The 55,279-nt window shown below is 74.4% G+C and carries 51 protein-coding genes and 1 pseudogene; 28 read left to right on the forward strand and 24 right to left on the reverse strand.

The genetic code is table 11. The features are described from left to right. From ACIPYS_RS24530 to ACIPYS_RS24540, 3 genes and pseudogenes are all read right to left on the reverse strand, one after another. Window positions 1-105 (reverse strand): annotated as a pseudogene (locus ACIPYS_RS24530) (ABC transporter ATP-binding protein); the annotation flags it as partial. Between the two features lie 238 nt (window positions 106-343). Continuing rightward, window positions 344-2,566, reverse strand: a complete 2,223-nt coding sequence (locus tag ACIPYS_RS24535) for a restriction endonuclease (protein ID WP_400749533.1) — start codon at window positions 2,564-2,566, stop codon at window positions 344-346. Between the two features lie 162 nt (window positions 2,567-2,728). Continuing rightward, the gene (locus ACIPYS_RS24540; RefSeq protein WP_400749537.1) at window positions 2,729-3,403 is read right to left on the reverse strand and encodes a maleylpyruvate isomerase N-terminal domain-containing protein; all 675 of its coding nucleotides are present in this window, start codon (window positions 3,401-3,403) and stop codon (window positions 2,729-2,731) included. Window positions 3,404-3,510: 107 nt separating this feature from the next. Between ACIPYS_RS24540 and ACIPYS_RS24545 the strand changes: the two genes are divergently transcribed. Continuing rightward, window positions 3,511-4,425 (forward strand): DUF2797 domain-containing protein, encoded by a 915-nt coding sequence (locus ACIPYS_RS24545; protein WP_093863532.1) that lies wholly within the window; start codon window positions 3,511-3,513, stop codon window positions 4,423-4,425. Window positions 4,426-4,503: 78 nt separating this feature from the next. On the opposite strand, the gene ACIPYS_RS24550 is transcribed toward ACIPYS_RS24545, so the two are convergent. From ACIPYS_RS24550 to ACIPYS_RS24565, 4 genes are all read right to left on the reverse strand, one after another. Further along, window positions 4,504-4,821 (reverse strand): hypothetical protein, encoded by a 318-nt coding sequence (locus ACIPYS_RS24550; protein WP_093863533.1) that lies wholly within the window; start codon window positions 4,819-4,821, stop codon window positions 4,504-4,506. A gap of 314 nt (window positions 4,822-5,135) precedes the next feature. Next, window positions 5,136-5,882: a succinate dehydrogenase/fumarate reductase iron-sulfur subunit gene (locus tag ACIPYS_RS24555; protein ID WP_093863534.1), complete on the reverse strand. Its 747-nt coding sequence runs from the start codon at window positions 5,880-5,882 to the stop codon at window positions 5,136-5,138. Next, window positions 5,879-7,843 (reverse strand): fumarate reductase/succinate dehydrogenase flavoprotein subunit, encoded by a 1,965-nt coding sequence (locus ACIPYS_RS24560; protein WP_231978038.1) that lies wholly within the window; start codon window positions 7,841-7,843, stop codon window positions 5,879-5,881. Before ACIPYS_RS24560 ends, ACIPYS_RS24555 begins: the two co-directional genes overlap by 4 nt. After that, on the reverse strand, window positions 7,840-8,544 hold the full coding sequence (locus ACIPYS_RS24565) for a succinate dehydrogenase cytochrome b subunit (RefSeq protein WP_093863536.1): 705 nt from the start codon (window positions 8,542-8,544) through the stop codon (window positions 7,840-7,842). The genes ACIPYS_RS24560 and ACIPYS_RS24565 overlap by 4 nt, the downstream gene beginning before the upstream one ends. A gap of 84 nt (window positions 8,545-8,628) precedes the next feature. On the opposite strand from ACIPYS_RS24565, the gene ACIPYS_RS24570 reads away from it, so the two are divergent. The 3 genes from ACIPYS_RS24570 (at window position 8,629) to ACIPYS_RS24580 (ending at window position 13,261) form a co-directional block, all read left to right on the forward strand. Next, window positions 8,629-9,552, forward strand: a complete 924-nt coding sequence (locus tag ACIPYS_RS24570) for a LysR family transcriptional regulator (RefSeq protein WP_093865364.1) — start codon at window positions 8,629-8,631, stop codon at window positions 9,550-9,552. 212 nt (window positions 9,553-9,764) lie between these two features. Next, window positions 9,765-11,837: a protein kinase gene (locus ACIPYS_RS24575; protein ID WP_400749544.1), complete on the forward strand. Its 2,073-nt coding sequence runs from the start codon at window positions 9,765-9,767 to the stop codon at window positions 11,835-11,837. Between the two features lie 101 nt (window positions 11,838-11,938). Beyond that, window positions 11,939-13,261, forward strand: coding sequence for a hypothetical protein (locus ACIPYS_RS24580; RefSeq protein WP_400749547.1), 1,323 nt, complete (start codon window positions 11,939-11,941; stop codon window positions 13,259-13,261). A 67-nt stretch (window positions 13,262-13,328) separates the two neighbouring features. On the opposite strand, the gene ACIPYS_RS24585 is transcribed toward ACIPYS_RS24580, so the two are convergent. Further along, window positions 13,329-13,820 (reverse strand): glutathione peroxidase, encoded by a 492-nt coding sequence (locus ACIPYS_RS24585; protein ID WP_360015458.1) that lies wholly within the window; start codon window positions 13,818-13,820, stop codon window positions 13,329-13,331. 318 nt (window positions 13,821-14,138) lie between these two features. On the opposite strand from ACIPYS_RS24585, the gene ACIPYS_RS24590 reads away from it, so the two are divergent. Beyond that, the gene (locus ACIPYS_RS24590) at window positions 14,139-14,822 is read left to right on the forward strand and encodes a hypothetical protein (RefSeq protein ID WP_400749551.1); all 684 of its coding nucleotides are present in this window, start codon (window positions 14,139-14,141) and stop codon (window positions 14,820-14,822) included. On the opposite strand, the gene ACIPYS_RS24595 is transcribed toward ACIPYS_RS24590, so the two are convergent. Together ACIPYS_RS24595 and gcl are read right to left on the reverse strand one after the other, a co-directional pair. Continuing rightward, entirely contained in the window at window positions 14,804-15,301 is a 498-nt protein-coding gene (locus tag ACIPYS_RS24595) for a pyridoxamine 5'-phosphate oxidase family protein (RefSeq protein WP_400749554.1), read from the reverse strand. The two genes, ACIPYS_RS24590 and ACIPYS_RS24595, sit on opposite strands and share 19 nt — an antisense overlap. A 171-nt stretch (window positions 15,302-15,472) precedes the next feature. Further along, entirely contained in the window at window positions 15,473-17,254 is a 1,782-nt protein-coding gene (gene gcl / locus ACIPYS_RS24600) for a glyoxylate carboligase (protein WP_093863540.1), read from the reverse strand. A gap of 655 nt (window positions 17,255-17,909) precedes the next feature. Between gcl and ACIPYS_RS24605 the strand changes: the two genes are divergently transcribed. The 5 genes from ACIPYS_RS24605 to ACIPYS_RS24625 all read left to right on the forward strand — a co-directional run bounded on the left by ACIPYS_RS24605 (window position 17,910) and on the right by ACIPYS_RS24625 (window position 21,646). Next, on the forward strand, window positions 17,910-18,056 hold the full coding sequence (locus ACIPYS_RS24605) for a hypothetical protein (protein WP_400749558.1): 147 nt from the start codon (window positions 17,910-17,912) through the stop codon (window positions 18,054-18,056). A 77-nt stretch (window positions 18,057-18,133) separates the two neighbouring features. After that, a complete protein-coding gene (locus ACIPYS_RS24610) occupies window positions 18,134-19,624 on the forward strand; it encodes a SulP family inorganic anion transporter (RefSeq protein ID WP_400749857.1) in 1,491 nt (496 codons plus the stop codon). 161 nt (window positions 19,625-19,785) lie between these two features. Further along, complete coding sequence (locus tag ACIPYS_RS24615) at window positions 19,786-20,082, forward strand: MTH1187 family thiamine-binding protein (RefSeq protein WP_093863542.1); 297 nt, start codon at window positions 19,786-19,788, stop codon at window positions 20,080-20,082. Between the two features lie 93 nt (window positions 20,083-20,175). Further along, window positions 20,176-20,766, forward strand: coding sequence for a TetR/AcrR family transcriptional regulator (locus ACIPYS_RS24620; protein ID WP_400749562.1), 591 nt, complete (start codon window positions 20,176-20,178; stop codon window positions 20,764-20,766). A 109-nt stretch (window positions 20,767-20,875) separates the two neighbouring features. Further along, entirely contained in the window at window positions 20,876-21,646 is a 771-nt protein-coding gene (locus ACIPYS_RS24625; RefSeq protein WP_093863544.1) for an SDR family NAD(P)-dependent oxidoreductase, read from the forward strand. Window positions 21,647-21,679: 33 nt separating this feature from the next. Here the strand turns inward: ACIPYS_RS24625 and ACIPYS_RS24630 are convergent, their stop codons facing one another. Beyond that, on the reverse strand, window positions 21,680-21,979 hold the full coding sequence (locus tag ACIPYS_RS24630; protein ID WP_093863545.1) for a helix-turn-helix domain-containing protein: 300 nt from the start codon (window positions 21,977-21,979) through the stop codon (window positions 21,680-21,682). A gap of 87 nt (window positions 21,980-22,066) precedes the next feature. On the opposite strand from ACIPYS_RS24630, the gene map reads away from it, so the two are divergent. From map to ACIPYS_RS24650, 4 genes are all read left to right on the forward strand, one after another. Beyond that, entirely contained in the window at window positions 22,067-22,834 is a 768-nt protein-coding gene (gene map, locus ACIPYS_RS24635; protein WP_093863546.1) for a type I methionyl aminopeptidase, read from the forward strand. Between the two features lie 176 nt (window positions 22,835-23,010). After that, window positions 23,011-23,601 (forward strand): SMI1/KNR4 family protein, encoded by a 591-nt coding sequence (locus ACIPYS_RS24640; RefSeq protein WP_400749568.1) that lies wholly within the window; start codon window positions 23,011-23,013, stop codon window positions 23,599-23,601. Between the two features lie 424 nt (window positions 23,602-24,025). Continuing rightward, window positions 24,026-24,928 carry a universal stress protein gene (locus tag ACIPYS_RS24645; RefSeq protein WP_400749571.1) on the forward strand — a complete coding sequence of 301 codons (903 nt, stop codon included), beginning with the start codon at window positions 24,026-24,028 and terminating at the stop codon, window positions 24,926-24,928. Beyond that, the gene (locus ACIPYS_RS24650; protein WP_400749574.1) at window positions 24,921-25,763 is read left to right on the forward strand and encodes a universal stress protein; all 843 of its coding nucleotides are present in this window, start codon (window positions 24,921-24,923) and stop codon (window positions 25,761-25,763) included. The genes ACIPYS_RS24645 and ACIPYS_RS24650 overlap by 8 nt, the downstream gene beginning before the upstream one ends. 9 nt (window positions 25,764-25,772) lie before the next feature. Here the strand turns inward: ACIPYS_RS24650 and ACIPYS_RS24655 are convergent, their stop codons facing one another. Next, window positions 25,773-26,687 (reverse strand): hypothetical protein, encoded by a 915-nt coding sequence (locus tag ACIPYS_RS24655; RefSeq protein WP_400749577.1) that lies wholly within the window; start codon window positions 26,685-26,687, stop codon window positions 25,773-25,775. After that, window positions 26,684-27,739 (reverse strand): SPFH domain-containing protein, encoded by a 1,056-nt coding sequence (locus ACIPYS_RS24660; RefSeq protein ID WP_400749580.1) that lies wholly within the window; start codon window positions 27,737-27,739, stop codon window positions 26,684-26,686. The genes ACIPYS_RS24655 and ACIPYS_RS24660 overlap by 4 nt, the downstream gene beginning before the upstream one ends. Before the next feature lie 169 nt (window positions 27,740-27,908). Here ACIPYS_RS24660 and ACIPYS_RS24665 point away from each other — a divergent pair, with 169 nt between their 5' ends. Both ACIPYS_RS24665 and ACIPYS_RS24670 read left to right on the forward strand, forming a co-directional pair. Beyond that, window positions 27,909-28,985 carry a hypothetical protein gene (locus ACIPYS_RS24665; RefSeq protein ID WP_400749583.1) on the forward strand — a complete coding sequence of 359 codons (1,077 nt, stop codon included), beginning with the start codon at window positions 27,909-27,911 and terminating at the stop codon, window positions 28,983-28,985. A gap of 225 nt (window positions 28,986-29,210) precedes the next feature. After that, window positions 29,211-31,586: a transglycosylase domain-containing protein gene (locus tag ACIPYS_RS24670; protein ID WP_197698658.1), complete on the forward strand. Its 2,376-nt coding sequence runs from the start codon at window positions 29,211-29,213 to the stop codon at window positions 31,584-31,586. Between the two features lie 174 nt (window positions 31,587-31,760). On the opposite strand, the gene ACIPYS_RS24675 is transcribed toward ACIPYS_RS24670, so the two are convergent. After that, window positions 31,761-33,047: a glycerophosphodiester phosphodiesterase gene (locus ACIPYS_RS24675; RefSeq protein ID WP_400749587.1), complete on the reverse strand. Its 1,287-nt coding sequence runs from the start codon at window positions 33,045-33,047 to the stop codon at window positions 31,761-31,763. Between the two features lie 361 nt (window positions 33,048-33,408). On the opposite strand from ACIPYS_RS24675, the gene ACIPYS_RS24680 reads away from it, so the two are divergent. The 3 genes from ACIPYS_RS24680 (at window position 33,409) to ACIPYS_RS24690 (ending at window position 36,191) form a co-directional block, all read left to right on the forward strand. Then, window positions 33,409-33,975, forward strand: coding sequence for a DJ-1/PfpI family protein (locus ACIPYS_RS24680; RefSeq protein WP_400749590.1), 567 nt, complete (start codon window positions 33,409-33,411; stop codon window positions 33,973-33,975). Between the two features lie 240 nt (window positions 33,976-34,215). Beyond that, window positions 34,216-35,535: a serine hydrolase domain-containing protein gene (locus ACIPYS_RS24685; RefSeq protein ID WP_400749593.1), complete on the forward strand. Its 1,320-nt coding sequence runs from the start codon at window positions 34,216-34,218 to the stop codon at window positions 35,533-35,535. A gap of 65 nt (window positions 35,536-35,600) precedes the next feature. Next, a complete protein-coding gene (locus ACIPYS_RS24690; protein WP_400749596.1) occupies window positions 35,601-36,191 on the forward strand; it encodes a gamma carbonic anhydrase family protein in 591 nt (196 codons plus the stop codon). A 65-nt stretch (window positions 36,192-36,256) separates the two neighbouring features. Here the strand turns inward: ACIPYS_RS24690 and ACIPYS_RS24695 are convergent, their stop codons facing one another. Continuing rightward, window positions 36,257-37,519 (reverse strand): MFS transporter, encoded by a 1,263-nt coding sequence (locus ACIPYS_RS24695; protein WP_400749599.1) that lies wholly within the window; start codon window positions 37,517-37,519, stop codon window positions 36,257-36,259. 216 nt (window positions 37,520-37,735) lie between these two features. On the opposite strand from ACIPYS_RS24695, the gene ACIPYS_RS24700 reads away from it, so the two are divergent. From ACIPYS_RS24700 to ACIPYS_RS24715, 4 genes are all read left to right on the forward strand, one after another. Further along, the gene (locus ACIPYS_RS24700; RefSeq protein WP_093863557.1) at window positions 37,736-37,972 is read left to right on the forward strand and encodes a DUF2277 domain-containing protein; all 237 of its coding nucleotides are present in this window, start codon (window positions 37,736-37,738) and stop codon (window positions 37,970-37,972) included. 139 nt (window positions 37,973-38,111) lie between these two features. Next, window positions 38,112-38,348 carry a DUF6296 family protein gene (locus ACIPYS_RS24705; RefSeq protein WP_093863558.1) on the forward strand — a complete coding sequence of 79 codons (237 nt, stop codon included), beginning with the start codon at window positions 38,112-38,114 and terminating at the stop codon, window positions 38,346-38,348. A 172-nt stretch (window positions 38,349-38,520) separates the two neighbouring features. After that, window positions 38,521-38,805, forward strand: a complete 285-nt coding sequence (locus ACIPYS_RS24710) for a DUF427 domain-containing protein (protein ID WP_093863559.1) — start codon at window positions 38,521-38,523, stop codon at window positions 38,803-38,805. 137 nt (window positions 38,806-38,942) lie between these two features. Next, the gene (locus ACIPYS_RS24715) at window positions 38,943-39,941 is read left to right on the forward strand and encodes a hypothetical protein (protein WP_197698659.1); all 999 of its coding nucleotides are present in this window, start codon (window positions 38,943-38,945) and stop codon (window positions 39,939-39,941) included. Between the two features lie 115 nt (window positions 39,942-40,056). Here ACIPYS_RS24715 and ACIPYS_RS24720 read toward each other — a convergent pair whose 3' ends face one another. The 5 genes from ACIPYS_RS24720 to ACIPYS_RS24740 all read right to left on the reverse strand — a co-directional run bounded on the left by ACIPYS_RS24720 (window position 40,057) and on the right by ACIPYS_RS24740 (window position 44,365). Continuing rightward, window positions 40,057-40,413, reverse strand: coding sequence for a hypothetical protein (locus ACIPYS_RS24720; RefSeq protein WP_231978042.1), 357 nt, complete (start codon window positions 40,411-40,413; stop codon window positions 40,057-40,059). A 142-nt stretch (window positions 40,414-40,555) separates the two neighbouring features. Further along, entirely contained in the window at window positions 40,556-40,717 is a 162-nt protein-coding gene (locus tag ACIPYS_RS24725) for a hypothetical protein (protein ID WP_159425123.1), read from the reverse strand. Window positions 40,718-40,944: 227 nt separating this feature from the next. Further along, window positions 40,945-42,165, reverse strand: coding sequence for a cytochrome P450 (locus ACIPYS_RS24730; protein ID WP_400749608.1), 1,221 nt, complete (start codon window positions 42,163-42,165; stop codon window positions 40,945-40,947). Between the two features lie 137 nt (window positions 42,166-42,302). Continuing rightward, window positions 42,303-42,521: a ferredoxin gene (locus tag ACIPYS_RS24735; RefSeq protein WP_400749611.1), complete on the reverse strand. Its 219-nt coding sequence runs from the start codon at window positions 42,519-42,521 to the stop codon at window positions 42,303-42,305. Window positions 42,522-42,757: 236 nt separating this feature from the next. Beyond that, window positions 42,758-44,365 carry an ATP-dependent DNA ligase gene (locus ACIPYS_RS24740; protein ID WP_400749614.1) on the reverse strand — a complete coding sequence of 536 codons (1,608 nt, stop codon included), beginning with the start codon at window positions 44,363-44,365 and terminating at the stop codon, window positions 42,758-42,760. Between the two features lie 246 nt (window positions 44,366-44,611). On the opposite strand from ACIPYS_RS24740, the gene ACIPYS_RS24745 reads away from it, so the two are divergent. From ACIPYS_RS24745 to ACIPYS_RS24760, 4 genes are all read left to right on the forward strand, one after another. After that, complete coding sequence (locus ACIPYS_RS24745; protein WP_400749617.1) at window positions 44,612-45,130, forward strand: GNAT family N-acetyltransferase; 519 nt, start codon at window positions 44,612-44,614, stop codon at window positions 45,128-45,130. A 79-nt stretch (window positions 45,131-45,209) separates the two neighbouring features. Further along, window positions 45,210-46,007, forward strand: a complete 798-nt coding sequence (locus ACIPYS_RS24750) for a maleylpyruvate isomerase N-terminal domain-containing protein (protein WP_400749620.1) — start codon at window positions 45,210-45,212, stop codon at window positions 46,005-46,007. A 299-nt stretch (window positions 46,008-46,306) separates the two neighbouring features. Continuing rightward, on the forward strand, window positions 46,307-47,326 hold the full coding sequence (locus tag ACIPYS_RS24755) for a CAP domain-containing protein (RefSeq protein WP_231978044.1): 1,020 nt from the start codon (window positions 46,307-46,309) through the stop codon (window positions 47,324-47,326). A gap of 288 nt (window positions 47,327-47,614) precedes the next feature. Beyond that, the gene (locus ACIPYS_RS24760; protein ID WP_093863565.1) at window positions 47,615-49,288 is read left to right on the forward strand and encodes a sigma-70 family RNA polymerase sigma factor; all 1,674 of its coding nucleotides are present in this window, start codon (window positions 47,615-47,617) and stop codon (window positions 49,286-49,288) included. A gap of 76 nt (window positions 49,289-49,364) precedes the next feature. Here ACIPYS_RS24760 and ACIPYS_RS24765 read toward each other — a convergent pair whose 3' ends face one another. The 4 genes from ACIPYS_RS24765 to ACIPYS_RS24780 all read right to left on the reverse strand — a co-directional run bounded on the left by ACIPYS_RS24765 (window position 49,365) and on the right by ACIPYS_RS24780 (window position 53,271). Then, on the reverse strand, window positions 49,365-49,613 hold the full coding sequence (locus ACIPYS_RS24765; protein WP_093863566.1) for a hypothetical protein: 249 nt from the start codon (window positions 49,611-49,613) through the stop codon (window positions 49,365-49,367). A 30-nt stretch (window positions 49,614-49,643) separates the two neighbouring features. Continuing rightward, complete coding sequence (locus ACIPYS_RS24770; RefSeq protein WP_400749626.1) at window positions 49,644-50,639, reverse strand: hypothetical protein; 996 nt, start codon at window positions 50,637-50,639, stop codon at window positions 49,644-49,646. Beyond that, on the reverse strand, window positions 50,626-51,147 hold the full coding sequence (locus ACIPYS_RS24775; protein ID WP_093863568.1) for a SigE family RNA polymerase sigma factor: 522 nt from the start codon (window positions 51,145-51,147) through the stop codon (window positions 50,626-50,628). The genes ACIPYS_RS24770 and ACIPYS_RS24775 overlap by 14 nt, the downstream gene beginning before the upstream one ends. Before the next feature lie 552 nt (window positions 51,148-51,699). Next, window positions 51,700-53,271: a M1 family metallopeptidase gene (locus ACIPYS_RS24780; RefSeq protein WP_400749629.1), complete on the reverse strand. Its 1,572-nt coding sequence runs from the start codon at window positions 53,269-53,271 to the stop codon at window positions 51,700-51,702. Window positions 53,272-53,790: 519 nt separating this feature from the next. Between ACIPYS_RS24780 and ACIPYS_RS24785 the strand changes: the two genes are divergently transcribed. Then, entirely contained in the window at window positions 53,791-54,678 is an 888-nt protein-coding gene (locus ACIPYS_RS24785; protein ID WP_400749632.1) for a carbohydrate kinase, read from the forward strand. The last annotated feature ends 601 nt before the right edge of the window (window positions 54,679-55,279 follow it).

Here is a 55,279-nt window from a genome sequence, read left to right on the forward strand (position 1 = left end):
GTCGAGGGCGACCACGCGGGTCTCGCCCTCCCCGTAGACCTTGTTCAGGCCGGTGGCGCGGGCGGCCGCCCGGCCGGTGCGGACGGCGGTTGCGGACATCGTCACGAGCGTCTCCTGGGGAATGCGAGGGGAGTGCGAGGCAAGGCGGAAGCAGAATCGGATGATCGTCTTCCTGTCCATTCTCGCAATCGGCCCGCGCCCGGAAGGTCGCTCCCGGGTACGGGCTCCCCCCGCCGACCCGGCGGTCCGGCGGGGGCTCGTCTCCTCCTCGGGTATGACAGCGGCTCCTCTGCCGGTCGCAGGAGCGGCCCGGCCCCGGTGGCAGGGGCCGCCCCGGCCCCGGCTACTCGACCGCGACGCCCCAGCGCACCGCGAGACCGGCCAGACCGCCCGGCACCGGTGTCCCGCCCGGCGTGAACCGCCAGCCGCCGCCGTGCCGTTGGAAGGAACCGACGACCATCGCGCTCTCCGGCACCCCGCCGGTGGCCGCCGCCCAGTGCGCCGGGCCTTCCGCGTCCGGACCGAACGCGCCGGTCAGGGCCAGACCGTGCACGTAGCCGAGCGGCAGGGCCGGCGACTCCTCCTCCTCGGTGGACACCGCCACCACCACCTCGTCCACCGCCGGGGCCAGCCGGGCGGTGTCCAGGGTGAGTTCGGCCCGGCGGAGCGGCTCGCCCGGCACCGAGCGGGTGGGGTGCAGCCGGACGGCGCCGTCCGGGTCCTGCGGATTGTTGAAGAACACGAAGTGCTCGTCGTCCAGCACCCGCCCGCTCGCGCAGAGGAACGCCGAGACGTCCAGTTCGACCGGGTCGCCGCCGGCCGTGCGGCTGCCCCAGGAGAGGGTCACGGTGCTGGTCGCGCCCGTGGTGCCCGCCGCGGCTCCGTCGGCCGCGGCTCCGTCGGCCGTGGGGCCGCCGTTCCCGTCACCGCCCGAGCTGTTCCCCCCGTTCCTGCTCGCGCCGCCGCCGTTGGCGCCGCCGCCCGCGGTCCGCTCCCCGAGCCGGCCGCGCAGGCCCTGCTCGGCCAGCAGCTCCACCAGCTCGGGACCGCTCACCAGCGTCAGCGGCTTGTTACGGATGTACTCGTACGAACCCGGTCCGAACCCGGCCGTGGTCACCAGGATCCCCTTGATCGCACCGTGGTGCCGGACCGTCGAGTCGAGGTCGCGCACCGCCGTGGGGGAGACCGTCGAACGGTAGCGCTTGGCCTGGATGACGATCCGTCCGCCGGTCACCGGATCGAGGTCCTCGGCGACCACGTCCACCCCGGCGTCCCCGCTGCGGGCCGTGGTCATCACCCGGAAACCGCGCAGCCGGAACAGCTCCGCGATCAGCTCCTCGAACTCGATCGGATCCATCTCGAAGAGGTCGGGGTCGTCCTCGCCGCCCTGCCCGGCCACACTGCCGCCGACCGTCTCCGGCAGCCGGTCCGGGCGCACCTCGTCCAGCCGCTCGGGACGCGCGGACAGCACCCCGCCCAGCCCCTGGAAGCACTCCACCGCCGCCACCCGGTCCAGCGTGAGACCGGCGAACTCGGCCCGGTCGACCGTCACCGTGGTCAGGAAGCGCTCCGCCTCCCGGCCGGTCGCCGGGTCGATGCCGCGGACGAAGCCGTTCAGCACCACCGAGGCCAGCAGCCCGTCCCCGTCCGCCCGGTACAGCTCGGTGACCACCCGCAGCGCGCTCTGCGCCAGCACCTCCCGGTAGAGCGCCTTGCGCTCGGTCGCCGGGCGGGCCACCTCGGCCTCCCGGTCGTCCGTCCTCACGTACCGCACCCGGCCGGTCGCCGGGACCACGTCCGGGCCGGGCAGCTCCCAGTTCACCACCAGCTGGCGGCTGCCCGCCTCCCAGGCCGCCACCAGCCGGTGCGGGAAGCCCTCCGGCCAGCCCGCCGAGGCGTACAGCACGGCGGAGAAGTACTCCTGCACCGCCTCCGCCTCGCCGGACCGCAGCCGGCGCAGCGACTCCTCGGTCCGGGCGGCGCGCTCCTCGTCCTCGCGGCGGAACCGGGCCACCCACTCCAGGTACTGCCCGTGGTACTCGCCCAGCCGCCGCTGCCGCTCCGCCTCGGCGGCCTGCGCCGCGTACCAGTCGTGCTCGAACCGGGCCCGCGCCTGCGCCACGTACTGCTCGTACTGCTGCCGCACCCCCGGGTTTCGGGCCTGCGCCTGGTCCGGCGGCGGTACCTGGTAGTGCGCCTGGTCCGGCATCGGCACCGGCTCGCCCAGCCGTCCCGGCTCGAACGGCGGCACCGGGCGCGGGGCCAGCAGGCTCTGCGCCCGGAACGCCGGACGGTCCAGACCGGCCGTCAGCAGACCCCGCAACTCCTCCACCCGGCCGTCGAGTTCGGCCGTCCGCCGGGCGGCCTCGGCCTCCCGGGACTGCTGGTACGCCCGCTGTGCCTCCCGCTCGGTGCGGGCCGCCGCCTTCTGCGCCTCGCGCTGCTCGCGCTCCCACCGGCGCTGCTCGGCGGCCTGGGCGCGCCAGCGCGCCTCCTCTCGGCGCTGCTCCTGCCGCTGCGCCTCCGCCCAGACCGCCAGCACCCCGTTGTTCCGCCGCCCCGCCACGTCCACCCCTTCGCTCCGCGCCGCTCCGGCCCGGCGCCCGCCTCCCGGCCGCGCCACCGCCCGCGCCCGCCACAATAGAACGTGCACCGGGGGAGCGCGCAAAGGGCCTGCGACCTGCGGTGTCGGCCGGGGTGAGCGGCGCCGGGAGGAGATGAGCGGGCGTCAGGCCATGCCGGGCACGTCCGCGTACCAGCGCCACCCGGTGCGGCGCGGGCGGCCGGGGAGGGTGCGGCGGCCGGTCGCCCACAGCAGGGTCGGCCAGGCACCGGCCGGGTCGGGGCGGACGTCCGGGAACAGCCGGGCCAGGGTGCGGGCGCAGACCTCGGCCGGCGGCTCCCAGGGCAGGCCGAGTCCCTCGGCCACGTCGTGCAGGTGCACCAGGGTCTCCACCAGGCTCATCGCGACGAACCCGGCCGGGTCGGCCAGCCCCCAGGGGTGGAAGGCCCGGACCTCCGGCCCCCTGGTGCGGGCGATCGAGACCATCAGTCCGCCGCTCGCGGCCAGCACCTCCAGCAGTGCGGCCGGTCCGTCCTCCCGTTCGGCGAACACGAAGTTGTTCGGCCCGCCGGGGAACGGGCGCCGGGCGACGAAGGGCACGTAGCGGTCGCGCGGCGGCTCGTCCGGGCCGAGCTGGGCCGCGTAGGCCAGCAGGTCGTCCGCCAGGTGTTCGACGGTGCTCCAGCAGTCCCAGTCGACGCCGCCGGCCGGCCGGGACCAGTCGGTGCCGGCGGGGGCGGCGCGCAGGGTGTCGGCGGCGAGCCGCAGCACGAGGGCCAGGTCGTCGGGGGTCACGGGGCCGGGCGGGCCGGGCTCGGTCGCGGCGTCGGTGGTGATCATGCCGTGACGCTATCCGGCCGCCCGGGGCCGGTCGAGCGGCCGGGGCGGGTCGCTGTCGGTGCCACCGGGTAGCCTCGACAGCTCGGGCGGCACGGGCGAGGTAACGGGTGAGCGGGACGGACGGGTGGGTCTCCACCGGGCTGGCGTGGCGGGACGGCCGGGCGGTGCTCAGCGCCGTCCACGGCCGCCGCACCCACGAGCGCGAGGTGGTGCCCGGTGCCGAGGTCGGCTGGCGGCTGGGCGGGCCGCGCCGCTGCATCGGGGCGCTGCTGGCCGGGCGGGACGAGCGCACGCCCTGCCCGCACCGGGCCGGGATCGCGCCGGACGGCGGCGCCGTGCAGTGCCCGCCCTGCCAGAGCGTGGACCGGGGCCTGGCGCTGGCCCGGGACCAGATCCTCGACGACGGCCGCACCTACCGGCTCTATCTCGCCTGGTTCGGCGAGGGCCTGCTGAAGGTCGGCCTGACCGCCGAGCAGCGCGGCACCAGCCGACTGCTCGAACAGGGCGCGCTGGCCTGGACCTTCGCCGCCCGGGGGGCGCTGCCCGCCGTCCGCCGGGCCGAACTCACCGTCTCCGCCGCCGGATTGGCCCGCGAGCGGTTCAAGGTCCGGGCCAAGGTGGAGCACTGGTGGCAGCACGGCGACGCCGCCCACCGCCGGGCCGTGCTGACCGACGCCCGGGCCCGTGCGCACGAGCTGCTGCACGGCCACGACGTGGAACTGCTGCCCGGCCACCCGGTGGTCGACCAGGTCGGGCTGTTCGGCCTGACCGGCGGCGCCCCCGACGCCTACCACGCGGTCGAGGGCCTGGCGGACGGCGCGGTCGTGGCCGGGCGGCTGCGCGCGCCGATCGGCCGGCACCTGCTGCTCGACCGGCCGGACGGCGGTCCGCCGCTGCTCCTGGACACCCGTCTGCTGACCGGCTGGACGCTCGTCCCGGCGCCCGGCCGCCCGCCGTCCGGGCTGGTACTGGTGCCCAGGGCGCGGCCCGAGCCTCCGGACACCCAGGAGGCGCTGTTCTGAGCCCCGGTCGACGGCCCTGCCGCTGGTCCTTGCTCGGCCCTCGCTCGGTCCTCGCTCTTCGGCCGGCGGCGGTGCCCGCTACCCGAGCTTGCCGCGCACCGCACCCGGCCCGGAGCGGGCCCGACGCGACACCGGCGGCCGCGACGGCCGGACGTCCGGCCGCCCGCCCGCCGTCTCCTCCGGGGTGCCGCCGGTACGGGCGTTCCCGGCCCGCGCGGCCTTGGCCGTGGCCAGGGCGACCCGTGCCAGCAGGGGGTCCTCCCGGACCCCCGCCGCCCGCTTCGCCGTCTGGCAGTGGGTGCACCAGACCGGCGAGGCCGGCCCGTCGGGGTACACCATCGCCTCCGGCGGCAGGTAGTGGCTACCGCACTCGACGCATTCGAAGACCAGCCTCATCCGACGATCACCGTCCCGGATCCGTGGCACCGACCGCATGGCGACCAGAAAGTGTGGATCTTCGGCACCATGCTCCCTTCCTCGTCCAGTTCGACCGTGGCTTCGGTCTTCTGGGTCCCCCCGGACCCGCCGCACCCGGAGCAGGACTGAACCTCGGGCATATGCATTCCTCCTCGGCGCGGGGACCACGGTAGCGCGAAATCCGAGGAGCCAGTAACGATCCTGACGAACGGTCGAAGAAGCGGGGCGCGCACGAGCACCACGCGCGCCCCGCTTCGGCCTTGACGGGCCGGCCTCGCGGACCGGCCCGGGAGTCAGCGACCCCCGCGCAGCGAACCGCGCAGGAACTCGCGGTTCATCGCGGCGATGCTCGGCAGCGGGATGCCCTTGGGGCACGCCGTCGCGCACTCACCGGTGTTGGTGCAGCCGCCGAAGCCCTCGGCGTCCATCGCCTCCACCATGTTCATCACCCGGGAGGCGCGTTCGGGCGCGCCCTGCGGCAGCACGTTCAGGTGGACCACCTTGGCGGAGGTGAACAGCATCGCCGAACCGTTCGGGCAGGCCGCCACGCACGCCCCGCAGCCGATGCACTCGGCGTGCTCGAACGCGGTGTCGGCGGCCTCCTTGGGAACGGGCGTGGCGTGGGCGTCGGGCGCGCTGCCGGTCGGGGCGGTGATGTACCCGCCGGCGCCGATGATCCGGTCGAAGGCGGACCGGTCCACCACCAGGTCCTTGACCACCGGGAACGCCGCCGCCCGCCACGGTTCGACGTCGATGGTGTCGCCGTCCTCGAAGTGCCGCATGTGCAACTGGCAGGTGGTGGTGCGCTCGGGGCCGTGCGCCCGGCCGTTGATGACCATGCCGCAGGCGCCGCAGATCCCCTCGCGGCAGTCGTGGTCGAAGGCGACGGGTGCGTCGCCGCGCAGGATCAGCTCCTCGTTGAGGGTGTCCAGCATCTCCAGGAAGGACATGTCGGGGCTGATCCCGCCGACCTGGTAGGTGGTCATCGAGCCGGGCGTGTCGGGGCCCGCCTGGCGCCAGATCCTGAGGGTGAGGTTCACGCGTAGCTCCGCTGGGTGGGGTGGACGTACTCGAAGTCGAGGTGCTCCCGGTGCAGCACGGGCGCCCGGCCGGTGCCGGTGAACTCCCAGGCGGCGGCGTAGGAGAACTCCTCGTCCCGGCGGGCCGCCTCGCCCTCCGGGGTCTGGCTCTCGGTGCGGAAGTGGCCGCCGCAGGACTCCGCGCGGTGCAGCGCGTCCAGGCACATCAGCTCGGCCAGCTCGAAGTAGTCGACCAGCCGGTTGGCCTTCTCCAGCGCCTGGTTGAGCTCCTGACCGCTGCCGGGCACCTTGATCCGGCGCCAGAACTCGTCCCGCAGCGCGGGGATCCGCTCCAGCGCCCGGCGCAGTCCGGCCTCGTCGCGGGCCATCCCGCACTCGTCCCAGAGCAGTTCGCCGAGCTCGCGGTGGAAGGAGTCGGGCGTGCGGTCGCCGTCCACCGCGAGGATCAGGTTCAGCCGGTCGGCGACCTCGGCCTCGACCGAGGCGATCTCCTCGTGGTCGGCCGGGACGGCGGGCAGCTGCTCGCGGGCCAGGTAGTCGTTGAGCACCGGCGGCAGCACGAAGTAGCCGTCCGCGAGGCCCTGCATCAGCGCGCTCGCGCCGAGCCGGTTGGCTCCGTGGTCGGAGAAGTTGGCCTCGCCGATCGCGAACAGGCCCGGCACGGTGGTCTGCAGGTCGTAGTCGACCCAGAGTCCGCCCATCGTGTAGTGGATCGCCGGGTAGATCCGCATCGGCACCCGGTACGGGTCCTCGGCGGTGATCCGCTCGTACATCTCGAACAGGTTGCCGTACTTGGCCTCCACCGCGTCCCGGCCCAGCCGGCGGACCGCGTCGGCGAAGTCCAGGTAGACGCCCTGCCCGCCGGGCCCCACGCCGCGGCCCTCGTCGCAGACGTTCTTGGCGGCCCGGGAGGCGATGTCGCGCGGCACCAGGTTGCCGAAGGCCGGGTAGATCCGCTCCAGGTAGTAGTCCCGCTCCTGCTCCGGGATCTCGGCCGGCGGCCGGGTGTCGCCCTTGGCCTTCGGCACCCAGATCCGCCCGTCGTTGCGCAGCGACTCGCTCATCAGCGTCAGCTTGGACTGGTGGTCGCCGGAGCGCGGGATGCAGGTCGGGTGGATCTGGGTGAAGCACGGGTTGGCGAAGTACGCGCCGCGCCGGTGCGCCCGCCAGATCGCGGTGGCGTTGGAGTTCTTGGCGTTGGTGGAGAGGTAGAAGACGTTGCCGTAGCCGCCGGAGGCGAGCACCACGGCGTCGGCGGTGTAGGTGGAGACCTCGCCGGTGACCAGGTCGCGCGCGACGATCCCGCGCGCCCGGCCGTCGACCACCAGCAGGTCGAGCATCTCGGTGCGGGCGTGCAGCTCCACGTTGCCGGCCGCGATCTGCCGGGACAGCGCCTGGTAGGCGCCGAGCAGCAGCTGCTGGCCGGTCTGGCCGCGCGCGTAGAAGGTCCGGGAGACCTGGACGCCGCCGAACGAGCGGGTGTCCAGCAGGCCGCCGTACTCGCGGGCGAACGGCACGCCCTGGGCCACGCACTGGTCGATGATCTCCACCGACACCTGGGCCAGCCGGTGCACATTGGACTCGCGGGCGCGGAAGTCGCCGCCCTTGACGGTGTCGTAGAACAGCCGGCGGACGGAGTCGCCGTCGTTGCGGTAGTTCTTGGCGGCGTTGATGCCGCCCTGGGCGGCGATCGAGTGGGCCCGCCGGGGCGAGTCCTGGAAGCAGAACTGCACCACGTGGTAGCCCTGTTCGGCGAGGGTGGCGCCGGCCGCGCCGCCCGCCAGGCCGGTGCCGACCACGATCACGGTGTGCTTGCGGCGGTTCGCCGGATTGACCAGCTTGGCCTCGAACCGCCGCTGGTCCCAGCGCTGTTCGATCGGCCCCTGCGGGGAGCGGGTGTCGGCGACCGGCTCGCCGACGGTGTAGTCCGGGTACACGTTTCGCTCCGGGGACGCGTTCACTTCACCACTCCGGTCATCACGGCGACGGGGACGGACAGGAAGCCGGCGGTCAGCAGCAGCGCCAGCCCGTTGGCGGTCAGCTTCAGCGCCCGGTCCCGGCGGGCGTTGTTGGCGCCGAGGGTCTGCGCGGCGCTCCAGAACCCGTGCCGGACGTGCAGGCCGACGGCGAGCATCGCCACGATGTAGATCACGCAGGAGTACCAGTTGCCGAAGGAGGCCACGATGTTCTGGTACGGCCTGCCGTGCTCGGCGGCGGGGTTCACGGTGAGCGTGGTCAGGTCGAGGATGTGCCAGACGATGAACAGCGCCAGGATCACCCCGCCCCAGCGCATCGTCCGGGTCGCGTAGCTCGCCCGCCGCCGCTGGTGGGCGTACTTGCCCGGCCGGGCGGCGAGGTCCCGCCGGCTCAGCTGGAACGCGGCCACGCCGTGCAGCACGACGGCGGCCAGCAGGCCCACCCGGGCGATCCACAGGAACCACTCGTGACCGAGGAACGGCTGCCCGATCGTACGCAGCCAGGCCGCGTAGCCGTTGATGTCGTCCGGGCCGAAGAAGACCTTGAGGTTGCCCAGCATGTGCGCGACCAGGTACAGCAGCATCGCCAGTCCGCTGACGGCCATGACCGCCTTCTTGCCGACGGTCGACCGCCAGAGGGTCGCCAGGGTGGACGGATGCCGGGCCGTCCGGGACGCGGTTGTCATGGCATCAACGGTAGGGACGGCGGTCAGGGTGAGTCCAAGACATGATGCGGCTCACGACGATAGGCCGTGCCTATGCTGGGAGCTGTGCAACTCCAGCAGCTCCGGTACTTCCTCGCCGTCGCCGAAACCCGCCACTTCACCCGCGCGGCCGAGGCGGAACACGTCGCCCAGCCGTCCCTCTCGCAACAGATCCGCGCCCTGGAACGTGAGTTGGGCGCCGAGCTGTTCCACCGCACCCGGGGCAACATCGCCCTCACCGATGCCGGGGACGCCCTGCTGCCGCTCGCCCGGCGCATCCTCGCCGACACCGAGAGCGCTCGGCTCGCCGTGCAGGAGACCGTCCAGCTGCGTCGCGGCCGGGTACGGCTGGGGGCGCCGCCGAGCCTGTGCACCAGCCTGGTGCCGGACGTCCTGCGGGTGTTCCGCGACCGGTACCCGGGGGTGGCGCTGGTGGTGCGGGAGGGCGGCTCGCGCGACCTGGTGCGCTCCCTGGCGGCCGGGGAGCTGGACCTCGCGCTGGTCATCACCCCGCCCAGCGGCGCGGCCGTCCCGGCCCTGGCCGTCACCGAGCTGCTGCACGAGGAACTGGTGCTGGTGACCGCCGAACCGGGGACCCGCCGCACGGTCCGGGTGGCCGAGCTCCGCAAGCGGCCGCTGGTGATGTTCCGGGAGGGCTACGACCTGCGGGAGGCGACGCTGACGGCCTGCCGGGCGGCGGGATTCGAGCCCGAGTTCGCGGTGGAGGGCGGGGAGATGGACGCGGTGCTGGGCTTCGTCCGGGCCGGGCTCGGGCCCGCCGTGCTGCCCGGGATGGTCGCCGACCGCTCGGGTCTCGCCGTGGCCCACTTCGCCGGTCCGGGCCTCGGCCGCACCATCGCCGTCGCGCACGGCCACGAGGTGCCGCCGACCCGGGCGGCGGAGGCGCTGCGGGCGACCCTGCTGGCGCACCTGCGCGACGCGGCCCGCACCGGCGGACTGCCCCCGGGCACCACCCTGCTGCTCGACTGAACGCGCCCCGCCGCACACCCGTACGCGCCCCCGCGCGCCCGTTCGCACGCAGGGACGATTGGCTCGGTGTGCGAAGCACCCGAATCGTGATCCACGGCTGCCGCGGGCCCGGAACCCGCTGTTCACCGGCCGCGTCCCAGCCAGCGCCGGCGGTGCCGTAAGGTGCGTCGCCGCAGAGCCGAGCGGGCCGTGGACGGGGAGAGCACGAAGCGATGGACGACCGGAAGCAGCAGGAGCACAGACCGGCCGGGGGCCGTACGACCCCCACCGCGGGGACCACCCCGGAGCCCGCCGACGAGCGGCCCTGGGAACTCCCCGAATACCTCCACGAGCGCGAGCTCGGCGCCGGCGCGAGCGGCCGGGTGGTGCTCGCCCGGCACCGGGCGACCGGTACGCCGGTGGCGGTCAAGTACCTGCACAGCGCGGCCGGCACCGCCACGCTCCGGGCCGAGGCCGAAGTCCTGGCCGGACTCGACTCCCCGCACGTCACCCGGCTCTACGAGTACGTCGAGGGCGAGCGCGGCGCGGCCATCGTGATGGAGCTGGTGGACGGCATCGCCCTGCGCGATCTGCTCCGCGCGGAGGGCGCCACCACCCCCGAGGCGGCCCTGGTGGTGCTGAAGGGCTCGCTGCTCGGTCTGGCCGCCGCGCACGGCGCCGGGGTGGTGCACCGGGACTACAAGCCCGCCAACGTCCTGGTGGACACCGCCGGGACGTCCAAGCTGGTGGACTTCGGGATCGCGGTGCCGAGCGGGGACGAGCGGGACGTCTCCGGCACCCCCGCCTACATGCCCCCCGAGCAGTGGGCCGGCCGCCCCGCCTCCCCGGCGGGCGACGTCTACGCCGCGACCGTCACCTTCTTCGAGTGCCTGACCGGCGCCCGCCCCTACGGCGGCACGACCTTCGCCGAACTCGCGGTCCAGCACACCGAGGCCCCGATCCCGGCCGAGCTGACGCCGGACCCGGTGCGCCCGCTGATCCTCTCCGGCCTCGCCAAGGACCCCGGGGAGCGCCCCGACAGCGCGACCGCGCTGCTGGTCGAGCTGGAGGCGGTCGCGGCGGCCGGGTACGGACCGGGGTGGGAGGAGAAGGGGCGGCTCGACCTGACGGCGCTGGTCGCCCTGCTCGCGCTGCTGCTGCCCGGTGCCGGTGCCGGCGGCGCGGCCGGTGGCACCTCGCTGGCGCACACCGCCCTGGGCGGCGGGTCCTCGGCACTGGACTCCTCCGCCGGAGGGGCACCGGCCTCGGGCCCGGCGGCGCTGCCGTCCTCGGGCGGGGGAGCGGCGGCCGGGGCGGCGCCGGCCGTCGTCGTCCGGGAGACGCTGATACGCCGGGCGGCCCGCACCGGCACTCGGGGCAAGGCACTCACCGGCGTCGCCGTCGGAGCGCTGGCCCTCGCCACCCTGGCCGGGATGGCCATCGCCGGGGCCGTGGACGGCGACTCCCGCACGGTCGTCGGGGGAGTCGCCCCCGAGGCGACCACCAGCATCGGCCCGTTCGACCCGGCCGGTGCCGCGTCGCCCGTCGCCCCCTCCACCGCGACCGAGGCCCCGGGCACCCCGAGCCCCGAGGCGTCCGACCCCTCGGCGACACCCGCGCCGGACGCGTCCACCGCCGGCGCTCCCACCACGGGCGCGCCGTCCCCCGGCGCGTCCGTCACCGGCCCGGGCGGCAGGAGCACCGGTCCCACCGCCGCACCGACCGGCCGGACCTCCCCGGGGACGCCGCCCGGCTCCGGTGCCCCGACCACCGCCCGGCCGCCGCTGCCGCCGGGCACCGCCGCCCCGTCCTCGGGCCCGGCCGCGCCCGGGAGCGTCCCGCCGCCTCCCGGCCCGCCCGTGACGCCCCCCTCCACCGGGCCCGTCGTCACCCCCTCGACGGCGACGCCCGCCGGTCCCGCCACCACGCCGCCGGTCCCGACCGTGACGGCGCTGCCGACCCGGACGGTCGCCCCGACCATCGCGGTGAGTTCGGTGAACCTGGACTCGCTGACCTGCGCCGGGCGCTGGAGCACCACCGCGACGGTCACCGTGGTCGCCCAGGGCGCGGCCACCGGCTCGCTGACGCTGACCTGGTTCCACACCCTGGGCGAGCGGACCGTGGACGTCGCGACCGACACCGTGGCCGTGCACGACGGCCGTGCCACGGTGAGCCGGACGCACGACTTCACCTCGGCGGACACCTACCCGACCTGGGGGGTGCGGATCGCCACCGCCCCGGCGGCGGCGAAGCCGGGGACGACCTCGAACACGGTCCCGGCCTACCTCTGCGACCCGCCGCGCTGAGCCGCGCGTCCCGTCCCGTCCCGTCCCGCCTCGCACCAACCCGCACCGACCCGCACCACCTGCCCGGATCCGAACGCCCCGTCCCGCTCACTGGAGGAGCCATGTCCACGCCCCGACCCGATTCCGACCCGGCCCCGGCCACGGCCCCGGTGCCGGTCGCGGACGTGGAGGGCGACGCCGACCGGACCGTCCGCCCCGCCCCCGTCGGGGACGCCGGTCCGGAGACCGTCCGACTCGGGTCCGGGTCCGGGGCGGCCGTCGACCGGTCGGCCGCCGACGGTCCGGACGCCGAGGACACCGTCCGGATCGACCCGGAGGAGGCCGTGAGCGCGACGTTCCTGGATCCGGGGGTCTGGGGTGGTGCGGGGGAGACGGTGGAGGCGGTCACGCTGGTGGACACCCCGGCGCACGGCACCGCCGCCCCGGCGGGAGAGGACGCCACGGAGACCGTCCGACTCGACCCGGCCACCGGCGGTCCCGAGCACGTGGCCACGGTCCGGGTGGATCCGGAGGAGGCCGTGAGCGCGACGTTCCTGGATCCGGGGGCGTGGGGTGGTGCGGGGGAGACGGTGGAGGCGGTCACGCTGGTCGACACCCCGGCGCACGGCACCGCCGCCCCGGCCGGGGGCGACCCCGCCCTCACGGTGACGGCCCCGGCCGGGCGGCCCTCGGTCGTGGCAGTCCCGGGCCCGCCGCCGGCCGACCTGGCCCCGGCCGTGGCCGACACGGCGGCCACCGTGACCGTCCCCGCCGCCCCCGCACCGACCGCCGCCACGCCACCGCCCGGACCGCCGCCCGCACCGGGAGCGACTCCGGCGGCCCCTGCGGCCCCTGCGGCCCCGGCCTCCTCGGTGTCGGCCGAGCCCTCCCGCTCGTCCGGAGCGGCAGCAGCGTCCGCCTCCGCCTCCTCCGGCAGCGCGGACGAACGCCCCCTCGCCCCCGGTGAGTTGCGCCGCTTCGGCCCCGGCGTCCCGCCGCAGGCCGCCGCCGTCTGGCACGGCGCGGCCGTCCCCGTAACCGAGCCGCCCCGCCGTCGCCGGGTGTGGCGTTGGCTGCTCCCGTTGGTGCTGCTGCTGGCCGTGCCGGCACTGCTGTTCTGGCGCTTCTCCACGCCGGCCCTCGCGGTCACCGGGGTGGGCGTGAGCACCGACCCGGCGGGCCCCGGCTGCGACTCGGTGGCGGTGGTCAAGGCCGAGGTGGAGACCAACGGCGGCGCGGGCACCCTCCGTTACCGCTGGCTGCGCAGCGACGGCACCACCTCCGGCGAGATCGACCAGGAGATCGGCTCCGGCGCCCACCGCACCGAACTGGTCCTGCGCTGGAGCTTCGAGGGCCGGGGCACGCTCGCGGCCACCGCGACCCTGGAGATCCTCGCCCCCGGCTCCCGTACCGCCGCGGTCTCCTTCCCCTACCACTGCGCCTGACCGGCCGGAACGGAACGCCGGAGGGCCCGGGGCGGTTGCCCCGGGCCCTCCGTGCGGGCGGCGCGCGTCAGGCGGTCGGCAGCACGGCCTCGATCGCGGCGACGACCTCGTCCGACTCCGGCTCGGTGCGCGGGCGGATCCGGGCCGCCACGGTGCCGTCCGGCGACACCAGGAACTTCTCGAAGTTCCAGGAGACGTCCCCGGCCTGGCCCTCGGCGTCGGCGGTCTCGGTCAGCCGCGCGTACAGCGGGTGCCGGTCGTCGCCGTTCACATCGGTCTTCTCGAACAGCGGGAAGCTCACGCCGTAGGTGGTCGAGCAGAAGGTCTGGATCTCGTCGGCGCTGCCCGGCTCCTGCCCGGCGAACTGGTTCGACGGGAAGCCCAGCACGGTGAAGCCGCGCTCGGCGTAGCGCTCCTGGAGCCGCTCCAGGCCCGCGTACTGCGGGGTCAGGCCGCACTTGGAGGCGACGTTGACGATCAGCAGCGCCTTGCCCTTGTAGTCGGCCAGCGAGGCGGCCTCGCCGGCCAGCGTGCGCAGCGGGATGTCGTACAGGCTCACGGTTGGTCCCCTTCGGAGGGCGTCGGTCGGTGTCGGGCGGACCCGTGGGGAACGGTAGCCGGTCCCGCCTGGTCAACCACCATCGGCGGGCGGGTGTTCCGGGAACGGTGACCGGTTCCGACCGGGCCCGCAGGATTCGGTGTCGTAGGTGTCGTAGGTGTCGTAGGTGTCGTGGGTCTCGTCGCCGCTGCCGGTCGGTCCCGGAGCTCGGGACGGAACCGTGTTCCGCAGCTGGGCGACAGGTCGGAAATTTCAGATGATCATGTGGTTTGATGTCCGCTGTTGATCTTCAAGTGAAGAGCGGAACGGGGGACCACGGTGGGTGGACGGAAGCGGTACGGGCGGAGTTTCGCGTGGGCGGGGGCGATCGCCGCGCTCACGCTGGGGGTGGCCGCGTGCGGTTCCGACGGCGGCGGCGCCGGGTCGGCGATCCAGGCCAAGGTGGTGCTGTCCGAGCCGGACCAGGTGCGTGACGCGCTGCCCAGCGAGACCTCGCTCCCCGCGGGCTGGAAGCGCTCCTCCGGGGCGAAGCCGCCGCAGGCCGTCACCCAGGCCGACGCGTCCGCCACCTGCCGCAAGAAGCTGAAGGCCGACTGCCTCGGTCTCCAGCTCGGCGGCAACGTCCGGTACAAGTCGGTGTCCAGCACCGCCAACGACATCCGGCTCACCCTGCTGACCTTCGACAGGGCGGAGAACGCCGGACCGGTCTTCGAGGCCCTGGTGGCCTCGTTCGCGGAGGACGAGGGCGCCGCGCGCAAGGTGAACGTGAAGACCGGCGCCGAACAGTCGCAGGCCTTCGAGAAGGACGTCGACAAGGACGGCGACTCCGGCGAGGCCGCGACCGAGGTCCTCGCCGGGACGATGGTGATGCGGATCGGCGCCGTCGTCTCCCTGATCGAGCTGGACGAGGACGATCGCGACCACAGGACGCTGAAGCAGTTCGCGGACCTCCAGGCGGAGCGGGTCAAGCGGGTCCAGCGGGGTCAGCCGGCCGAGGGCTGACCCCGGTCCCCGGCCGGCTGCCGGGTGTCCCGGAGCTGTTCGGCGATCGAGGCGAAGTCCGCGCTCAGCCAGCGTTCCGGCCGCATCCGCACGGTGACGTCCGCCGTCAGCTGTCCGGCGGTGGCCACCAGGTACGCCTCGGCGGTGCCGGGCGGCAGGTAGCGGTGGGCGAGGGCGGCGCGCTCGGCCGGGTCGACCCCGTCCTCGATCGCCACCACCGGACCGCTCACGCTCACGTACCGACAGGGTGTCTCCTCCTGCTGCGCGCAGAGCGTGAACCGCCGGGCCGCGCGGATCCGGCGGACCTTGGCCGACTCCCGCCCGGTCAGCACGGAGACCAGGCCACCGGGTCGGTAGGAGTACCAGATCGGCACCGCGAGCGGGGCCTCGTCCGGCCCCGCTCCGGCGACGGACAGGACGCCGACGTGCACGCCGGCCAGGAAGCGCTCGCACGCGGCGCGGGTCATCGAGAAGGACACGGTGGGAACTCCCGGGGCAGCCGGTCCGCGCGCGGATTCGCGCCCGGGCGTTCCCCGGTACGTACCCGTACGACCCGGGGGCCGAACACGCCGGACCGCCGTCCGGCCGCCGTCCGGGGGCCGGACCGCCGCCCGGCCCCCGGACGGCGGCCCCCTCGTGACTCCGCGAGGTCAGGCCGTCAGCGGGCGGATCGCCGTCGGCGCGTGCTCCGGGAGGGTGGCGACCTCCTCCCACTCCATCACCTTGTCGATGTCGGCCGCGCCCATCGAGATGTTGGTGACCCGCTCCAGGATCGCCTCGACCACGACCGGCACCCGGAACTCGGCGGCCAGCTTCTTGGCCTCCTCGAAGGCCGGCAGCAGCCCCTCCGGCTCGGTGACGCGGATCGCCTTGCAGCCCAGGCCCTCGGCGACCCGGACGTGGTCGACGCCGTAGACGCCCAGCTCCGGCGCGTTGATGTTCTCGAACTCCAGCTTGACCTGGAAGTCGATGTCGAAGTTGCGCTGCGCCTGCCGGATCAGGCCCAGGTAGGAGTTGTTGACCAGCACGTGGACGTACGGGATCCGGTGCTGCGCCCCGACCGCCAGCTCCTCGATCATGAACTGGAAGTCGTAGTCGCCGGAGAGCGCCACGACCTGGCCCTCGGGGTCGGCCGTCGCGACACCGAGCGCGGCCGGGATGGTCCAGCCGAGCGGCCCGGCCTGGCCGCAGTTGATCCAGTGCCGGGGCTTGTAGACGTGCAGCAGCTGCGCGCCGGCGATCTGGGAGAGGCCGATGGTGGTGACGTAGCGGGTCTCCGGGCCGAAGGCCTTGTTCATCTCCTCGTAGACGCGCTGCGGCTTGAGCGGCACGTTGTCGAAGTGGGTGCGGCGCTGGAGCAGGGCCCGGCGCTCCTGGGTGGACGCGGCCCACTCGGTGCGGTCCTTGAGGGTGCCGGCGGCCTTCAGCTCCCGGGCGACCTCGACGAAGAGCTCCAGCGCGGCGCCGGCGTCGGAGGCGATGCCGAGCGCGGGTGCGAAGATCTTGCCGATCTGGGTGGGCTCGATGTCGACGTGCACGAAGGTGCGGCCCTCGGTGTAGACGTCCAGGCCGCCGGTGTGGCGGTTGGCCCAGCGGTTGCCGATGCCGAGCACGAAGTCGGAGGCGAGGAAGTTCTCGTTGCCGTACCGGTGCGAGGTCTGCAGGCCGACCATGCCGGCGTTCAGCGGGTGGTCGTCCGGGACGATGCCCCAGCCCATCAGCGTCGGCACCACCGGGACACCGGTCAGCTCGGCGAACTCGAGCAGCAGTGCGGCGGCGTCGGCGTTGATCACGCCGCCGCCGGCCACGATCAGCGGCCGCTCGGACTGCTGGAGCAGCGCGATCGCCTTCTCGATCTGGATCCGGTTGGCGGTGGGCTTGTAGACCGGCAGCGGCTGGTAGGCCTCCGGGTCGAAGTCGATCTCGGTGAGCTGGACGTCGATCGGCAGGTCGACGAGGACCGGGCCGGGGCGGCCCGAGCGCATCAGGTGGAACGCCTGCTGGATCACACCGGGGACCTGCGCGGCCTCCAGCACGGTGGTGGCGGCCTTGGTGACCGGCTTGGCGATCGAGGCGATGTCGACGGCCTGGAAGTCCTCCTTGTGGAGGCGGGCGACCGGGGCCTGGCCGGTGATGCACAGGATCGGGATCGAGTCGGCGATGGCCGAGTAGAGCCCGGTGATCATGTCGGTGCCGGCCGGCCCCGAGGTGCCGATGCAGACGCCGATGTTGCCCGCGGCGGCGCGGGTGTAGCCCTCGGCCATGTGCGAGGCGCCCTCGACGTGGCGGGCCAGCGTGTGCCGGATGCCGCCGGAGGCCTTGAGGGCGGCGTAGAAGGGGTTGATGGCCGCGCCCGGCACGCCGAAGGCGACATCGACGCCTTCGAGCTTGAGGATCTCCACGGCCGCGCGGGCGGCTGTCATTCGGGGCATCGGGTCTCTCCTGCGTCGGCCCGCAGTGGGTCGGAGGGCTCATCTCCAGAATTCCACCATACGGAAGAACGGTTTCTGTATGTGGAATTAAAGTAGGACGGAGGTCGCCGGGGCGTCAAGGGGGCTTTCAACAGAATGTGGAACGCGAGGGAGCGGGGAATCGGCCGGTCATCCGCTCGACCGGCGAACGGGTGTACCCGGCGGGAGTCCGGATTCCGGCCCGTCCGTGGATGTGGCGTGCCGCCGGAGTGGAAGGACTGTGTGCGAGGTTGGCCGGCGCCGGGGAGCTGGGTACCGTCGGTCCCACGCCGGGCCCGTCATGGTTGCCATGTTCAACAAGGGGGCGCGGCAAGGGGGTCACGGGGGGCCCGAGGGTCCGGACCGTCTGGGGAGGAGCGGGGGAGCTCCGGTCGCCGGTCCCGTCCAGCACACTCGTCGCGCCGGCCGTCCCGGTCCGCGCGTTCCGGTCCGGGCGTCCCGGCCACCGTGATCGTCGTCGCCGCCGGGCCCCGCCGTCGCCACAGCACCGCGCCACGCCACAGCACCGCGCCATCGCCGCACCGCCGCCACCCGCAGCACACCGCAGCAACGCACCCGCAGCCGATGCGTCGCCCGCGACGCGCCGCCCCGCCGGGTGCGCGGAAGGAAGCTCCTGATGCCTCGACGATGTGCCCTGCCCACCTGTCCCGCCGCCGCCCTCCGCCTCTTCATCCGTTCCGCCGTCCCGACCTGTCCCGCCGTCGCCCGTCGCCTCCCCGTCGCCCCTGCCGCTCCGGTCGCCGTCCGGGCGGTGCGCCGGTGAACGGTCTGCCCCGACGGCGGAAGAGCCCGCCCACCGCCCACCGTCCCGGCTCCCGTCCTCGGCGCGGCCCGGTCGCCGTGCTGCGCGCCGTGCCCTGGCGGTACGACCTCCCCGCCTCCCTGGTGGTCTTCCTGGTCGCCCTCCCGCTGTGCGTCGGTGTCGCCGTCGCCTCGGGCGTGCCCGCCGAACTCGGCCTGGTCACCGGCATCGTCGGCGGTCTGCTGGTCGGAGCGCTGCCCGGCAGCAGTCTCCAGGTCAGCGGCCCGGCCGCCGGTCTGACCGTGCTCGTCCACGAAGCCCTCCAGGAGTACGGCGCGGGCGCCCTCGGCGTCCTGGTGCTGCTCACCGGCCTGCTCCAACTCGCCATGGGCGCGATGCGGTTGGGCCGCTGGTTCCGCGCCATGTCGGCGTCCGTGGTGCACGGCATGCTGGCCGGCATCGGCCTCACCCTGCTGTTCGGCCAGCTCTACGCGCTCGCCGACCGCCGGGCCCCGGGCACCGGACCGGAGAAGATCGCCGGTCTGCCCGCGCTGCTGCGCGACGTCGTCACCGGCGCCGCCGACCGCGGCGCCCTGGCGCTCGGGGCCGCCACGCTGCTGGTGCTGGTCGCCTGGAAGTACCTGCCGCCCCGGCTCGCCCGGGCCGTGCCGGGCCCGCTGGCCGCGGTCGGCCTGGCCGCCGCCGTCACCGCGCTGTTCGACCTGCCGGTGGCCCGGGTCGAGGTGGCCGGGCTGCTCGACGTCCTCCAGCTGCCCGACCGGGCCGCGCTCGGCGCCCTGGCCACCACGGCCGGAGTCGGCACCGTCCTCGCCTTCACCCTGATCGCCTCCGCCGAGACGCTGTTCAGCGCGGCCGCCGTCGACCGGATGCACCACGGCCCGCGCACCGACTACGACCGCGAACTCACCGCCCAGGGCATCGGCAACGCCCTCTGCGGGCTGCTCGGCGCGCTGCCGATGACCGCGGTGATCGTCCGCAGCGCGACCAACGTCCAGGCCGGGGCCCGCACCAAGGCCTCGCGCGTCCTGCACGGCGGCTGGCTGCTGCTCTTCACGGCCCTGGTTCCGGGCGTGCTGGGCCTGGTCCCGCTGACCGCGCTGGCCGCCGTCCTGGTGCACGCGGGTGCCAAGCTGGTCCCGGTCCGGCGGATCGCCGCGCTCTGCCGCGAACACCGGGGGGAGGCGGTGGTGCTGGCCGTGACCGCCGTCTCGATCATCACCACCGACCTGTTCGAGGGCGTCCTGATCGGCATCGGCCTGGCCGTCGCCAAGTCGGCCTGGCAGACCTCCCACCTGCAGATCGGCGTCGAGGAGCGCCCCGCCGCGCCCGGTACGGACGAAGCCCCGCTGCGGGTCCGGCTGAGCGGCAACGCCACCTTCCTGCGGCTGCCCCGGCTGCTCGACACCCTCGAACGGCTCCCCGCGGACCGTCCGGTCGAGCTCGACTGGTCCGGGCTGCGCCACCTGGACCACGCCTGCACCGTGGCGCTGACCACCTGGGCGGCCCAGCACCGCGCCCGCAGTACGGCCCCGCTGGCGGTCGACCCGCCGCTGCCGACGGTGGTCTGAGCGGGCTCGTTAGGCTGGCCGTCGGACGGCGGCCGGGGGCCCGACCTCGGCCTCGGGCCCGGCGTTGGTCCCGGGCCCGACCTCGGCCTCGGGCCCGGCGTTGGTCCCGGGCCCGACCTCGGCCTCGGGGCCGTCCGGGACTCGTGGGAGGAGACAGAGCCGTGATCGCTGCCTTTTCGGTCACCCCGCTGGGGGTCGGCGAGGACGTGGGGGAGGCGGTTGCCGCCGCCGTCCGGGTGGTCCGCGCGAGCGGGCTGCCGAACCGTACGGACGCGATGTTCACCAGCGTCGAGGGGGAGTGGGACGAGGTGATGCCGGTGATCCGGGAGGCGATCGAGGCGGTGAAGGCCTACAGCAACCGGGTCAGCACCGTCATCAAGATCGACGACCGCGCCGGGGTGACCGACGGACTGACCAGCAAGGTCGCCACCGTGGAGCGCCACCTCGCCGAGGGCTGAGGCTCGAGGCCAGCCCGCCCCTCCCCGGGGCGGGCCGACCACCCTGTCTCGACTTTCTTGACCGATCGATCTGGAATCGACTATCTTTCAGCTATGGCAAGAACCAAGGAATTCGACCCGGACGCGGCGCTCCAGTCAGCTCTCGAGCTGTTCTGGCGGCGTGGTTACGAGGCCACCTCGATGGCCGAACTGGTCGAGCACCTGGGGATCGCCCGGGCCAGCATCTACGCCACCTTCGGCAGCAAGCGCGAGCTCTACCTGAGGGCGCTGGAGCGGTACGGCCAGCAGCAGCAGCCGGTGCTGCTGGCCGAGCTGTCGCAGCCGGGCCCGGTCCTGCCGGCCGTCCGGGCACTGGTCCGCCGGTTCGCCGACGAGTCCGCCGCCGACGGCGGGGACGGTCCGCAGCGGGGCTGTTTCGTCACCAATACGGCGGTCGAACTGGCCCCGCACGACCAGGGCGCCGCCCGCCGGGTGGAGTCCAACCTGCTCCATCTGGAGACGGTGCTCGCCACGGCCCTGGTCCGCGCCCGGGCCCAGGGCGAACTGCGCGAGGGGCGCGACCCGCAGGCGCTGGCCCGGATGCTGCTGGTGCTGTTCCAGGGCATGCGGGTGATCGGCAAGGCCGGCGAGGGCGCGGCCCGGCTGCGCGACGCGGCGGACCAGGCCCTCACCCTGCTCGACTGACCGCCCCCCGGCCGCTCGCGGCTTTCGTTCCGTCCCTTTCCTCCCTCCTTCTTCATGTCCTTATTCTGAACCGAACGGTCAATTTAGACCTCGATCGAGGAGTACCTCCATGTCCCGCAGCACCACCCGCTTCGCCGGCAAGTCCGTCCTGGTCACCGGTGGCGGCAGCGGCATCGGCCGAGCCGTGGCCCTCGCCTTCGCCCGGGAGGGCGCCCGGGTCGCCGTCGCCGGTCGTACCGCCGGCGCCCTGGCCGAGACCGTCGCACTGATCGAGCGGGAGGGCGGCACGGCCGTCGCCCTGGTCGGCTCCGTGTCCGACTCCGCGGACGCGGCCCGCCTGGTCCGGGAGACCGTGGAACACCTGGGAGCCCTGGACGTCGCCGTCAACAACGCCGGCGTGCTCGGCGGCATAGCCCCGATCGCCGACGTGGCGGAGGAGGAGTGGCGGCGCGTCATCGACATCAACCTCAACGGCACCTGGTACGCGATGAAGCACCAGATCGCCCACCAGCGTGCCAATGGCGGCGGAGCGATCGTCAACATCGCCTCGAACCTCGGCACCCACATGCGACTGGAGAACCTCGGCGCCTACGCCGTCTCCAAGGCGGCCGTGGCCACCCTGACCCGGAGCGCCGCCCGCGACCACATCGCCGACGGCGTACGGATCAACATGGTCAGCCCGGGCCCGGTCGACACCACCATGTCCTCCCGTCCCGGCGAGAACGCCTCCGACAAGGCGGACCGGATGAAGGGCGACGTCCCGGTCGGCCGGGCCGGCGCCGTGGAGGAAGTCGCGGCCGCCGTCCTGCACCTCGCCTCCGCGGAGTCGGCGTTCACCGTCGGCGCCGACCTCGTCCTCGACGGCGGCATCACCGCCTGACCGCGCCCGGCGGTGCCGGCCCCGTCGACGACCTCAGGCCGACAGCGCCCCGGTCTCGCTCCCGTACCCACCCTCGCTCTCGCCCTCGACCGGAAGCGCGGCCGCGGTGGCCAGCTCGTCCAGCGAGAGCCCGAGCGCGTAGGCCAGGGCCACGACGGTGAAGAACGACGGGGTCGGCGCCCGCCCGGTCTCGATCTTGCGCAGCGTCTCGGCCGACACCCCGGCCGCCGCCGCCACCTCGACCATGCTGCGTCCGCCGCGCGCCTCGCGCAGCAGCACACCGAAGCGCTCGCCGCGCTCGCGTTCCCCGGGGGTCAGCGGAGTCCTCACCATGCCCCCGATGGTAGGCCACCCGTCCGGCCCGCTCGACCGTGATACAAATACCGGTATAAGAATTGGAGCTAGGCCCGGAGGGGTCCCATGGTGGAGTTCAAGTCGGAGGCGGCGCTGGCCGCGATGCGCGAGTCGGGGCGGGTGGTCGCCACCGCCCTGGCCGAGGTCGAGCGGGCCGCCGGGGTGGGGGTGAGCCTGCGCGAACTCGACGAGGTGGCCCGGGAGGTCCTGCGGAAGGCGGGGGCCACCTCCCCCTTCCTCGGCTACCGCCCGGCCTTCGCTCCGGTGCCCTTCCCGGCCGTGATCTGCGCCTCCGTCAACGACGCCGTCGTGCACGGCATCCCGACCGGCTACCGGCTGCGCGACGGCGACCTCGTCAGCATCGACTGCGGCGCCCTGCTCGACGGCTGGGCCGGCGACGCCGCCGTCAGCTTCACCGTCGGCCCGCCGCGCCCCGAGGACCAGCGGCTGATCGACACCGCCCGCCGCGCCCTGGCGGCCGGCATCGCCGCCGCCGTCGTCGGCAACCGCACCGGCGACATCGCCCACGCCATCGGCACCGTCGCCCGCACCGCCGGCTACGGCCTCCTCGACGGCTACGGCGGCCACGGCATCGGCCGCCGCATGCACGAGGACCCCCACCTCCCCAACGAGGGCCGCCCCGGCCGCGGCTTCCCCCTGAAGCCGGGCCTGGTCCTCGCCGTCGAACCGATGCTCATCGCCGGCGGCACCGACACCCACACCACCGACCCCGACGGCTGGACCCTCCGCACCACCGACGGCACCCGCGCCGCCCACGTCGAACACACCGTCGCCATCACCGAAACCGGCCCCCGCATCCTCACCCTCCCCTGACCCCGCTACCGGTCGGTTCGTGTTCGGAAGCTTGTCCATGTGTGACCCGGTTCGCGGTGTGACCTCGGCCACTAGGGGTCCGAAAGGATATTGTCGATCTACCGACAGTCCCCTGTGGCAGTGATGCAAATTCTAACGTCGGAAAATCAAAGTCTGACAGTACGCGTCTTGATGCAATGGACAGCACGCTGACTTTCGAGAATCGAGTGAAGGCTGAGGTGAATGGCGGCCATCCGGTGATCAATCAATTGTCGTTGATGCTTCGGATCTCGACCGCGGGGGGTGATGTTGTTGATTGGGGCGAAGTCGAGGGTGTTACAGGCCTGCGGCTCCCGGCCGACTATCGTGACTTCGTGGCGTTGTGTGGAGGGGGTGAACTGAATGAGTATCTTGCGTTCCGCACCCCCCCTGTCGATGGGTCGCCCGTGGGTAACCTACTGGATGGACTCGACTTCGATCCGAGGGAGGAATATCGATCGAGCCATGAATTGGGTTTGATGGATCCGTCGGAGATGAGGCTTTTGCCGTTCGCTGCCACGGCAAATGGGGACGTCGCATTCTGGGTCTGCGAATCAATTGACCCCGAAGCTTGGGAAGTCGCTACCTTCAAGCGGCAGGCGCGTTTCGGGGTCGGTCCCTGGAAAAGATTCGAGATGGGGTTCGGAAGGTTTCTTGTCGGCCTTCTTGATGGAACATTGCCGAATCCCTTCAGTGATAGCTCCTGGAATGTCCCCCCTCATACTTATCGGAACTGGAGAGATTTCTGACTCGGAAATTTGGGTTCGGCCCGCATCGGAAGGTGCGGGCCGGCGCCCTGTTTTTCTGGGTCGCCTGGGCTCCGGCGGTCCTTTTGTTGCAGGGTTGCGTCTCGATGCTGGTGCGCGGCAAAGCACTTGCCTATTTGATCCAAGTCCTGTGTCGAGTGAATGTATTTGTTGAAATTCCTGCACATTTCGTACTCGCTCCCCAGATTCAGCTTTGTCGATTGGTTGGGGTCCTATGTCCGTGGGGTCCGCCCGCCGCGGGCTCGGCAGTGGAGTTCGGTCCCGGTCGGTCCGGTCCCGGGTGGAGTCCGGGACCACCGGGTGGGTGGTGGGGACCTTGGACTCTGGGTGGAGCTGGAGCGGGATGGGGAGGGTTGGGGGTGCGGGCGGGCGTGGGTTCGTCCTGATCGGGTGTGCGGAGGCGGTTGTGAGCGGATTCGTCGTGGTCGGGGTGGATGGGTCGCCGGAGAGTCTGGCGGCGCTGGACTGGGCCGCGGAGGAGGCGGCCGGGCGGGGTACGGGGCTGCGGGTGGTGCTGGCCTGGCCGAGTGTGGTGACGCCGCTGTCGGTGCTGGGGGCGGTGGATCTGGCGCACCGGCAGGCCGAGGTGACGCTGCGCGAGGCGGAGCTGCGGGTGCGGGAGCGGTGGCCCGAGCTCGCGGTGACGGCGGTGCAGGTGCCGCACGATCCGGTGCGGGCGCTGGTCGAGGAGGCGCGGGAGGCGGCGACCCTGGTGCTCGGGTCGCGGGGGCTCGGGGCGGTGGCGGGGTTCCTGGTCGGGTCGGTGGGGCAGCGGGTGCTCGCCAGGTCGGACGTGCCGGTGGTGCTGGTGCGGGAGGCGCGGACGGAGGGCGGCGAGGTGGTGGTCGGCGTCGACCCCTACGAGGGCCCCGACGCGGTCCTCGGCCACGCCTTCGCGGCGGCCGAGCGGCGCGGGCTGCCGCTGCGGGCCGTGTATGCCTGGACGCTGCCGGTCTCCTACCAGTACGCGGGCATCGCGGCCAGCGTCGACGTGTCCGGCGCGATGCAGACCTTCGCCGAGACCGAGCTGGCGCGGGTGGTCCAGCCGTGGCGGGCGGAGCACCCCGGGGTGACAGTGGTCGAGGAGGTCCTGAACGCGCGCCCCGCCAAGGTGCTCGCGGAGCGGGCGGCGGCGGGCGCGGAGCTGGTGGTGGTCGGGCGGCGGGTCCGCCGGTCGCCGCTGGGTGCGCACCTCGGGTCGGTCGCGCACGCGGTGCTGCACCACGTGCCGTGCCCGATCGCGGTGGTGCCCTACGAGCGGAGCCAGGAGCGCACCCCCGACGAGACGCAGGAGGCGGGCGATGAGTGACCCGGTGCTGGTGGGGGTGGACGGTTCGGAGGCGAGCCTGGCCGCCGTGGATGTCGCGGTCCAGGAGGCGCGGCTGCGCGGCCGCGGCCTGCGGATCGTGCACGCCTTCATCTGGCCGCTGATGCACGTGCCCCTCGGCCCGGCCAAGGACGGACCGCCGGACGGCGGGCTGCGGCACCAGGCGGAGCGGGTGCTGGAGGACGCCCTCGCCAGGGCCCGGGCCCTGGACCCCGAGCTGGAGATCGGCGCCGAGCTGGTCACCGGCGAGCCGCTGACCGTGCTGGCCCACCTGTCCCGGGACGCCTGCCTGGTCGTGGTCGGCAGCCGTGGCCTCGGCCGGTTCGGGGCGCTGCTGATCGGTTCGGTGGCCGTGCACCTGGCCGCGCACGCCGCCTGCCCGGTGCTGATCGTCCGGGGCCGGCCCGAGCCGGACGGGCCGGTGCTGGTGGCGGTGGACGGAGCGGGGGTCGGCGCGGAGGCGCTGGACTTCGCCTTCGCGGAGGCCGCCGCCCGCGGGGTGCCGTTGACGGCGCTGCATGTGGCGCATCCGAGCGCGAGCCTCCCGGGACAGGAGGAGCGGGCGCTCGCCGAGGCGATCGCCGGCCGCCGGGACAAGTACCCGGACGTGGAGCTGCGCGCGGAACTGATCGAGGCCCACGCCCGCCCGGCGCTGATCGACGCGAGCCGGGCGGCCCAGCTGCTGGTGGTCGGCGCCCGGGGCCGGGGCGGGTTCGCGGGCATGCTGCTGGGGTCGACGAGCCAGGCGATGATCCAGCACGCGTTCTGCCCGGTGGTGGTGGTCCGGCACGAGGCGCAACTCGCGGAGGCCGGTTAGGGGAGGCGCTCAGCCGAGCAGCCGCAGCCGGGTGGCGGCGACGCCGACCCGGACCGTCTGCCCCCGGACGAGGTCCAGCGCGTCGCTCTCGACGCCGTCCCCGAAGGCCACCAGCCGGTCCGACTCGACGGTCAGGACGAGCCGCTGATCCCCGTCGAGCAGCCCGTGCACCCGGGTGGTGCCGGTGGCGGGGGAGGGCCAGGCCTCCCGGACGAACCAGGCGAGCGACGGCGCGCCGGGCGCGGGCAGGGCGAGCGGGCCGCCGCGGTCCTGCCAGACGGAGCGGCACCAGCCGGTGCCGCCGGTGCCGGTGCCGACCAGCACCCCGGACGAGGCCTGCGCCTCGTCGCCGTCCGGCGCGCCGGGGTGCTGCTCGACGGCCAGCCGGTAGCGCGCGGTCTGGTGGCCGGGCTGGCCGACGTAGACCTCGTTCAGCGCGAGCAGCCGCTCGGTGTCGTCGGCGACGGCCTCGACCATGGTGCGTTCCTCGGTCCGCCGGTCGGTGCCGGGGCCGACGGCGGCCGGGAGCAGGCGGGGCAGGTCGTCGGCCCGGTGGCGGACCAGGACGCCGGGGTTGCGGCCTGGTTCGGTGTCCACGCCGATCACGGGCTGTCCGCCGAGGTACTTGGCGACGTTGGCGACCAGGCCGTCCTGGCCGACCACGACGACGACGTCCTCCGGTTCGAAGAGGAACCGGGGAAGGTCGGCGCGTTCGACCCGGGTGCGGCGCCAGTCGAGCGGGACGGCACCGCCCGCCCGGGCGAGCGCCTCCTCCTGCCGGACGTGGCGCCGCTCGATCTCCTCGACCGAGCGGCCCCGGCTGCGCAGGAAGTAGGCGGCCTGGCCGGGCGTGCCGTGGTGGGCGACCAGCTCCTGGTACTCGCTGCGGCGGTGGACCAGGACGGCCCGGGGGGCGAGCGTCACCGTCCGTGCCCGTCCGTGCCGCCGGACAGCGGTTCCCCCGACGCACCGGCCGACGAACCCGCCGCGCCGAGCTTGGCGAGCAGCCCGGTCAGCACGTCCGGTGTGAGGGTGAGGCTGTCGATCCGCGGCAGGTGCTCGGCCAGCCGCATCAGCGCGAGCGCCCGCAGCACCGCCGGGTCGGCCTGCTGGTGGGCGGCCAGCCAGGCGGCCTCGGCGGCGGCCTTCGCCTCGCCCAGGGCGCGGGCGGCCTCGGCCTCCGCGCCGGCGAGGCGGGTGCGGCGCTGGGCCTCGGCGTCGGTGCGGATCCGGTCGGCCACGGCCTCGTCCTCGGCCTGGCGCTGGGCGTTGGCGCCCTCCTGGGTGATCAGCTGTTCCTGGCGCCGGGCGAGCTCGATCCGGTTGGCGAGTTCGTTCTCGGCGATGCCGCGTTCGTGCTCGACGGCGACGGCGCGTCGTTCGAAGGTGGCCCGGTCGGCCTCCTGCTGGACGAGTTCCCTGGCGGGGGTGCGCAGGGCGCGTTCCACCTCCGGTTCGGGGCGCAGGGCGACCACGCGCACGGAGATGACGGCGAGTCCGGTCTCGGCGAGCCGGGGCTCGGCGGCGAGGCCGGCGGTCATCCGCTCGCGGACACCGGCGATGCCGTCGGCCAGGGCGGCGGCGAGCGAGGTGCGGGCGAGCAGGCCGAGGGCGTGCTGCTGGGCGGTCTCGGTGAGCAGGGTGGCGAGCTGGTCGAGCGGGGCGGAGCGCCAGGCGCCGGTGTCGGGGTCGATGCCGAAGTCGACGCGGGCGGCGGCGGTGGCCGGGTCGGTGATCCGGTAGGTCAGGGTGCCCTGGACGGTGACGTCCTGGAAGTCGGCGGTGCGGGCGTGGAAGAGCATCGCGAGTTCGCGGTCGTCGACCGGCACCTCGGAGAGGGCGGCGGTGAGCGGGCGGAACCAGAAGGCGAGCCCGGTGCCGTCGTGGGCGAGCCGGCCGCGGCGGACGTGCCGGATGTGGGCGGTGGGGCGGGCGCGCAGGTGGCGCAGTCCGAAGCGCTTGGTGATGTCGGCCATGGCGACTCCTTTTCGTCGCACTGACGATATTGAAGCCGAAGGGATCTCGTCAAGGTGACGAAAAATGGTCCCCGGCGGCGAGGAGGCGGGAGGCGCGGGCTGCAGGGACAGGGGACGAACGGGAAACCGGCCGGGAGGGCGGTCGTGGGAGGATCGAACGGTGCTGAGGATGCGAACGAACGGGCTCCCCGCGGTGCTGCTCACCGCGGCCTGCGCCACCGCCACCACCGCTGTCGCCGTCGGCGCCGGTGCCACGCTCGGCGCCCCGTCCGCGCACGCGGCCGACCCGGGCGGCCGGGCCTTCGACATCGCCGACCCGAGGATCACCGAGTCCAGCGGCCTCGCCGCGAGCCGGCAGCACCCCGGCGTCTACTGGACCCACAACGACAGCGACGACGGTCCGTACGTCTACGCGGTCGACTCCCAGGGCCGCACCGTCGCCACCGTCACCCTGCGGGGCGTCGAACCCCGCGACGTCGAGGCGATCTCGCTCGGTCCGGACGGTCGGCTCTACGTCGGCGACCTCGGCGACAACCTCGGCGGCAAGTGGCCCGAGGTCTGGATCTACGCCTTCGCCGAACCCGCCGAACTCCACGACCAGGCCGTGGAGGTGACCCGCTACAAGGTCCGCTACGAGGACGGCCCGCGCGACGCCGAGGCGCTGATGGTGCACCCGGTGACCGGCCGCGCCTACATCGCCAGCAAGAAGCAGGGCGGCGGCGGGCTCTACCAGGGCCCGGAGAAGCTCTCCCCGACAGGCGTGAACACCTTCCGGAGGATCGCCGACGCGCCCTGGACGACCGACGGCGCCTTCTCGCCGGACGGCACCCGGCTGGTGCTGCGCGGCTACTTCTCGGCGACCCTCTACCGCTGGAAGGACGGCATGCCGGGCGATCCCTCGCCGCTGTCGGTGCCGTTCCAGCGGCAGGGGGAGTCGGTCACCTTCACCCCGGACGGGCGGGCGCTGCTCTACGGCACCGAGGGCAAGGACAGCCCGGTCTGGCGTGCGCCGCTGGACGACGCGCAGCTTCCGGACACCGTGGAACCGCTGCGGAGCGCCACTCCGGCCCCGTCGGCCGAGCCGGACTCCTCGAGCCCGGCGGCGTCCGGTGCGGCCGCCCCGTCGGCGTCCGGCGGCGGGCAGGGCGCCCCGGCGGGCACCGGGGACAAGGTGCTCGGGGTGGCCTTCCTGGGCGCGATCGCGGTCGCGGTGTTCGGACTGCGGCGCAAGAAGCGCGAGAGCTGAGGGCCGGGGACGGCGGGGCGCGCGGACCCGCCCGTTCTTGATCGAGTCCCGTCGAGCGTGGGCGAACGACCTGGTCCCGGGGCGGGCGGCCCCGTCGGCCCCACCGGGGGCCACGCCCAACGACGGTGATCTGTCGCCGATTTGTGACAAAGGTTGACCAACACCGGCCCCACGGGCGGTTTTCGTGGACGTAGTGTTCCGACTATGTCACGGAGAAGCCGCCGCATGCCCTCCTCGGAGCCCCACGACACCTGGGTCCCGCGCCCCCGGCGCCGCGAGACCCCGCTCGGTCTGCTCGGCCACGGCGTGAAGTTCCTCGGTTACAGCACCCTCGCGGGAGTCCTGCTCGCGGGCATCGCCCTGCCGGCCGCCGGGGCGCTCGGGCTCGGCATGAAGAGCGGCGTCGAGGAGTTCGACAGCATCCCCGCCGACCTGAAGACACCGGCGCTGACCCAGGCCAGTTGGATCTACGACGCCAAGGGCCAGCAGATAGCCAAGGTGTACGAGCGCGACCGCCGGGTGATCACCGGCGAGGAGATGGGCACGCTGATACGCCAGGCCCAGGTGGACATCGAGGACGCGCGCTTCTACGAGCACGGGGCCGTCGACCTCAAGGGCGTCCTGCGGGCCATCACCAAGAACGCGGAGAGCGGCACCGCCGTCCAGGGCGCGTCCACGCTCACCCAGCAGTACGTGAAGAACGTGAACGTCGAGAAGGCCGGCGACGACCCGGTGGCCGTGCTGGAGGCCCAGCGCAAGACCCTGGGCCGCAAGGTCCAGGAGCTCAAGTACGCCATCAAGCTGGAGGAGGAGCTGACCAAGGACCAGATCCTCACCAACTACCTGAACATCACGTACTACGGCCAGCAGGCCTACGGGATCCAGGCGGCCGCCCAGCGGTACTTCAGCAAGAACAGCAAGGACCTCACGGTCGCCGAGGCCGCCACCCTGGCCGGACTGGTGCAGAACCCCTCCCAGTTCGACCCCAAGGCCCACCCCGAGGCCTCGCGCAAGCGCCGCGACGTCGTCATCGACAAGATGGTCGAGAACAAGCACCTCACCCCGGAGCAGGCCAAGGAGGCCAAGTCCGGGCCGGTCGCCCTGCACTACCAGGCCCCGCAGAACGGCTGCATCACCGCCGACGCGGGCATGGGCTTCTTCTGCGACTACGTGCGGCACGTGATCAAGCAGGACCCGGTCTTCGGCAAGACCGCCGCCGAGCGCAAGAAGCTCTGGGACCAGGGCGGCCTGTTCATCCACACCACCCTCGACCCGGTGAAGCAGGCGGCCGCGCTCAAGGCCGTGACCACCAAGGTCAAGGTCACCGACCAGGTGTCGGCGGCGATGACCATGGTCGAACCGGGCACCGGCAAGATCCTGGCGATGACCCAGACCCGGCCGTACGGGATCGACCCGGCCAAGAACCAGACCGTCGTCAACTACAACGTGGACGCGGCGATGGGCGGCGGCAACGGCTTCCAGCCGGGCTCCAACTTCAAGCCGATCGTGGCCGCCGCCGGGCTGGAGGCCGGGCTGACCTCCACCCAGTCCTACGCCTCGCCGAACAAGATGGACTGGCCGACGATGACCACCTGCGACGGCACCTGGAAGAACCTGGAGAAGGGCAAGAAGGGCGGCACCATCCCCAACGAGTCCTCGGGCGAGGTCGGCCCGTACGAGCTCAAGGAGGCGATGGCGCTCTCGGTCAACACCTACTTCGTGCAGATGGAGCAAGAGATCGGCCTCTGCGCGGTCAAGCAGATGGCCAACAAGCTGGGTGTCGGGAGCAAGGCCAGCGGCAAGCCGCTGCAGGAGCTGCCGGCCCTCGGCCTGGGGACCCAGGAGGTGAGCCCGCTGGTGATGGCCAACGTCTACGCGACCTTCGCCAACCGCGGCACCTACTGCACGCCGGTCGCGATCAGCAGCATCACCACCATGGACGGCAAGGACGTCCCGGTCAGTCCGGCCAAGTGCGACCGGGTGCTGTCCGAGAGCACCGCCGACATCATCAACACCGTGCTGCTCGGGGTCACCGAGAAGGGCGGCACCGCGCGTGACCTCGGTCTGGACGACGATCGCCAGATCGCCGGCAAGACCGGTACCTCCGACGAGAAGAAGTCGGCCTGGTTCAGCGGCTACACCGGCAACCTGGCCGCCTCGGTCTGGCTCGGCGGCCCGGCCGGCGGCGTGCCGATGAAGAACATCCGGATCGGCGGCAAGTGGTTCGACGAGGTCTTCGGCGCCACCGGCCCGGGGCCGATCTGGCAGATGGCCATGAACGACGCCGTTCGGGGCATGCCGGAGAAGGAGTTCGAGACCGTCTACATCCCGAACCCGGCGCCGAAGCGCGACCCCTCGGCGAGCCCGGGCTCGGGCAGCGGCACGCCGTGGACGACCTGGCCCGGCGGTCAGCCGACCGACGTCGCTCCGACCTGGCCCGGCGGACGCACCCAGCCCGGCCGCCAGCCCACCCGCAAGCCCGCCCAGCCGACCCAGCCCGCCCAGCAGGACCGGCCGACCCAGCAGGAGCAGGCACCGCAGGGGCAGCCGGCCCAGCAGGGCCAGCAGGGCCAGTCCGAGGAGCAGCACAACGACGGCTGACCCCGGAGAGCATCCCCGGAGCGGCACCGTGCCCCCGGAGCGGCACCGCGCCCCCGGAGCGGCACCGCGCCCCCGGAACGGCACCGCGCCCCCGGAACGTCGACGGACGTTCCGGGGGCGCGGCGGTTCAGCGACGGGCCGGTGAGGCCACCGGGGTAGGGGGAGCCGGTGCGCTCAGTGCACGCCCTTGGCGTCCCAGAAGTCCTGGCGGGCCAGCACGCTGGTGTCGGTCTGGTCGGTGAAGAAGCCGTCCACCCCGAGCTCGTACAGGTACTTCGCCCAGCCGATCGCGTCGCCGTACGCGTTGGGGTCGGTGCCCCGGCGGTAGTCCAGCGGAAGGAAGGCGTTCTCGTTGCGCACCGTGTACGGGTGCAGCAGCAGGCCGGCCGCGTGCGCGTCCCGGACCAGGGTGGTCGGCGGCAGCAGCTTGCCGGCCGCGTCGACCGGGACGATCAGGGTGGTGGTCGGGCCGATGCCGTGCGCGAAACCGGCGATCCAGCGCAGGTTCTCGGGCTTGACGAGGTCGGCCACGGTGCGCTTGTCGCCGGACAGCACGAAGTCGTACGGCTGGCTGGTCGGGCCGCTGAGCAGGAAGATCTTCGGGTTGTCGACCAGCTTGGCGAGCCGCTGCAGGCTGCTCGGCTCGAAGGACTGCAGGATCGCCCGGCCGTTGCGCCCGGCCAGCCCGGTGCGGCGCAGCTCGTCTGCGAGGCGCTCCTCCAGCGGCAGCCCGATCGAACGGAAGTAGCTGGGGTGCTTGGTCTCCGGGTACACCCAGACGTCCCGGCCGAGCTCGCGGCCGCGCTTGCGGGCGAAGTCCGCCACCTCGCGGAAGGTCGGGATCGCCCAGCGGCCGTCGTACAGCGTGTTGCGCTGACGCTGCTGCGGCAGCCGCTCCTTGGCGCGCAGGGTGCGCAGCTCGGCGAGCGTGAAGTCCTCGGTGAACCAGCCGGTCTGGGCCGCACCGTCGATGGTCTTCGTGGTGCGGCGGCTCGCGAACTCGGGGTGGTCGGCGACGTCCGTGGTCTCCACGATGTTGTTCTCGTGCCGGACCACCAGCTGGCCGTCCTTGGTGGGGACGAGGTCCGGCTCGATGACGTCCGCGCCCAGCTTCAGCGCCAGGTCGTAGGAGCCCAGGGTGTGCTCGGGGCGGTAGCCGGGGGCGCCGCGGTGACCGACGATCAGCGGGTGCGGCAGGCGGTCCAGGCCGGTGCCGGTGCGGACCGGCGGGCGGGTGCCGGCCGGACGTTCGGACGCGACGCCGCGCTCGTCGTCGGCGCCGGACCGGTCCGCGCCCGGCTGGTCCCCGGCGGGGGCGGCGAACGCCTCCCCGGCCCCGGCGGCGAGGGCCGCCGCGCCGAGACCGGCGGCACCGGTGGCCCGCAGGAAGCTGCGGCGGGAGGAGGAGGTGCCCTCGGCGGACTCCGCCGGGGTGCCGCCGTCGGTCGGACGGTACGTCATGGAAGCTCCTAGCTCGCGCGGATGGCGTCGCGGTCTCGGTGCGGCGGTGTCGGTGCCGCGCCGTCGGCGTCGCGGTGTGGCTGCCGCCCGCAGACTAGGAGCAGTCCCGTCCCGCCGGGTGGCCTCCGGGCGAACTGCGGGAGAAGTTCCGGCACCCACCGTCCTTGCCGGGCCCGGGTGGCCGAAGGGGCGCGTGCCGCAGCCGGGTGGCGCGCGGGGGCGCACTCGGCGGAGTGGATGCCCGGTGCGCCCCGTTGCGCGGGTGTGACGGGTACGGGAGGTTGGTCCCGGCCCGTGCCGGGTGCACCGGCCCGGGCCGACAGCATGTCCGACGATCGATCGATTCGGAGGGATGTCGGCGATGGCATCGAAGATCCTGCTCGTCACGGGGGACGCCGCGGAGTCGCTGGAGGTGTTCTACCCGTACCAGCGGCTGCGCGAGGAGGGCTACCAGGTCGACATCGCGGCACCGACCCGCAAGCGGCTGCAGTTCGTGGTGCACGACTTCGTCGAGGGCTTCGACACCTACACCGAGAAGCCGGGTTACACCTGGCCCGCCGACCTGGCGTTCGCCGAGGTGGACCCGGCGGACTACGTCGCGCTGGTGATCCCGGGCGGCCGCGCTCCCGAGTACCTGCGCAACGACCCGGAGGTGCGGCGGATCGTCCGGCACTTCTTCGAGGGCGAGAAGCCGGTCGCGCAGATCTGCCACGGCCCGTTGGTGTCGGCCGCCGCCGGGGTGCTCGGCGGGCGGACCAGTGCCGCCTACCCGGCCCTGGAACCGGACGTGACGGCGGCCGGCGCGACGTACGTGGACGGCGAGGCCGTGGTCGACGGCGTGGTGGTCTCGGCCCGCGCCTGGCCCGACCACCCGGCGTGGCTGCGGGCGTTCGTCGAGGTCCTGCGGGTGAAGGCGCCGGTGACCTGACCTCGCCCGACCTCGTGCTCGGGGAGGTGTCTCCGACCGGGGGCGGAGACACCTCCCCGAGGGGTGTCAGGGGTGGCCCGTACGGGAAGCGGCCGCCACGGGCGGGTGAATCTCGGCCCTGGGGCGGAGCGGGTCCGGACCGTGGGCGGAGGAGATCCGCCGGATCTCCTGTCAGAGTGTCAGCTGCCGAACGAGGCGCGGGAGTTGTCGGGACCCGGAGGCACTGACGTGGGAGGACGCATGGACCGGACGGCACGGAGCGGCACGGGCAGGACGAGGAACCGACGCCGGGCCACGGCCGTGCGCGTCGTCGCGCTCGCGCTGGCCGGCGCGGGCCTGGTGGGCGTGATCGCCCCGACGGCCGGTGCGGTGGGCGCGACCGGGCCGGGAGGGGCGGCCGCGGTGACGGTGACGGGCACGCAGGACGGCGCGGACGCGGGCCGCGCCGGGCGCCGGGGTGTCGACGCGCGGGCGCTGGACGCCGCCGTGCGCGGCATGGTCGACCCCGGTGGGGCCTCGGCGACGCTCGCCCGGGTGAGCGAGCGCGGCCGCACCGCGTGGAAGGGCGCGGCCGGCACCGCCGACTTCAGTACCGGAGCCCCGGTGGACCCGGACGGCCTGTTCCGGATCGGCAGCGTGACCAAGACCTTCGTCTCGACCGTCGTCCTCCAACTGGTCGGCGAGGGGCGGCTGCGGCTGGACGACCCGGTCGAGAAGCTGCTGCCGGGAGCGGTGCCGAACGGCCGGAACATCACCCTGCGCCAGCTGCTCGACCACACCAGCGGCCTGTTCAACTACACCGAGGACGACCTCTTCGGCTACCAGGAGGACCCGGTCAGGCTCCAGCAGTGGCTGGAGACCGGCCGCTTCACCAGGTACACCCCGGAGCAGCTGATCGCCGTCGCCAACGCCCACCCGCCGTACTTCGAGCCGGGACAGGGCGCGCACTACTCCAACACCAACTACCTCGTGGTCGGGAAGATCGTCGAACGGGTCACCGGCCACAGCTGGCAGCAGGAGGTGGAGCGGCGGATCGTCCGTCGGCTGGGCCTGACCCGGACCTCCATGCCGGACCACTCGACGACGATCCCCGGCCCGCACGCGCACGGCTACTACGACCTGCCGGCCGGTCCCGCGGACGTCACCGAGGTGGACCCGAGCATGGCGGGGGCGGCGGGCGCCGGGATCTCGACCACCGCCGACCTCACCACCTTCATCACCGCCCTGATCGGCGGGCGGCTGCTGCCCCGGCCGTTGCTCGCCGAGATGATGACCGTCACGCCGCAGAGCGGCAAGGACACGTACGGTCTGGGACTCCAGCGCCTGTCGACGCCCTGCGGCCCGGTCTGGGGCCACGCGGGCGGAATCCCCGGCTACAACACCTTCGTCTACACCGACGGCGACACCCGTCGGCAGTTCGCCGCCTCCGTGAACGCCTTCGACATGTCGGACCCGGCGGCCACCGACGCGGCCTTCGCGAAGCTGCTCGACACCGGCACCTGCGGCGGCCCGCCGCCCACCGCCACCGTTCCGGCTCCGGCCCCCGCCCCGGCCGGCTGACGGCGCCGAGCGGGATGCCATCATGGCCCGCACCTGATGGGCAGTCGTCACAAGGAGGACGAGAGATGGCAGAGCCGCTGATCGCCGAGGTCGGGGGCCGGGTCCCGGTGGTCGACCCGACCGCGTTCGTGGCGCCCAACGCGGTCGTCGTCGGCAGCGTGACCGTCGGTGCGGGGGCGAGCGTCTGGTACGGCGCGGTGCTGCGCGGTGACGCCGAGGAGATCACCGTGGGCCCGGGCAGCAACGTCCAGGACAACTGCACCCTGCACGCCGACCTCGGTTTCCCGCTGGTGATGGGGGAGCGGATCTCGGTCGGCCACAACGCCGTGCTGCACGGCTGTGTGATCGAGGACGACGTCCTGGTCGGGATGAACGCCACGGTGCTGAACGGCGCCCGGATCGGGGCCGGCTCGCTGGTCGCGGCCGGTGCCGTGGTGCCGCAGGGCATGGTGGTCCCGCCCGGTTCGCTGGTCGCGGGGGTGCCGGCCAAGGTGCGCCGCGAGCTGACCGAGGAGGAGCGGACCGGCATCAAGTTCAACGCGGAGGGCTACTCGCTGCTGGCCGACGGTCACCGGGACCTCCGGCCCGTTCCGGGTCCGGGTCCGGTCCCGGTCGCGGCTCCGGGGCCGGAGACGGAGACCGCCGACGAGGTCTGAGGGGCTCGGCCGCGGACCCCGTGCGGGCTCGGTGCGGGCTCGCGGTGCCGGCTCTCGGCGTCGGCTCAGCGGGAGGTCGTGGTCCCCGCGCCGATCCGGTCGTCCGGGGCCGGCGCGGGGCCCGGCAGCGGGGCCGGGCCCGCACCCGCGACAGCGCTCGGGAGCTCCGGGGCCCGGGCGCCGGTGCGCCGCGCGGCGGCCGCCCAGGCCGCGACCGCGATCACCGCGCCGGAGGCGGCCAGGCCCGAGCCGACCAGCGGCGGCGAGGTCCAGCCCAGCCCGGCGTCCAGCGCCAGCCCGCCGAAGTACGCGCCCTGGGCGTTGGCCAGGTTGAAGGCACCCTGCACGGTCGCCGAGGCCAGCGTCGGGGCGCCCCGGGCCTCGCGCATCACCAGCGTCTGGACCGCCGGGACGATCGCGAACCCGAACAGCCCCACCAGTACCACCGTCGCCGCCGCCGACCACTGGGCCCGCGCGGTCACGGCGAACAGCGCCAGTACGGCCGCGAGCAGCAGGAACGCGACACACACCGTCGGCCGCAGCGCCCGGTCGGCCGCGTAGCCGCCGAGCAGGTTGCCGATCGTCATCCCGACCCCGAACAGCGCCAGCACCAGTGTCACCGAGCCGGTCGCGAAACCGGACACCTCGGTGAGCAGCGGGGTGATGTAGGAGTAGCAGGCGAAGAAGCCGCCGCAGCCGAAGACCACCGTGGCCAGCGCGAGCCACAGCTGTCCGCTGCGGAACGCGCCCAGCTCGTGCCGCAGGCCCGACTGCGCCGGGGACGGCAGGGCCGGGACCAGCCGGGCGATCGCCAGGGCCCCCGCCGCGCCGATCGCGACCACCACCAGCATGGTCGCCCGCCATCCCAGGTGCTGGCCGAGCAGGGTCGCGGCCGGCACACCGACGACATTGGCGAGGGTCAGGCCGGAGAACATCACCGCGACCGCCCTGGCCCGCCGGTCCGGGGAGACGAGTTCGGCCGCCGCGACCGCCCCGGCGCCGAAGAACGCCCCGTGCGGCAGTCCGGTGACCAGCCGCGCGGCGGCCAGCGTCCAGAAGTCCGGGGCGAGCGCGCAGAGCAGGTTCCCGGCGGCGAAGAACCCGGCCAGGGCGACCAGCACCGCCTTCCGGGGCCGTCCGGCGGCGAGCGCGGTCAACAGTGGCGCCCCGATCACCACGCCCAGCGCGTAGGCCGAGATCAGCCAGCCGGCCTGCGGGATCGAGACGTCCAGATCGTTCGCGACCTGGGGCAGCAGCCCCATGGCGGCGAACTCGGTGGTTCCGATGGCGAAGGCGGTGACGGCCAGGGCGACCAGCGCGAGAGGCAAGGGGGTGCTCCGGAAGGACGGGCGGCGAAGGGCGGGCGGCGAAGGACGAGCGGGAGGAACGGGCGGGAGGAACGGGAACACGGAACGGACCGGGGGAGGCCGGGATTGTTCGGGCCAAATCCTAATCCGATCGGATGACGCCACTGTGTGGTGCACGAGGCGGTCCCGTGACGGACGGGAGTCGCCTGCCGGGCGTCCGCGCGCAAGACTGGTGGCATGTGCCGCAGTATCAAGACGCTGAGACCACCCGTGACGCCCGACGCCACCGAGGAGGACTACCGCGCGGCCGCGCTCCAGTACGTACGGAAGGTGTCCGGGTTCCGGGCCCCGGCCGCGCACAACCGCGAGGCCTTCGACCGGGCCGTCGACGCCGTGGCGGAAGCCACCGCGCACCTGCTCGGCGAGCTGGAGGTTCGCGGTGCGTCCGCCCGTCAGGCCCGGGCCACCGCCTGAGGTCGGATTTCGAACGCCGGATGCCGGATGCCGTGGGCAGTCCGCGTCGAAGGCCGGGCAACCTCGAAGGCCGGGCAACCTCGAAGGCCGGGCAACCTCGAAGGCCGGGCAACGTCGAACAGGGAGCAGGAGGTCGGTGATGAGCCCCGTCACCCGCTATGCACTCACCTTCCCGGGCACCCCCGGCACCCAGGCCCCGCAGGACGTGGTCGTGGTCGAGCGCACCGGCGCCGCCGGGCCCGGCGGCCACCCGGTGTACGAGGACGCCAGCGGCATCGTCCGGGCCGAGATCAGCGACGCGGGGGAGGTCCGGATGCTCGCCACCGGCGGCCATCAGAACCCGCACGTCCCCGTCCACGCCCAGCCGCTGCCCTGAGCCGCCCGACCGACGGCCCCGAGCTGCCCGACCGCTGCGCCGAGTCGCCCGACCGCTGCGCCGGGCCGCCCGGTGTTGCCCGTTCGGCCGCCCGCCCCGCCCGGTCACGCACTGTGGCCGGATAACGCCCCGGCCGCTGCCGCCCCCGCGCCGCGTCGGGCAGACTCCCGCCATGACCACAGCACGCTGGCAGGGCACGGTCGTCGCCGAGAGCGAGGACACCGTCGTCGTCGAGGGAAACCACTACTTTCCGGCCGACTCCGTCCGCCCGGAGTACCTGCGCCCGTCCGACACCACCACCGTCTGCGGGTGGAAGGGCACCGCCGAGTACTACTCGCTCGACGTCGACGGCCGCACCAACCCGGACGCGGCCTGGTTCTACGCCTCCCCCGAGCCCGCGGCGGAGCACATCCGCGGCCGGGTGGCGTTCTGGCGGGGAGTCGAGATCACCGACTGACGGTCCCGGGAGCGATCGGCCGGCCGACCGGCCGGGACACCGCCGATAGGCCGTAGGGACGATGCCGTGGCCGTCCCGTCGCGGGACCGGGACACCTTCGGCGCGTACCGCCGGGCCGCGCCGGGTACGGCCACAGCATGGCAATCTTCAGGAAACCGGGGCGCTCCGGACAGCCCGAGCCCACCCCGGACCGCGTCGCCGACGAGCTGGCCGGCCTGGTCGAGGAACTCGAACCGAGTGCGCCCGGGGCGCTCCCCGAGGGCGAGGCCGGGGAGCTCGCCGAGTACCGCGCGGGTGTCGAGCGCGGCCGACGGCGCGGCGCCCAGCTGGTCACCGACATCTCCCGCCGCCTCGGCAGCGGCAGCCGGGCGGCGGCGAAGGGTGCCGCGTTCGGCGGCCGCGCGCTGGCCGACCAGCTGCTCCAGGCGGCCCCGCGGATCCCCGTCCGCGACCTCGCCACCCTGCGCGCCCAGCACCCCGGCGCCACCGACCCGGAACAGCTCGCCGACCTGCTGGTCACCGGCGCCGGCCGGGCCTCCAGCGCGCTCGGCGCCGGTGTGGGGGCCGCCGCGATGCTCCCGGTACCGCCCGCGATGCCGGTCGAGATCGCCGCCGAGACGCTCGCCGTGGCGGCCGTCGAGGTCAAGCTGATCGCCGAGCTGCACCAGGTCTACGGCCTCCCGGCCCAGGGGACGGCCGCCCAGAAGGCCACCGCCTACGTCACCGCCTGGGCCAACCGGCGCGGCATCGACGGCTCGCTGCTGGCCAAACCGGCGGGCCTGGCGGCGATGGCCCTCGGCAGCGAGGTCCGCCAGCAGGTCCGCCGCCGGCTGACCCGCAGCTCGCTGCGCCGGTTGCCCTCGCTGACCCCGCTGCTGGTCGGCGCGGGTATCGGGGCCACGGTCAATCTGCGGGACACCCGCAAGGTCGCCCGCGAGGTCCGCGCGGACCTGCGGGCGCGCCGCCCGGTCGACCCCGGGTACTGGGCGGCCGCCGCACCGGCCCCGCGTCCGGAGAAGGACGCGGGCAGGGGGCTGGTGAAGGACGCGGGCAAGGGGCTGGTGAAGGGCCTCGGGAAGGGGCTGGGCAAGGCGGTCGGGAAGGGCGACGGGGCGGAGCCGGACGAGCGCCCGTGACGCCGTCCGCGGGGGCGTCTGCGAGGCCGTCCGCGAGGGCGCCCGGGCGTCGCACGGCCCGCCCGTGACAACCGCAGCGGCCGACCCCGCCCGGGGCCGGCCGCCGCGCGCCGGGTCAGCCGGCCGGTGCCGCCGGGGCGGCGGAGCCCTTCCCGGTCTTGACGGCGTTCACCATGGCCTGGTGGACGGCCCGCGCGGTGGTCTCGTCGGCCGCCGGAACCGGACTGCCGGCCACCGAGTACCAGTCCAGCGCGCCGGTGTACTGGACGGTCAGCCGCGCCTCGCCGTCGACCCAGGTGGTGTGCACGGTGAGGTCGCCCGAGATCGGGCCGACCTCGACGGTGGTCACCCCGCCCGGTCCGCTGATGATCGACTGGGTGGTCCAGGTGGCCCAGGACGCCCGGGGGTCGACCGGCGGCTCCACCGGCCCCGCCGACCGCCCGGCCGCCGTGCCCTGCTGCTGTTCGGTCATGCGCCCATCCTCTCCGGCCGGTCCGTCGCCGTACGGGCGGCGGAACCGGCGGTCGCGGAGGCCGCCCGCAGATCGGGCGGCCTCGTGGCAACGTCTCGGTTGCTCGTCGGCGGCTCTTCGCAAACCTGTCGGTCCGGCCGGATCAGCCGATCGCCCCCCGTTCATCCTCCGGCTCGCCCTCCGCCTGGGAGGTGTCCTGCGCGTGCAGGTTCTGCATCGAGGTGATGCCCTCCTCGGGGTCGGCCGCGCGGACGTCCTCGTCCCGGTCGACGCTCACCTCGGAGCGTGCGCTCATGTCGGTCATCGCGGGCTCCGTCTCCTCGGCCGGCCGGGGGCGTCCGGGCCCGCCGCGCTACGCCGTGGTGGCGGGCGGCCGCCGGGCCGGTGTTCTGTTCCGCACCTCAAGCCTGCCTCCGTGCCCCGGCGAGGGCCAACCGGACCCGGTCGGCCCTCCGCCGTCGGTCACCCGTCGTGGACCGCCCGTCGCAGGTCACCGACGGGCGGCCGCCCGCCGCCGCCCGCCCGCCGCGGTCACCAGCGGACCGGCAGCGAGCCGAGCCCGTAGATCAGCGCCTCGGTGCGGAACTCCAGCTCCTCCTCCGGCACCGCGAGCCGCAGCCCCGGCAGCCGCCGGAACAGCGTGGCCAGGGCGATCTGCAGTTCCGCCCGCGCCAGCGGCTGGCCCAGGCACTGGTGCACCCCGAAGCCGAAGGCGACGTGCCGGCGGGCCTCGCGGTCGAGGTCGACCTCGTCGACGCCCGGGTGGCCCTCGGCGCCGAACAGCCCGTCGTCCCGGTTGGCGGTCGACAGCATCGCCATCACGCCGTCCCCCGCCCGGATCAGCGTGCCGCCGAGCTCGACGTCCTCCACCGCCAGCCGGGGGACCCCGGTGTGCACGATGGTGAGCAGCCGCAGCAGCTCCTCCACCGCGCCGGGCACCGCCGCTGGATCGGCCAGCCGGGCCACCTGCTCCGGGTGGCGCAGCAGCAGGGCGGTGGAGAGCCCGATCATGTTGGCGGTGGTCTCGTGCCCGGCGACCAGCAGCAGCACCCCGGTCGAGGCGATCTCGCGCGTGGTGAGGTCCTCGCGGGTGGCCAGCCGGCTGAGGATGTCGTCCCCGGGCTCGGCCCGCTTGCGTTCGGCGAGCAGGCCGAGGTAGTCCAGCAGTTCGGTCTGTGCCCGGGCCACGTCGCGGTCGTCGGCCTCGGTGTTGAGCAGCAGCCGGCTGTTCGCCTGGAACGCCTCGCGGTCCTCGTACGGGACGCCCAGCAGCAGGCAGATGACGAGGGAGGGCACCGGCAGGGCGAAGTCGGCGACGAGGTCGGCGGGCCCGGCCGGGCCGCCCCGGGCGATCATCCGGTCCAGCGCCTCGTCCACGATCTGCTGGATTCCGGGGCGCATCTCCTCCACCCGCTTGACCAGGAAGTCCCCGGTGACCATGCGGCGCAGCCGGGCGTGCTCGGGGTCGTCGAGCCGGAGGAAGGAGGGGTTGGCGGCGACGAGTTCGCGCCGCCCCTCGGTGAGGAAGGGGAACGCGGGCCGGCGGGCGTCGGCGCTGAACCGGCGGTCCGAGAGCACCGTACGGACCTCCTGGTAGCCGGTCACCAGCCAGCAGGGGGAGCCGTCCAGGAGTTCCGCGCGGCTGACCGGGCCGGTGCTCGCGGCCTCGGTGTAGGCGGGCGGCGGCGCGAACGGGCAGGCCGTGTCGTGCCGGGCCGGGATCAGGGTGACGGGAGCGGTGGGCGTGCTCAAGGTGGTCTCCTCGCGTGACAGGTGGGCCTGTGGCAGGCGGTGGGAGACGGCGGGCGGGCGGCGGGCCCGGCGGTGGCCGCCGGGGCGTCGTCGTCGGGCGCTCGTCGAGCGGTCGTCGAGTGGTGGTCGAACGGTCGCTAGGCGGCGCTGCCGGCCCCGTCGTCCTCGGTGACGGTGATCGCGCCGCCGGGGCACAGCTCGGCGGCGAGGCGCACATCGGCGAACCGCGGCGCGGGTACGGCGCTCAGGAGGACGCGCACCAGACCGTCCTGGTCGTCCTGTTCGAAGATCTCCGGCACGGTCATGACGCACTGGCCGGAGCTGCAGCAGCGGTCCCGTTCGACGTTCACGTGCATCGCGGACATCCTTCCCTGGTGTGGCACCGGATCCTCCGGGCCGTGCCGCCCCCGCTGTCGTCGTCAAACTAACCCCGACTCCCGTCGCACACGAAGAGAGCGTGGCCGTCTCGCGCAGAATGGCCGATTTGCCACTGCTCGTGAACGAGTGTGAGGAAGAAGAAGTTTGATCGATCGTCAGACGGGTTGTGCCGGTCCGGGACTGCGTTGCGTCACCGGTCCGGCGCTGCGCTCCGTCACCGCTCCGGAGGTCCGTCCGTCGCCGCGGTCCCGTCCTTCGTGGTGATCCCTTCCGTCGTGGTGATCCCTTCCGAGGCCGCGATCTCCCGGACGGTCGCGACGGTGTCGGCCTCGGCCGCGCTCTTGTCCGGCCGGTAGCGGACCACCCGGGCGAACCGCAGTGCCAGCCCGGCCGGATAGCGGGGGCTGCGCTGGACCCCGTCGAAGGCGATCTCGACGACCAGCTCCGGCCGCACCCGCACCGTCCGGGCGTCCCGTTCGACCTCGCGGGCGAGCAGGGCCTCGGTCTGCCGTGCGAGGGTGTCGTCGGTCAGGCCCTTGAAGGTCTTGCCGAGCATCACCCACGGGCCGAGGCCGGCCTCGCCGCCGGCCCGCGCTCCCAGGTGCAGATTGCTGAGGAAACCCTGCCGCCGGCCGCTGCCCCACTCGGCGGCCAGCACCACCAGGTCGAGGGTGTGCCGGGGCTTCACCTTGATCCAGCCCGCACCGCGTCGGCCGGCCCGGTAGCCCGCCGCCGGGTCCTTCACCAGGACCCCTTCGTGACCGCGGGCCAGGGTCGCGCGGAAGAACGCGAGGGCCTCCTGCCGGTCGCCGGTCTCCGTGCGGGCCACCCGCAGTGCGGCCGGGACGGCCCCGGCCAGCGCGGCCCAGCGCTCCCGGCCGGGCCGGTCCACCAGGTCCTCGCCGTCCCGGTGCAGCAGGTCGAAGAAGTGCGGGCTGAGCGGGACCTCGGCGCGCAGCCGCTCCGGGTCCCGGCGGGCCGCGGTGCGGGCGGCGGTCTCCTGGAACGGGCGCGGGCGGTCGTCCGGTCCGAGGGCGATCGCCTCGCCGTCCAGCACCGCCGACCGCAGCGGGAGCGCCAGCGCGGCCTCCACCACCTCGGGCACCCGGGCGGTGATGTCGTCCAGCGACCGGGTGAACACGCCGACGTCCCCGCCGTCCCGGTGCACCTGGATCCGGATCCCGTCCAGCTTCCACTCCAGCGCCGCCGGACCGGGGAGGTGTTCCAGCGCCGCGCCGACGTCCGGCGCCGAGGCCGCCAGCATCGGCCGCACCGGGCGGCCCAGCTCCAGTCGGAAGGCGGCCAGCGCGGGCTCCCCGCCGGTCAGCGCGGCCTCGGCGACCGCCCGCGCCGAACCGCGGAACATCAGCGCCCGCCGCACCGTCGCCGCCGGCACCCCGGCGGCGCGTGCCACGGCGTCGGCGACCACCGCGTCCAGCGCCCCCTGGCGGAGGTCGCCGACCAGGACGGCGCGCAGGAAGGACTGCTCGACCTCGGTGGCGCGCCCGAACAGTCCGGCCAGCAGCCGCTGCCGCTCGGCCCGGGCACCCGTCCCGTGCACGGCCGCGATCGCCTCCAGGACCCGCTCCGTCTCGCGCACCCCCAGTACCGGTTCGGCGGCGGGCGGCGGCAGCTCGCGCAGCGCGGCCGGGCCGAGGCCGGTGCGCAGCCGCTGCGACTCGCCCGAGAGCAGGACGACGGCGGCGGGCGCCTCCTCGGGGCCGAGCTCGCGCAGACAGTCGGAGAGCAGCTCGGTCTTGGCCCGCCGACCGGGTTCGGTGGCCACGGCGCGCGAGGTGAGGGCCAGACGGCGGAGCAGCATCGGGGGCCTCCTCGGCGGGCGTGGGGTGTGCCTCGGGAACGGCGTGCGGGCGGGCGTCCAGGATCGGTGATGCGGGTCGCGGGCGCGCGGCGGGGACGCCGGTCCGGTGGCACGGGGCGCTTGCCACTCCGTAGCGGAGCGGACCCGTACTTGGCCGTGCTGTCGATCGGCGCGGATCCGACGGGGCGTCATGCTGTCCGGCGTCCACCCGTGCACGCACGGTACGACCGAACCGAGGAGCGTCCCATGCCGACGACCGGCACCACGCCGACGACCAGCGCCACACCTCCCGCCGGGTTCCGGCCCACCGGGGGCTGGACCGTCGACGTGCCCACGGCTGCGGACTTCGCCGCCTGGCGGGAGCTGTTCCGGGGCTACTGCGACTTCTACCGGGTGCCCATGCCCGACGAGAAGGCCGAGCTGGTCTGGTCCTGGCTCACCGACCCGGTGCACGAGCTGGGCGGTCTGCTGGTGCGCGACGCCGACGGCACCCCGGTCGGACTGGCGCACTACCGGCCGTTCGTCCGCCCGCTGCACGGCGCGGTGGCGGGCTTCCTCGACGACCTGTTCGTGGCCCCGGCCGCGCGCGGCACCGGGGCGGTCGACCTGCTCCTCGCCCGGCTGCGCGCGATCGCCGCCGAGCGCGGCTGGGACACCGTCCGCTGGATCACCGCCGACGACAACCACCGGGCCCGCAGCAAGTACGACCAGGTCGCCACCCGGACGATGTTCGTCACCTACGACATGCCGTCGGCCGGCGTCTGACCGTCACGCGCCCCGGAGCCGGGACGGCGTGCGCGAAAAGGGATGGCAGGCGGTTCGATCATGGTGATAGACACCGGGTGTGCATAACACCCTGGACTTTCCCGACCTGCTCCGTCTGATCGACGAGCGGGCGACCGCCTTCCGTGCCGCCGTCGCCGCCGCGCCCGACCTCGACGCGAAGGTGCCGACCTGCCCCGACTGGACGCTGCTCGACCTGGTGCGGCATCTGGGGGAGGGGCGCCGCAACTGGAGCCTCATCGTCGCCGCCGGACCGTCGGAGGTCCGTCCGGACACCTCCGCCGCCCTGGCCGGCCCGGCCGTGCCGCCGGAGCGCGAGGCCCTGATCGCCTGGCTGGCCGAGTCCACCCGGCAACTGCTCGACGCCCTGCGCGAGGCCGGCCCGGACAGCGGCTGCTGGACGTGGTGGCCGCACTCGCAGGCGCCGCAGACCGCCGGTGCCGTGGCCCGGCACCAGCTCCAGGAGATCACGGTGCACACCTACGACGCCCAGCTGGTCGCGGGCACCGCGCAGCCGCTGCCGGAGGAGGTGGCCCTGGACGGCGTCGAGGAGTTCCTGGTCACCTGCTGCGCCACGACGGCCGCCTGGCCGCACGAGCCCGCGACCGTCGACTACCACGTCACCGAGGGCCGGTCCTGGCGCCTGCAGTTGGACGCCGAGGGGGCGCGGGCCACCCGCATCCCCGCGCCCGGCACCCCCGGCTCGGCGGACCTCGCCCCGGCGGACTTCTCGACCGAGTCCTCGGCCGGCGAACTGATCCTCGCCGGCTTCTACGGCCGCCAGCCGCTCGACGTGCTGAAGATGGAGGGCGACCGGCAGATCATCGAGCAGCTGATCGCCTGGGAGCCCGAGGTCTAGGACCAGGACGCGGCACCCGCCGGGTGCACCACCGGGGGCGGAATCGACCGATTCCGCCCCCGGTCGGCGTTCCGCGCGAGCTCCGGGCGACGCCGCCGCGTGCGGGCGCCGGGTGCACCGCCCCCGTGCCGCCCGACGGGCCCGGCCGGGGATGCGGCATCATGGCCGAGCGCCGTCCCGCCGGTTCGTTCGGAAATCAGTTCGCACTTTTCTGTTATCCGCCCACCGCTCCACGGTCTCCCAGGTGTCGGCACTCGTCCGACCGATCCGACGGACCAGAACTCAGGAAGCGTGCGCAGGTGAACAGCGAAGACCGCACCACCATCCTCCCCGCGACCGGGCGCCCCGCGGGTGCCGACGGGCGCTCCGCGCGGCGTGCCGCCGAACGGCGGCGCGGCCACGGCCGGCGCCGCCGCCGGGGCGCGATGGGACCGATGATGGCCGTTGCCGCGGCCGTCGCGGGCACGAGCGTGATCGCCGCGCTGACCGGCGCCGGGTACGCGGTGTTCCGCGGCGAGGAGGGCAGCGACACCGGCTCGCAGGCGGTGGCGTACGAGCCGCTGGTCGCGGCCGAGGCCGGGGACGTGAACGGCATCCAGGTACCCGGGGCGGGCGGCGCGCCGGTCCAGGACCCGGCCCCGACCGACCAGGCCCGCGCGGCCACGGCCACGGCTCCTCCCAGCACCGCCCCGGCGACGCCCTCCGCCCAGGCCACCACCGCGGGGCCCACCGCCTCGACGGCCCCGGCCACCGCGTCCGGCACGCCGCGCAATCCGACCGTGAGCCCGAGCACCGGAACCACTCCCGGCAGTACGGCCGGTGCCCCCGACCCGGGGAAGCCGACCGCGGCCCCCACCAGCGCCCCCACGACGGTCAAGCCCTCGCCGACCGCGCCGCGTCCGACCGCCACCACCGCGCCGGGCGGTTCGTCGAACAGCTCCTTCGCCCAGCAGGTCGCGGACCTGGTCAACGTCCAGCGCTCGCAGGCCGGTTGCGGACCGCTCACGGTGGACGCCAAGCTCACCGCCGCCGCCCAGTTCCACAGCGACGACATGGCCGACCGCAACTTCTTCGACCACGCCAGCCCCGACGGCTTCCACGCGGACCACCGCATCGAGGCGGCCGGCTACCGCTGGAGCAGCTGGGGCGAGAACATCGCGCGCGGTCAGAAGGATCCGGCGGCGGTGATGGAGTCGTGGATGAACAGCCCCGGCCACCGCGCCAACATCCTCAACTGCTCGTTCAAGCAGATCGGCGTCGGCGTCCGGACCGGTTCGGGCGGGCCCTGGTGGACCCAGGTCTTCGCCTCGCCGTCCTGAGCCGGGCGCTCCGACCTTCGGCGGCCCGGCCGTCGACTGCTCGGCCGTCGGCGGCTCGGTGCTCCGGAGCGCGCCGTCCTGCCGAGCGCACGACCCTCCCCAGCGCACGACCCTCCCGAGCGTGCCACCCTGCCGAGGAACCACCGTTCGGGCCCGCACGGGCCCGGCCGGTGGCCTCGCGGTTCGCCGATTTTCCGAATCCGCGCAAATTGTTGTTATCTGAGCACTCCCCAACGGTCTCCGAGGAGGCAGTGGCGGACGGACGACAGCCGGACGGAGTGCGGACCCATGAACGTTGACGTGCAGAGCAGGGCCGGGACGACCCTCGTGCGCGCGGCCCAGGCGGGCGACCCGCAGGCGCGCGAGGCACTGGTCGCGGCCTGGTTCCCGTTGGTCTACAACGTGGCCGGCCGGGCGTTGAACGGTCACGCCGACGTGGACGACATCGCGCAGGAGACCATGATCCGGGCCCTCGACGGTCTGGAGGGGCTGCGCGACCCGGGGGCGTTCCGGTCCTGGCTGGTCGCGATCACCATGAACCAGGTCCGCAACCGGTCGACCGGCCAGCAGCAGGCGGCCGTCGGCGGCCTGGACGAGAGCTGGGAGGTGGCCGACCCGCGCGCGGACTTCACCGACCTGACCATTCTCCGGCTCGGCCTCTCCGGCCAGCGCCGGGAGGTCGCCGAGGCCACCCGCTGGCTGGACCCGGACGACAAGGAACTGCTCTCCCTCTGGTGGCTGGAGGCGTCGGGCGAACTCACCCGCGCCGAACTCGCCGAGGCGCTCGACCTGACGCCGCAGCACACCGCCGTCCGCGTCCAGCGGATGAAGAAGCAGCTGGAGGCCGGCCGGGTGGTGGTCCGGGCGCTCACCGCCTACCCCCGCTGCCCGGAGCTCGCCGAGGTGATGACCGGCTGGGACGGCACGCCGAACTCGGTCTGGCGCAAGCGAATAGCCCGGCACATCCGCGGCTGCCAGGCCTGTGACGGCCTGGGGCGCGACCTGTTCCCGGCGGAGGGGCTGCTCGCCGGACTGGCGCTGGTCCCGGTCCCGATGGACGCGCCCAGCGGGCTCGCGTTCCACGCCGCCGGAGCCACGGCCGGGACGCCTGGCGCCGGCTCCGGCGGCGTCCCGGGCGACGGCGGCGCGGCCGGAGGGTCCGCCGGCGCCGGTACCGGCGGTGCTCCGCCCACCGGTACGTCACCCACCAGTACCGGAACCCCGCCCACCGACCCGGCCGGCGGACCGGGTGGCTGGACCGACCTGGCCCGCCGCAAGAGCGTGCTGGCGGGCGGGACGGCGGTGGTGCTCGCGGCGGCGACGCTCGCGATGGTCTGGCCCCAGCCCACGCAGCCGACCGGGCCGGCGCCGGAACCGACCACCCCGGCCAGCGCCCCGGACGCCCCGGTGCCGCCCGTCGCGACGGCCGTCGAACCGACCGTCGTACCGACGCCGGAGGCGGCGCCGCCCGCGCCGGTCACGGTCGCCCCGGTCGAGGTGCCGCCCGTGCCGAGCAGCCCCCCGGTGGTCACCCCGACCGCGACCCCGGCCACCGCCCGGCCGACCACGACCCCGCCGAACCTGGAGCGGCAGCTGGTCGACCTGGTGAACGCGGAGCGCGGCCGACGCGGCTGCGCCCCACTGCGGATCGACCCGAAGCTGCACGCGGCCGCCCAGAAACACTCCGAGGACATGGTCGCCCGGAACTTCTTCGACCACCTCACCCCCGACGGCACCCGGGCCGACGCCCGGCTCAACGCGGTCGGCTACCGCTGGTCGCAGTGGGGCGAGAACCTCGACCGCGGCCCGAGCGCCCCGGCGGTGGTCTTCACCCGCTGGATGGACGGCGGCATCCACCAGTCCAACATGCTGGACTGCGCGTTCAAGGACGTCGGGATCGGTGTGGCCACAGGCCCGGCCGGGCTCTACTGGACCCAGGACCTGGGCGCCCCGCTCGGCTGACGGTGCCGGGCGGCACGCCGGGCCGGAACCGTGGGCGTCGACAGGACCGCGTGTGCCGCCGGAACCGTGAGTGCCGTCAGGACGGGAGGCCGATCAGGCCCGGGGCCTCGCCCGTGACGTGGTCGGTCGCCCGGCCGACCACGCCGCCGGCGTCGCCGACCTGACCCGGGAGCGCGTCCGGGGCCGAGGCGAGGGGCCCGCCCTGGAGCGGTCCGGTCAGGTCGCCCTGGCCGCCGAGGGCGGCGGCGTGGGCGCTGGGGGCGGTCAGGGAGGCGACGACGCCGACGGCGAGCGAGGCGACGGCCAGCATGCTGCGCTTCTTCATGCCCCGTTCAACGACGCTCCGCCACCCGGGTTACGGGAGCGGGTCGCCCGCCGGGCCGGTCGGGCTGTCCGCGGCCGGCCCGAACAGCCGCACCGAGGAGGCCAGCCCGTACAGCGCGCTCAGGGTCGCCTGTGCCGGGAGCCGCAGACAGGCCGAGAGCTCCACGATCTCCGCCGCCTTCCCGCTCGGGGCGACCACCTGCTGCGCGACGAGCTGCTGGGTGCCGCCCTCGGCCAGGCACGCCTTGTCGGGCTCGACGGGCCGGAGCAGCGTCGAGCGCTTCGCGGCCTCGGTGGCGGCCTTCTCGTCCCGGATCACCCGGACCGAGACCATCGCCGCGTTGTCGAACAGCCCTCCCGCCGCAAGACAGACCTGGGGCCGTTCGCCGTTGCGGATCTGGCAGCCGGGCTCCCAGAACATGGGCTGGGACGCGACGTAGCCGACGGACTCGGGGCGTCCGGCGGTGGCGAGCACGGTGAGGTCGGACCAGGCGTCCGGGACGTCCATGATCACCCCGTCCAGGGCGGTGAACCGGACCGGCCTGGGCGGCGTGACCCCGTCGGCCGTCTGGTCCCCTGTCGCGCCGCCGTCGGTGCCACCGGTGGCGGCGTCGGCCGAGGCACTCACCGAGGGCTCGGGGAAGGCGGTCGGTGCGTTCGTGGGTGTTCCGGTGGGTGTTCCGGCGGGCGGCATCGCGCCCGAGGCCGGTCCGGAGGCGGCCGGGCCGAGCACGGTCCCCGTCGGTCCGGGGGCGAGCGCCGGTGCGGCGGCCAGTACGGCGGCGGTCAGGCCGACCGCGAGTCCGGCCGCGAGCGCCGCCCGCCGTCGGCGCCGCCGGGCCAGGGCGGCCCGCGCCAGTACCCGCTCCATCCGGTCCGCGGGCGCGGGCAGGTGGGGCGGGGCCAGCTGGAGCAGCACCCGCAGCTCGTCCGCCACCTCGTGGTCGTCGGCCACCGCCCGGTCCAGGGCCGTCTCACGGTCGAGAGCCGCCTCGCGTTCCCACTCGGCGAAGTCATGCTCCGTCACGACGACCCCCGTCCAGCAGCAGTTCCCTGGCCGGAAGCTTGCCGCGCAGCGCCTGCAGGGCGCGGTGCGTCTGGCTCTTGACGGTGCCCGGGGTGCAGCCCAGCGCCTCGGCGGTGTCTTCCACACTGAGGTCCTCGAAGAACCTCAGCACCACCACGGCCCGCTGCCGGGCCGGAAGCGCCCGCACCGCGGCGGCGACCACCTGGCTGGTCACCACCTCGTCGAACGGGTCCGCGACCGTCGGCGGCTCCGGCAGCCGGTCGTGCGGAAGCTCGCCCTGCCAGCGGCGGCGCCACCAGGAGACGTGCGAGTTCACCAGTACCCGGCGGACGTACGCCTCGGGCCGATCGATCGAGACCTGCTCCCAGCGCGGCCAGACCTTGGCCAGCGCCGTCTGCAGCAGGTCCTCGGCCAGGTACGGGTCGCCGGTCAGCAGCCACGCCATCCTGAGCAGCCGAGGGCTGCGGGCGGCGACGAACTCCTCGAAGTCCGGTCTCGCTTCGCTCATCCCGACGCCCCCGCCATGCTGTTCCCGCCACCGTCTCCGTGCTCCGCGCCGCCAGGTCGCTGGCGGCGGTCCTGCCGGTCGGCCATGGCCGCCGGATCCTCGCTCTCGTTCTCACGGCTGCTGAACGCGCTGGGGTCGGCGCCGGGTTGCCTGTCCGACCGGTCTATTTTCGCGGGTGGCCAGGTCGGGGCCCGCGGCGGGGTCGGTTCTGGCGGTCCCCCGGCAGTCCCTTGCGGCCCGTGGCGGCCCTGCCGGCGCGGTGCGGGTGGGGCACGGGGCGGGGGAGCGCACGAAGAGGCGCGAAGGCGCTCCGGGCGGGCGCGAACGCTGGACGGCCCGCGAGCCGGCCGGGACTCGGCCGGGCGGCGAGCGGGCCGTGGTCACCACGATCCGCCCGCCACCGCGACCCGCCAAGGGCGCGCGAACGGCGCCCGGGCGCACCGGCCGGGCGCGCCGGGTGAGGCCCGGCTCCGGCCCCGCGCCGGTCCGCTCTCCGTCCGTGGCCGGTCCGCCGCCCGTCCGTGGCCGTTCCGCCGGCGGGGCCGGCCGTGGTCAGAGCGTCCCCGAGCCCTTCGGCGCACCTCCGGCCCGCCGTGCCGCGCCCGGATCGACCGGATCCACCGTCCAGTCGGGGTGCCCCGGCATGGGCGGGGTCCGCTCGCCGTAGAGCCAGTCGCGCAGGAAGCCGCCCAGGGACTGCCCGGAGACCTCGTCCGCCGTGCGCAGGAAGTCCGCGGTGGTGGCGGTGCCGTTCCGGTGGCGCCGCAGGAAGGCCCGCTCGATCCGGTCGAACACCTCGGGCCCGACCCGCTCCCGCAGCGCGAACAGCACCAGCGCGCCGCCGGTGTACCGCTGGCTGTCGAACAGCGTCGCGGCGGTCGGTGCGGCCACCGGCCCGGAGTCGTGGCGCCACTGGTCGCCCTGGGCGTAGACGCTCCGCATCCGGTCGGTGAGGGTGGTGAAGCCACCGGAGTCCGGCCAGCCGCGCTCGTAGCGGTACATCAGACCGTAGAAGTCGGCGTGGCCCTCGTTCAGCCACAGATCGGCCCAGGTACCCGGGGTGACGCTGTTCCCGAACCACGAGTGGACCAGCTCGTGCATCATGTGCGAGCCGATCTGCCGCTCCGGCTGGCGCAGGAAGTTCGGCTTGTAGAGCGTGAGCGTCTGCGTCTCCAGCCCGGTGAAGTCGAACGCCGCCGGGTCGTCGGTGTCGGCCGGCAGCAGCCCGTACGTCTCGAACGGGAACGCGCCGAGGTGCCGCTCGGCCCAGTCCAGCTGGGCGGGCGTCAGGGCGAGCGCGGGCTCCAGGTCGGCGGCCCGCGCGGCGGGCACGACATCGCGCAGCAGCAGCCCGTCCGGGCCCTGGCGTTCACGGACCGTGTAGCGGCCGACGGAGGCCTGGAGCAGCTCGGTCGCCATCGGCTCGCGCGACCGGTAGCGCCGGGTGGTGGTGCCGTCGGAGTGCGGCTCGGTGGCGACCGGCAGACCGTTGGCCACCCCGTACAGCTCGTCCGGCGCGGTGATCGCGACGCTGAAGCGGGCCTTGTCGCCAGGCCGGTCGTTGCACGGGAACACGGTGTGCGCGCCGTCGGGCTGGCCGGCCACCGCGAAGCCGTCCGGCGTCACCACCCAGCCCGTGTGCGGCAGCGCGGCCCGCGGGTCGGCGGTGTACTCGACCTCGACCCGCAGCACGGCCCCGGCCCGGACCGGCCGCGCCGGGACCACGGTCAGCTTCTCGTCGTGCGTCCGGAAGCCGGCCGGACGCCCGTCGACCCGGACGGCGTGCACGTCCAGGCCGAGCGCGTCCAGCTCCAGGCTCGGCAGCGCGGTGCGGGCCCGGGCGGTCATCGCCGTGGTGGCGTCGACCGTCCTGGTCGCGGGGCGGTAGGTGAAGGCGAGGTCGTAGGACTGGGCGTCGTAGTCGGTGGTGCCGAGGGCGGGGAAGACCGGGTCCGCGGCCGGCGGCGGGCCCGCGCCCGCGCTGTCCGTGCCCGGGCTGTCCGCGCCCGGGCTGTCCGTGGCCGGGGTGCCCGCAGCCGGGCTGCCCGCGGCCGCCGGGGCCAGACCGAGCGGTACCGCCGCGAGCGCGAGCGCGGCGGCGAGGACGGAACGGTGCCAGGACAAGGTGATCACCTCTCTCGTGTCGGACGGTCCCGCGCCGATCGGGGCGGGCCGCTTCCGGTGAGCGATCTTCTGGCCACGGAACGTAGCAGAGCCCTCCGACAACGCCCACCCCTCCGCCCCCGGCCCGCACGAACCGCCGCGGACCCGTCGGCCCCGACCCGGGCGACACGCGGCCGTCCCCCGGACGGACCACCATGGTGGCCGAGCGGCTGCGCAGTGTCATACCTTCGAAGAGTTCCGCCCCCTGACGGGCGGGACCACGGCCGTCGGAGAACCTGGCCAGGTCCGGCGGCCGTACTCGTGCCCGCGTGCGGAGCCGGCGCCCCCGCGTCCGCTCCGCACGCGCGCGGCGTCCCGCGCCACCCGCACTGCTCGTCGTGCACTGCTTCTCGCGCATTGCTTCTCGTGCACCCCTTCTCGTGCATTGCTGCTAGCGCTTCGTCGGCCACCTCGTAGGCTGGGCAGCCGCGTCGGCCGCCCGCAGCCCCGCCGGCGCACCGGACCGGCAGGAGCAGCCCCGTGACCAGCCCGCACTTCGTGGTGATCGGCGAGTGCGTCGCCGACGTCGTCCGCACGGACGGCGCGCCCGATGTCGTCCACCCCGGCGGGAGCCCGGCCAACGTCGCCTACGGGCTGGGCCGGCTGGGCGAGCCCGTCGCCCTGCTCACCCAGCTCGCCGACGACCGGTACGGCCGACTGATCCGCGCGCACCTGGAGTCCGCCGGTGTGACCCTGCTGTCCCCGGCGGGCAGCGGGGACGCTCCGCGCACCCCCTCGGCGGTCGTGCGGCTGGACGAGCAGGGGCGGGCCCAGTACGCCTTCGACATCGGCTGGACCCTCCCGCCGGTCGAACTGCCGTGTTCCCCGCGGCACCTGCACATCGGTTCGATCGCCGCCGTCACCGCGCCGGGGGCGGCGGCCGTGCTCGCCCTGGTCGAGCGGTGGCGCGGCCGGGCCGGTGTGAGCTACGACCCCAATGTGCGGCCCGCGTTGATGGGCGAGCACGACGAAGCCGTCCGCCGGGTGGAGCGCTGCGTGGCGCTCAGCGATCTGGTCAAGGCCAGCGACGAGGATCTCGACTGGCTCTACCCGGGCCGGGATCCGGAGGAGGTGGCCCGGCACTGGCTCGGCCTCGGCCCGGCCACCGTCGCGGTCACCCGCGGGCCGGCCGGGGCCTTCGCGCTCACCGCCGACGGTCGCCGGGTCGAGACGCCCGCCCGCACCGTCGAGGTCGCCGACACGGTCGGCGCGGGCGACGCCTTCACCGCCGCGCTCCTGCACGCCCGCCGCACCGGCGCGGGCCTCGACGCCGCCCTGGCCCGTGCCACGGCCGCCGCCACCCTGACCGTCACCCGCCCCGGCGCGACGCCGCCCGATGCGGCCGAACTGGCTTCGGCTCTCGCCTGAGACGTTATTGGCAAACTGACCAATAGTGAAAGTATTGGGCAATTGACCAATAGGATACGTATTGGTTGAGTGTCCAATAGCGTCCTGTTGGGTGCTTGCCCAACAATTGGGCTGAGCCACAGGCAGGGATCCCCCCCCGGCGTGGTGCTTGCAGCGATCGCGGTCCTGGTGCAGCTGTGCGGATGCGCGGCCGTGGGCGTGAGCCGGCCCCGCTGCACGGTGGCGGTCCGCCCGGTCCGCCCGGTCCGCCCGGTCCGCCCGGACCGTTCGGAGCCTGGGCCGACGGGCGCGGCCATGGGACGCGGAGGGCGAGGGGGTGGAACCTGCCGGGCCGGGCGGCCGAAAGCCGGAACGGGCCCGAGCCCGGTCAATCGTGCTCGACCGTGCTCGACCGTGCTCGACCGGGTTCGACCGTGCTCGACCGGGCTCGAAGCACCGTGTGAGCACCGACGGCCGCGGTTCTCCGCGAGCCGTCCCCCTGACCGGCGGGGGGGGGGGGGGGGGGGGGCGGGCCCGGCCCCCCCCCCCCCCGGGGGGCCGGGGGGGGGGGGGCGGCCCCGGGGGGGGGTCAAGCGGGGGGGGGTTGGGGGCCGCCGGGCAC

Origin of the sequence: Kitasatospora sp. NPDC089913 (assembly GCF_044748625.1) — a bacterium.
Classification (GTDB): Bacteria; Actinomycetota; Actinomycetes; order Streptomycetales; family Streptomycetaceae; genus Kitasatospora.

Excerpts from the sequence above, each read along its gene's own strand:
- ACIPYS_RS24540 (WP_400749537.1), bottom strand. The coding sequence starts at position 3,403 with ATGATCACCACCGACGCCGCGACCGAGCCCGGCCCGCCCGGCCCCGTG.
- ACIPYS_RS24550 (WP_093863533.1), bottom strand. The coding sequence starts at position 4,821 with ATGAGGCTGGTCTTCGAATGCGTCGAGTGCGGTAGCCACTACCTGCCG.
- ACIPYS_RS24565 (WP_093863536.1), bottom strand. The coding sequence starts at position 8,544 with ATGACAACCGCGTCCCGGACGGCCCGGCATCCGTCCACCCTGGCGACC.
- ACIPYS_RS24575 (WP_400749544.1), top strand. The coding sequence starts at position 9,765 with ATGGACGACCGGAAGCAGCAGGAGCACAGACCGGCCGGGGGCCGTACG.
- ACIPYS_RS24580 (WP_400749547.1), top strand. The coding sequence starts at position 11,939 with ATGTCCACGCCCCGACCCGATTCCGACCCGGCCCCGGCCACGGCCCCG.
- gcl (WP_093863540.1), bottom strand. The coding sequence starts at position 17,254 with ATGCCCCGAATGACAGCCGCCCGCGCGGCCGTGGAGATCCTCAAGCTC.
- ACIPYS_RS24605 (WP_400749558.1), top strand. The coding sequence starts at position 17,910 with ATGCCTCGACGATGTGCCCTGCCCACCTGTCCCGCCGCCGCCCTCCGC.
- ACIPYS_RS24620 (WP_400749562.1), top strand. The coding sequence starts at position 20,176 with ATGGCAAGAACCAAGGAATTCGACCCGGACGCGGCGCTCCAGTCAGCT.
- ACIPYS_RS24625 (WP_093863544.1), top strand. The coding sequence starts at position 20,876 with ATGTCCCGCAGCACCACCCGCTTCGCCGGCAAGTCCGTCCTGGTCACC.
- ACIPYS_RS24630 (WP_093863545.1), bottom strand. The coding sequence starts at position 21,979 with ATGGTGAGGACTCCGCTGACCCCCGGGGAACGCGAGCGCGGCGAGCGC.
- map (WP_093863546.1), top strand. The coding sequence starts at position 22,067 with ATGGTGGAGTTCAAGTCGGAGGCGGCGCTGGCCGCGATGCGCGAGTCG.
- ACIPYS_RS24640 (WP_400749568.1), top strand. The coding sequence starts at position 23,011 with ATGGACAGCACGCTGACTTTCGAGAATCGAGTGAAGGCTGAGGTGAAT.
- ACIPYS_RS24650 (WP_400749574.1), top strand. The coding sequence starts at position 24,921 with ATGAGTGACCCGGTGCTGGTGGGGGTGGACGGTTCGGAGGCGAGCCTG.
- ACIPYS_RS24660 (WP_400749580.1), bottom strand. The coding sequence starts at position 27,739 with ATGGCCGACATCACCAAGCGCTTCGGACTGCGCCACCTGCGCGCCCGC.
- ACIPYS_RS24665 (WP_400749583.1), top strand. The coding sequence starts at position 27,909 with ATGCGAACGAACGGGCTCCCCGCGGTGCTGCTCACCGCGGCCTGCGCC.
- ACIPYS_RS24670 (WP_197698658.1), top strand. The coding sequence starts at position 29,211 with ATGCCCTCCTCGGAGCCCCACGACACCTGGGTCCCGCGCCCCCGGCGC.
- ACIPYS_RS24675 (WP_400749587.1), bottom strand. The coding sequence starts at position 33,047 with ATGACGTACCGTCCGACCGACGGCGGCACCCCGGCGGAGTCCGCCGAG.
- ACIPYS_RS24680 (WP_400749590.1), top strand. The coding sequence starts at position 33,409 with ATGGCATCGAAGATCCTGCTCGTCACGGGGGACGCCGCGGAGTCGCTG.
- ACIPYS_RS24685 (WP_400749593.1), top strand. The coding sequence starts at position 34,216 with ATGGACCGGACGGCACGGAGCGGCACGGGCAGGACGAGGAACCGACGC.
- ACIPYS_RS24690 (WP_400749596.1), top strand. The coding sequence starts at position 35,601 with ATGGCAGAGCCGCTGATCGCCGAGGTCGGGGGCCGGGTCCCGGTGGTC.
- ACIPYS_RS24700 (WP_093863557.1), top strand. The coding sequence starts at position 37,736 with ATGTGCCGCAGTATCAAGACGCTGAGACCACCCGTGACGCCCGACGCC.
- ACIPYS_RS24705 (WP_093863558.1), top strand. The coding sequence starts at position 38,112 with ATGAGCCCCGTCACCCGCTATGCACTCACCTTCCCGGGCACCCCCGGC.
- ACIPYS_RS24710 (WP_093863559.1), top strand. The coding sequence starts at position 38,521 with ATGACCACAGCACGCTGGCAGGGCACGGTCGTCGCCGAGAGCGAGGAC.
- ACIPYS_RS24715 (WP_197698659.1), top strand. The coding sequence starts at position 38,943 with ATGGCAATCTTCAGGAAACCGGGGCGCTCCGGACAGCCCGAGCCCACC.
- ACIPYS_RS24720 (WP_231978042.1), bottom strand. The coding sequence starts at position 40,413 with ATGACCGAACAGCAGCAGGGCACGGCGGCCGGGCGGTCGGCGGGGCCG.
- ACIPYS_RS24725 (WP_159425123.1), bottom strand. The coding sequence starts at position 40,717 with ATGACCGACATGAGCGCACGCTCCGAGGTGAGCGTCGACCGGGACGAG.
- ACIPYS_RS24735 (WP_400749611.1), bottom strand. The coding sequence starts at position 42,521 with ATGCACGTGAACGTCGAACGGGACCGCTGCTGCAGCTCCGGCCAGTGC.
- ACIPYS_RS24740 (WP_400749614.1), bottom strand. The coding sequence starts at position 44,365 with ATGCTGCTCCGCCGTCTGGCCCTCACCTCGCGCGCCGTGGCCACCGAA.
- ACIPYS_RS24745 (WP_400749617.1), top strand. The coding sequence starts at position 44,612 with ATGCCGACGACCGGCACCACGCCGACGACCAGCGCCACACCTCCCGCC.
- ACIPYS_RS24760 (WP_093863565.1), top strand. The coding sequence starts at position 47,615 with ATGAACGTTGACGTGCAGAGCAGGGCCGGGACGACCCTCGTGCGCGCG.
- ACIPYS_RS24765 (WP_093863566.1), bottom strand. The coding sequence starts at position 49,613 with ATGAAGAAGCGCAGCATGCTGGCCGTCGCCTCGCTCGCCGTCGGCGTC.
- ACIPYS_RS24775 (WP_093863568.1), bottom strand. The coding sequence starts at position 51,147 with ATGAGCGAAGCGAGACCGGACTTCGAGGAGTTCGTCGCCGCCCGCAGC.